General features: G+C 32.4%; 51 protein-coding genes and 1 tRNA gene (1 of these 52 running past the window's edge). 22 read left to right on the top strand and 30 right to left on the bottom strand.

The features are described from left to right. From murD to mraZ, 7 genes are all read right to left on the bottom strand, one after another. On the bottom strand, positions 1–1,146 hold the 5' portion of the coding sequence (gene murD / locus ACGK9U_RS06840) for a UDP-N-acetylmuramoyl-L-alanine--D-glutamate ligase (protein WP_394465623.1). 186 nt of this gene lie to the left of the window's left edge; the window shows 1,146 of its 1,332 coding nt (coding positions 1–1,146); the start codon lies at positions 1,144–1,146; its stop codon lies off the left edge, out of view. A 111-nt stretch (positions 1,147–1,257) separates the two neighbouring features. Continuing rightward, positions 1,258–2,499, bottom strand: coding sequence for a phospho-N-acetylmuramoyl-pentapeptide-transferase (mraY, locus tag ACGK9U_RS06835; RefSeq protein ID WP_394465622.1), 1,242 nt, complete (start codon positions 2,497–2,499; stop codon positions 1,258–1,260). A gap of 82 nt (positions 2,500–2,581) precedes the next feature. Further along, on the bottom strand, positions 2,582–4,045 hold the full coding sequence (locus ACGK9U_RS06830) for a UDP-N-acetylmuramoyl-L-alanyl-D-glutamate--2,6-diaminopimelate ligase (RefSeq protein ID WP_394465621.1): 1,464 nt from the start codon (positions 4,043–4,045) through the stop codon (positions 2,582–2,584). After that, positions 4,042–6,003 carry a penicillin-binding protein gene (locus ACGK9U_RS06825; protein ID WP_394465853.1) on the bottom strand — a complete coding sequence of 654 codons (1,962 nt, stop codon included), beginning with the start codon at positions 6,001–6,003 and terminating at the stop codon, positions 4,042–4,044. Before ACGK9U_RS06825 ends, ACGK9U_RS06830 begins: the two co-directional genes overlap by 4 nt. 63 nt (positions 6,004–6,066) lie before the next feature. Next, positions 6,067–6,384 carry an FtsL-like putative cell division protein gene (locus tag ACGK9U_RS06820; RefSeq protein WP_394465620.1) on the bottom strand — a complete coding sequence of 106 codons (318 nt, stop codon included), beginning with the start codon at positions 6,382–6,384 and terminating at the stop codon, positions 6,067–6,069. Positions 6,385–6,423: 39 nt separating this feature from the next. Then, the gene (gene rsmH / locus ACGK9U_RS06815) at positions 6,424–7,320 is read right to left on the bottom strand and encodes a 16S rRNA (cytosine(1402)-N(4))-methyltransferase RsmH (protein WP_394465619.1); all 897 of its coding nucleotides are present in this window, start codon (positions 7,318–7,320) and stop codon (positions 6,424–6,426) included. Next, positions 7,307–7,777 carry a division/cell wall cluster transcriptional repressor MraZ gene (mraZ, locus tag ACGK9U_RS06810; protein ID WP_394465618.1) on the bottom strand — a complete coding sequence of 157 codons (471 nt, stop codon included), beginning with the start codon at positions 7,775–7,777 and terminating at the stop codon, positions 7,307–7,309. The genes rsmH and mraZ overlap by 14 nt, the downstream gene beginning before the upstream one ends. 292 nt (positions 7,778–8,069) lie before the next feature. Between mraZ and ACGK9U_RS06805 the strand changes: the two genes are divergently transcribed. Continuing rightward, positions 8,070–8,837, top strand: coding sequence for an alpha/beta fold hydrolase (locus tag ACGK9U_RS06805; protein ID WP_394465617.1), 768 nt, complete (start codon positions 8,070–8,072; stop codon positions 8,835–8,837). A 96-nt stretch (positions 8,838–8,933) separates the two neighbouring features. Then, entirely contained in the window at positions 8,934–9,539 is a 606-nt protein-coding gene (gene yihA, locus ACGK9U_RS06800) for a ribosome biogenesis GTP-binding protein YihA/YsxC (RefSeq protein ID WP_394465616.1), read from the top strand. 127 nt (positions 9,540–9,666) lie between these two features. Here yihA and ACGK9U_RS06795 read toward each other — a convergent pair whose 3' ends face one another. After that, positions 9,667–10,761: an ABC transporter permease gene (locus tag ACGK9U_RS06795; RefSeq protein WP_394465615.1), complete on the bottom strand. Its 1,095-nt coding sequence runs from the start codon at positions 10,759–10,761 to the stop codon at positions 9,667–9,669. 8 nt (positions 10,762–10,769) lie between these two features. Beyond that, a complete protein-coding gene (locus ACGK9U_RS06790) occupies positions 10,770–12,911 on the bottom strand; it encodes a carboxy terminal-processing peptidase (protein WP_394465852.1) in 2,142 nt (713 codons plus the stop codon). A 174-nt stretch (positions 12,912–13,085) separates the two neighbouring features. On the opposite strand from ACGK9U_RS06790, the gene surE reads away from it, so the two are divergent. The 5 genes from surE to ACGK9U_RS06765 are packed head-to-tail and all read left to right on the top strand — an operon-like array spanning position 13,086 to position 17,940. Next, the gene (surE, locus tag ACGK9U_RS06785; protein WP_394465614.1) at positions 13,086–13,859 is read left to right on the top strand and encodes a 5'/3'-nucleotidase SurE; all 774 of its coding nucleotides are present in this window, start codon (positions 13,086–13,088) and stop codon (positions 13,857–13,859) included. 43 nt (positions 13,860–13,902) lie between these two features. After that, the gene (locus ACGK9U_RS06780; RefSeq protein ID WP_394465613.1) at positions 13,903–14,184 is read left to right on the top strand and encodes a hypothetical protein; all 282 of its coding nucleotides are present in this window, start codon (positions 13,903–13,905) and stop codon (positions 14,182–14,184) included. Then, on the top strand, positions 14,185–15,300 hold the full coding sequence (lpxB, locus tag ACGK9U_RS06775) for a lipid-A-disaccharide synthase (protein WP_394465612.1): 1,116 nt from the start codon (positions 14,185–14,187) through the stop codon (positions 15,298–15,300). After that, the gene (locus ACGK9U_RS06770; RefSeq protein WP_394465611.1) at positions 15,300–15,875 is read left to right on the top strand and encodes a C40 family peptidase; all 576 of its coding nucleotides are present in this window, start codon (positions 15,300–15,302) and stop codon (positions 15,873–15,875) included. The genes lpxB and ACGK9U_RS06770 overlap by 1 nt, the downstream gene beginning before the upstream one ends. Positions 15,876–15,900: 25 nt before the next feature. Then, positions 15,901–17,940: a ComEC/Rec2 family competence protein gene (locus ACGK9U_RS06765; RefSeq protein WP_394465610.1), complete on the top strand. Its 2,040-nt coding sequence runs from the start codon at positions 15,901–15,903 to the stop codon at positions 17,938–17,940. 5 nt (positions 17,941–17,945) lie between these two features. On the opposite strand, the gene ACGK9U_RS06760 is transcribed toward ACGK9U_RS06765, so the two are convergent. The 3 genes from ACGK9U_RS06760 to ACGK9U_RS06750 form a co-directional block, all read right to left on the bottom strand. After that, positions 17,946–18,494: a thioredoxin family protein gene (locus ACGK9U_RS06760; protein ID WP_394465609.1), complete on the bottom strand. Its 549-nt coding sequence runs from the start codon at positions 18,492–18,494 to the stop codon at positions 17,946–17,948. 88 nt (positions 18,495–18,582) lie between these two features. Then, the gene (locus tag ACGK9U_RS06755; protein ID WP_394465608.1) at positions 18,583–20,349 is read right to left on the bottom strand and encodes a peptide MFS transporter; all 1,767 of its coding nucleotides are present in this window, start codon (positions 20,347–20,349) and stop codon (positions 18,583–18,585) included. Positions 20,350–20,359: 10 nt separating this feature from the next. Beyond that, positions 20,360–21,766, bottom strand: coding sequence for a peptide MFS transporter (locus ACGK9U_RS06750; RefSeq protein WP_394465607.1), 1,407 nt, complete (start codon positions 21,764–21,766; stop codon positions 20,360–20,362). A gap of 216 nt (positions 21,767–21,982) precedes the next feature. On the opposite strand from ACGK9U_RS06750, the gene ACGK9U_RS06745 reads away from it, so the two are divergent. Continuing rightward, on the top strand, positions 21,983–23,311 hold the full coding sequence (locus ACGK9U_RS06745) for a hydroxymethylglutaryl-CoA reductase, degradative (protein ID WP_394465606.1): 1,329 nt from the start codon (positions 21,983–21,985) through the stop codon (positions 23,309–23,311). A gap of 3 nt (positions 23,312–23,314) precedes the next feature. Continuing rightward, positions 23,315–24,250: a GYDIA family GHMP kinase gene (locus ACGK9U_RS06740; RefSeq protein WP_394465605.1), complete on the top strand. Its 936-nt coding sequence runs from the start codon at positions 23,315–23,317 to the stop codon at positions 24,248–24,250. Positions 24,251–24,381: 131 nt separating this feature from the next. Here ACGK9U_RS06740 and ACGK9U_RS06735 read toward each other — a convergent pair whose 3' ends face one another. The 10 genes from ACGK9U_RS06735 to ACGK9U_RS06690 all read right to left on the bottom strand — a co-directional run bounded on the left by ACGK9U_RS06735 (position 24,382) and on the right by ACGK9U_RS06690 (position 36,816). Continuing rightward, positions 24,382–26,163, bottom strand: coding sequence for an L-fucose isomerase (locus ACGK9U_RS06735; protein ID WP_394465604.1), 1,782 nt, complete (start codon positions 26,161–26,163; stop codon positions 24,382–24,384). A 28-nt stretch (positions 26,164–26,191) separates the two neighbouring features. Next, positions 26,192–27,670 (bottom strand): sodium:solute symporter, encoded by a 1,479-nt coding sequence (locus ACGK9U_RS06730; protein WP_394465603.1) that lies wholly within the window; start codon positions 27,668–27,670, stop codon positions 26,192–26,194. Positions 27,671–27,764: 94 nt separating this feature from the next. Continuing rightward, positions 27,765–28,703 carry a dihydrodipicolinate synthase family protein gene (locus ACGK9U_RS06725; protein ID WP_394465602.1) on the bottom strand — a complete coding sequence of 313 codons (939 nt, stop codon included), beginning with the start codon at positions 28,701–28,703 and terminating at the stop codon, positions 27,765–27,767. Between the two features lie 193 nt (positions 28,704–28,896). Continuing rightward, positions 28,897–31,026, bottom strand: a complete 2,130-nt coding sequence (locus tag ACGK9U_RS06720; RefSeq protein ID WP_394465601.1) for a SurA N-terminal domain-containing protein — start codon at positions 31,024–31,026, stop codon at positions 28,897–28,899. A gap of 240 nt (positions 31,027–31,266) precedes the next feature. Next, the gene (locus ACGK9U_RS06715; RefSeq protein WP_394465600.1) at positions 31,267–32,556 is read right to left on the bottom strand and encodes a hemolysin family protein; all 1,290 of its coding nucleotides are present in this window, start codon (positions 32,554–32,556) and stop codon (positions 31,267–31,269) included. Next, positions 32,557–32,751, bottom strand: coding sequence for a hypothetical protein (locus tag ACGK9U_RS06710; RefSeq protein ID WP_394465599.1), 195 nt, complete (start codon positions 32,749–32,751; stop codon positions 32,557–32,559). It lies immediately after the preceding gene. A gap of 74 nt (positions 32,752–32,825) precedes the next feature. After that, positions 32,826–33,377 (bottom strand): LPS export ABC transporter periplasmic protein LptC, encoded by a 552-nt coding sequence (gene lptC, locus ACGK9U_RS06705; protein WP_394465598.1) that lies wholly within the window; start codon positions 33,375–33,377, stop codon positions 32,826–32,828. Beyond that, positions 33,377–34,756: a tetratricopeptide repeat protein gene (locus ACGK9U_RS06700; protein ID WP_394465597.1), complete on the bottom strand. Its 1,380-nt coding sequence runs from the start codon at positions 34,754–34,756 to the stop codon at positions 33,377–33,379. The genes lptC and ACGK9U_RS06700 overlap by 1 nt, the downstream gene beginning before the upstream one ends. An 18-nt stretch (positions 34,757–34,774) precedes the next feature. Further along, positions 34,775–36,088 (bottom strand): hypothetical protein, encoded by a 1,314-nt coding sequence (locus tag ACGK9U_RS06695; RefSeq protein WP_394465596.1) that lies wholly within the window; start codon positions 36,086–36,088, stop codon positions 34,775–34,777. Further along, positions 36,085–36,816, bottom strand: a complete 732-nt coding sequence (locus ACGK9U_RS06690; protein ID WP_394465595.1) for a type III pantothenate kinase — start codon at positions 36,814–36,816, stop codon at positions 36,085–36,087. The genes ACGK9U_RS06695 and ACGK9U_RS06690 overlap by 4 nt, the downstream gene beginning before the upstream one ends. A 181-nt stretch (positions 36,817–36,997) precedes the next feature. On the opposite strand from ACGK9U_RS06690, the gene ACGK9U_RS06685 reads away from it, so the two are divergent. From ACGK9U_RS06685 to ACGK9U_RS06655, 7 genes are all read left to right on the top strand, one after another. Then, positions 36,998–37,070: transfer RNA gene (locus ACGK9U_RS06685), tRNA-Phe, on the top strand. A gap of 908 nt (positions 37,071–37,978) precedes the next feature. Further along, entirely contained in the window at positions 37,979–38,278 is a 300-nt protein-coding gene (locus ACGK9U_RS06680) for a helix-turn-helix domain-containing protein (RefSeq protein ID WP_394465594.1), read from the top strand. Positions 38,279–38,428: 150 nt separating this feature from the next. After that, positions 38,429–39,883, top strand: coding sequence for a hypothetical protein (locus ACGK9U_RS06675; protein ID WP_394465593.1), 1,455 nt, complete (start codon positions 38,429–38,431; stop codon positions 39,881–39,883). A gap of 419 nt (positions 39,884–40,302) precedes the next feature. Then, a complete protein-coding gene (locus ACGK9U_RS06670; RefSeq protein ID WP_394465592.1) occupies positions 40,303–40,674 on the top strand; it encodes a hypothetical protein in 372 nt (123 codons plus the stop codon). A 10-nt stretch (positions 40,675–40,684) separates the two neighbouring features. After that, positions 40,685–41,146 (top strand): TerB family tellurite resistance protein, encoded by a 462-nt coding sequence (locus tag ACGK9U_RS06665; protein WP_394465591.1) that lies wholly within the window; start codon positions 40,685–40,687, stop codon positions 41,144–41,146. A gap of 147 nt (positions 41,147–41,293) precedes the next feature. Further along, on the top strand, positions 41,294–42,148 hold the full coding sequence (locus ACGK9U_RS06660; protein ID WP_394465590.1) for a hypothetical protein: 855 nt from the start codon (positions 41,294–41,296) through the stop codon (positions 42,146–42,148). Between the two features lie 239 nt (positions 42,149–42,387). Continuing rightward, the gene (locus tag ACGK9U_RS06655) at positions 42,388–42,690 is read left to right on the top strand and encodes a hypothetical protein (protein WP_394465589.1); all 303 of its coding nucleotides are present in this window, start codon (positions 42,388–42,390) and stop codon (positions 42,688–42,690) included. A 448-nt stretch (positions 42,691–43,138) separates the two neighbouring features. On the opposite strand, the gene ACGK9U_RS06650 is transcribed toward ACGK9U_RS06655, so the two are convergent. Genes ACGK9U_RS06650 through ACGK9U_RS06640 form a run of 3 tightly spaced genes read right to left on the bottom strand, consistent with a single transcriptional unit; the run spans position 43,139 to position 45,104 of the window. After that, the gene (locus ACGK9U_RS06650; RefSeq protein ID WP_394465588.1) at positions 43,139–43,735 is read right to left on the bottom strand and encodes a CFI-box-CTERM domain-containing protein; all 597 of its coding nucleotides are present in this window, start codon (positions 43,733–43,735) and stop codon (positions 43,139–43,141) included. A 5-nt stretch (positions 43,736–43,740) separates the two neighbouring features. Next, positions 43,741–44,310, bottom strand: a complete 570-nt coding sequence (locus ACGK9U_RS06645) for a hypothetical protein (RefSeq protein WP_394465587.1) — start codon at positions 44,308–44,310, stop codon at positions 43,741–43,743. A gap of 17 nt (positions 44,311–44,327) precedes the next feature. Continuing rightward, positions 44,328–45,104, bottom strand: coding sequence for a hypothetical protein (locus ACGK9U_RS06640; protein ID WP_394465586.1), 777 nt, complete (start codon positions 45,102–45,104; stop codon positions 44,328–44,330). A gap of 160 nt (positions 45,105–45,264) precedes the next feature. On the opposite strand from ACGK9U_RS06640, the gene ACGK9U_RS06635 reads away from it, so the two are divergent. Continuing rightward, positions 45,265–45,492 (top strand): helix-turn-helix domain-containing protein, encoded by a 228-nt coding sequence (locus tag ACGK9U_RS06635; protein ID WP_394465585.1) that lies wholly within the window; start codon positions 45,265–45,267, stop codon positions 45,490–45,492. 36 nt (positions 45,493–45,528) lie between these two features. Here the strand turns inward: ACGK9U_RS06635 and ACGK9U_RS06630 are convergent, their stop codons facing one another. From ACGK9U_RS06630 to ACGK9U_RS06620, 3 genes are all read right to left on the bottom strand, one after another. After that, positions 45,529–46,038, bottom strand: a complete 510-nt coding sequence (locus tag ACGK9U_RS06630) for a hypothetical protein (protein WP_394465584.1) — start codon at positions 46,036–46,038, stop codon at positions 45,529–45,531. A 198-nt stretch (positions 46,039–46,236) separates the two neighbouring features. Then, entirely contained in the window at positions 46,237–46,830 is a 594-nt protein-coding gene (locus tag ACGK9U_RS06625; protein ID WP_394465583.1) for a hypothetical protein, read from the bottom strand. Positions 46,831–46,832: 2 nt separating this feature from the next. Continuing rightward, complete coding sequence (locus ACGK9U_RS06620; protein ID WP_394465582.1) at positions 46,833–49,991, bottom strand: Eco57I restriction-modification methylase domain-containing protein; 3,159 nt, start codon at positions 49,989–49,991, stop codon at positions 46,833–46,835. A 238-nt stretch (positions 49,992–50,229) separates the two neighbouring features. On the opposite strand from ACGK9U_RS06620, the gene ACGK9U_RS06615 reads away from it, so the two are divergent. From ACGK9U_RS06615 to ACGK9U_RS06595, 5 genes are all read left to right on the top strand, one after another. After that, entirely contained in the window at positions 50,230–51,171 is a 942-nt protein-coding gene (locus ACGK9U_RS06615) for a hypothetical protein (RefSeq protein ID WP_394465581.1), read from the top strand. 86 nt (positions 51,172–51,257) lie between these two features. After that, positions 51,258–52,253 carry an exodeoxyribonuclease VII large subunit gene (locus ACGK9U_RS06610; RefSeq protein WP_394465580.1) on the top strand — a complete coding sequence of 332 codons (996 nt, stop codon included), beginning with the start codon at positions 51,258–51,260 and terminating at the stop codon, positions 52,251–52,253. A gap of 71 nt (positions 52,254–52,324) precedes the next feature. Continuing rightward, on the top strand, positions 52,325–53,818 hold the full coding sequence (locus ACGK9U_RS06605; RefSeq protein ID WP_394465579.1) for an ATP-binding protein: 1,494 nt from the start codon (positions 52,325–52,327) through the stop codon (positions 53,816–53,818). A gap of 24 nt (positions 53,819–53,842) precedes the next feature. Further along, positions 53,843–54,076 (top strand): hypothetical protein, encoded by a 234-nt coding sequence (locus tag ACGK9U_RS06600; protein WP_394465578.1) that lies wholly within the window; start codon positions 53,843–53,845, stop codon positions 54,074–54,076. Positions 54,077–54,336: 260 nt separating this feature from the next. Next, on the top strand, positions 54,337–55,737 hold the full coding sequence (locus ACGK9U_RS06595; protein ID WP_394465577.1) for a hypothetical protein: 1,401 nt from the start codon (positions 54,337–54,339) through the stop codon (positions 55,735–55,737). 5 nt (positions 55,738–55,742) lie between these two features. On the opposite strand, the gene ACGK9U_RS06590 is transcribed toward ACGK9U_RS06595, so the two are convergent. Then, positions 55,743–57,077, bottom strand: coding sequence for a phage integrase SAM-like domain-containing protein (locus ACGK9U_RS06590; protein WP_394465576.1), 1,335 nt, complete (start codon positions 57,075–57,077; stop codon positions 55,743–55,745). A 370-nt stretch (positions 57,078–57,447) separates the two neighbouring features. Beyond that, a partial coding sequence (locus tag ACGK9U_RS06585; RefSeq protein ID WP_394465575.1) for a hypothetical protein occupies positions 57,448–57,671 on the bottom strand: 224 nt, incomplete at its 5' end.

Here is a 57,671-nt window from a genome sequence, read left to right as displayed (position 1 = left end):
CTTTAATAATTTTTCATTATCAACACCCAAACAAATAATGGCTTTTACTTTCTCGTTCACAAAAGAATAAAGCTCTTCATAGTTATTGCCCTTATCAACGCCTCCAACAATCCAAACTGTTGGTGCGTCCATACTTTCTAAAGCATAATACGTTGCATTTACATTGGTTGCTTTTGAATCGTTTATGTATTGCACTTTATTGATTTTCAAAACCTGTTCCAAACGATGCTCTACACCTTGAAAATTCTCTAAACTTTCGCGTATGGTTTGCTTTCTGATTTTCAGTAAATGAGCCACAGTAGAAGCAGCCATCGCATTTTTAACATTGTGATTTCCTTCTAACTTTAGACTTGTTGTTGGCATAATTATTTTATTGTTATTTATTGTTATTATTATATTTTGTTTATCTAAATACGCTCCGTTTTCAATAGTTTTTGTTAATGAAAATGGCAATAATGTGGACTGAACTGGGTATTTTTTTAACCAATTTGTTAGAATGTCATCATCGGCATCATAAATCAAATAATCTTCTTTTGTTTGATTTTCTGCAATTCTGAATTTTGAAGCGATATAATTTTCCAATTTGTAATCATATCTATCTAAATGATCGGGTGTAATGTTTGTTATTACTGCTATATGTGGTTTGAAATCGACAATGTCATCTAACTGAAAACTACTGATTTCCAACACATAATTCGGGTAATCTTTTTCCAAAATTTGTTTTGCAAAACTGTCTCCAATATTACCTGCCAATCCAACCGGCAATTCACTCTTTAAAAGATGATGCGTTAAAGTTGCCGTAGTTGTTTTACCATTACTCCCTGTAATGCCTACGATGGTTGCGTTTGTATATTTGGCTGCAAACTCAATTTCTGAAACCACCAAAATACCTTGTTCGCGAATTTGCTTTACCAAAGGCGCTTTATCAGGAATTCCAGGGCTTTTCATTACGATGTCGGCATTCAGAATTTTAGCTTCTGTATGCTTTTCATCTTCCCATTCAATCTCATTATGTATAAGAACTTGTTTATACTTCTCTTTTATTTTCCCTTTATCGGAAACAAAAACATCGTAACCTTTTCCTTTTCCTAAAAGCGCTGTCCCTACACCGCTTTCACCTCCACCTAATATCACTAATCTTTTCATATACGATTTCAGAATTACGATTTATGATTCACTTCAATGAAAATTCCAATTTTAAAATTTTTATTCATCCTTATTCGTGATTCTAAATTCGTAATTCGTAATTTTTTTATTTTATCTAATTTTCAATGTTACTATTGAAAGTATTGCCAGCAGAATGCCAATAATCCAAAAACGGGTTACAATTTTACTTTCGTGATATCCCGATTTCTGATAGTGGTGATGCAATGGCGACATTTTGAAAATGCGACGTCCTTCTCCATATTTTTTCTTGGTATATTTAAACCAACTTACTTGCATGACTACCGATAAATTTTCAGCTAAAAAGATGCCACACAACACCGGAATCAACCACTCTTTACGAACCGCAATGGCTATAACCGCTATAATACCACCTATGGTTAAACTTCCCGTATCACCCATAAACACTTGTGCTGGATAGGTATTGTACCATAAAAACCCAATAAGCGCACCCACAAAGGCTGTGATGTAAATAGTGATTTCTTCCACCCGTGGTATATACATGATATTGAGGTAATCGGAGAAAATAATATTACCCGACACCCAAGCAAAAATCCCTAAGGTTAGCACGATAATAGCGGAGGTTCCTGCCGCTAAACCATCGATACCATCGGTAAGATTAGCCCCATTTGAAACTGCCGTAATGATAAAAATTGAGATTATTATAAAAACAACCCAGCCATAATCTTTTAAACTTGGACTTATCCATGTGATAACATCGGCGTAATCAAATTCATTTCCTTTTACAAATGGAATGGTTGTTTTAGTTGATTTTGCTTCTTCTTTAAAAAATTTAGTAGGTGAAATATTTGGGTTTTCTGCAACCATTTGCTGGCGCACTTCCAAAGGCAACTTCTCTTTGATAGTTGCATACGGACTGAAATACAAAGTTGTGCCCACAATGACCCCCAAACCTACTTGACCAAGTACTTTAAAGCGTCCTTTTAATCCTTCTTTATCCTTTTTGAATTTTTTAATATAATCATCAATAAACCCGATGGTTCCCATCCAAAGTGTGGTGATAATCAATAAAACAATGTATACATTTGTTAATTTCGCCAACAACAATACAGGAATTAAAGTGGCCAGAATAATGATTATTCCACCCATAGTTGGTGTTCCTGCTTTTTCACTTTGTCCTTCTAAACCTAAATCCCTAATAGTTTCACCTACTTGCTGTTTTTGTAAAAAACGAATAATACGCTTTCCGTAAATAGTAGAAATTAACAACGACAAAATCATAGCCGATGCCGCCCTAAAGGTTATAAATCCAAATAGAGATGCTCCAGGAATTTGGAATTGTTTTTCTAAATAATCAAATAGGTAGTATAACATTTTTTGTTTGTTGTTTAGCTGTTTGTTGTTTAGTTGTGAAATCGACTTTACAACTCCACGATAACCGACTTAACTTCTTTAATTATTTATTCAGTTGTTTTAAACATTCTTTCACTATTTTAAAATCATCAAAATCAAAGCGTTCTCCTTTTATTTCTTGATAGGTTTCATGCCCTTTACCCGCAATCAAAATGATATCGTTTGGTTGTGCTAATTGGCAAGCTGCTTTTATAGCCTGAAGTCTATCAGTAATCGTTAGTGCTTTTTTATAATTTTGAGGCTCCACGCCTTTTTCAATATCTTTTAAAATGGCTTCTGGCTCTTCACTTCGTGGGTTGTCACTCGTAAAAATCACTTTGGTGCTTAAAGCAGTTGCGATATGTCCCATTTTAGGGCGTTTGGTTTTGTCTCTATCCCCACCACAACCTACAACGGTAATCAATTCTTCATTTTTAGTACGGATACTGTTGATGGTTTCCAATACATTTTTAAGTGCATCGGGCGTGTGTGCATAATCAACAATAGCAGTAATTTTATTAGTAGAAATCACATATTGAAAACGGCCGCTTACACTTTCCAACTCGCTTATTAAACGTAGAATTTCTACTTTTTCAAGTCCTAACAATTCCGCCGTAGCGTAAATTGCCAAAATATTGTAGGCATTAAAATTCCCGATGAGGCGTGTCCAAACTTCAGCATCATTAATTTTCAACAACAAACCTCCAAATTGGTTTTCTAATATTTGGGATTTATAATCGGCATAGCCTTTTAACGCATAGGTATATTTTCTAGCTTTGGTATTTTGCAACATCACCAATCCGTTTTTATCATCCACGTTAACCAATGCAAACGCTTTTTCTGGAAGCGCATCAAAAAACGATTTTTTCACATCACGATACTCCGCAAATGTGCTGTGATAATCTAAATGGTCGTGCGTAAGGTTGGTGAAAATACCCCCTTCAAAACGCAAACCTTCGGTTCTATATTGATGAATACCATGCGAGCTTACTTCCATAAAACAAAACTCAATACCTTCAGTATTCATATAATCCAAATACTTATTAATAGTTAAAGAATCGGGCGTGGTATGGGTTGCTTTATATTCCGTATTATCTACCATAATTTTCACGGTGGATAACAACCCAACTTTATACCCTGCTTTTTTAAATAGCTGATACAACAAACTGGCAACTGTGGTTTTTCCGTTAGTACCGGTTACCCCTACCAATTTTAAATTTTCAGAAGGATTTTCGTAGAAATTAGCAGCCATAAAAGCCAAGGCCTTACTGGAATTATCTACTTCTATATAAGTAACACCTTCGCTTAACTTTTCGGGCATTTCTTCACAAATAACCGCAACTGCACCTTGTTTTATAGCAACATCTATAAATTTATGTCCGTCGGAAACCGTTCCTTTAATAGCCACAAACGCACAACCACTCTTGATGTTTCTAGAGTCGAAATCTATAGCAGTAACACCTACGCTGGTAGAACCTGCTACCGCATTAATTGTTACTTTGTATAATATGTCTTTTAATGCTATCATGAAGCGGATAAAACGACTACTTGGTTATTTTTTAATTTTATATTTTGATCGATGGATTGCTTTTTAACAACACCATTACCTTCTAATTTTACTTTTACTTTTACTTGCATGTTTTCCAACAACGCCAACGCATCCATGGCTGGCAACCCTACCACGTTTGGCATCACGGTTTTGTAGGCTTGAGCTGTTTTATAAAAATTCTCGTATTCATTTTCAACCGAAGCAACCCTAACTTGTAATGATTTCACCTCATCTGTAATGGGCGTATCGGTAAATATTTTTTGAGCTATTTTTTTGAAAACGGGCCCCGACACATCGGCTCCATAATACCCAACACTTTTATCGGGCTCATGAACAACCACAATGCATGAATATTTTGGGTTTTCAGCAGGGAAATAACCGGCAAATGATGATATATAACTCAACTTATCTTTATTGGCATAATCTTTTTGACAAGTACCTGTTTTTCCTGCCATTGAGAAATTTTCAGAATACAACCTATGCCCTGTTCCATGTTTTTTCTCAACCACATTTTTAAGCAGTTGTTGAACTTTTAAAACCGTTTCTTTAGAACAAATTTGTTTATTTATCACTTCCTTTTTAAAAGGCACTACCACATGATCAAATTCTTTTACTTCACGTAAAAATTGGGGTTTTACCATTTCACCATCATTGGCAATAGCATTATAAAAAGTTAATGTTTGAAGTGGTGTAAAAGACACGCCGTAACCATACGCCATCCATTGCAACGCAATACCACTCCAACGCCCATTTTTAATTCGAGGATCTGGAATTACTGGTTTTGGCTCTCCAATTATAGGAAGATCCAAATGGTTGTTAAGATTCATGGCGTACAACCTATCTACAAATTTACTAGGTGTTTTTCCGTAAGCTTTATCAACTGCTCTTACAATACCCGTATTTGACGAAACTTCAAATGCTTTTGAAACAGTTATTTTACCGTAACCACCATGATGCGAATCTCTAACAGATTTACCATAAAACCAGATAATACCTTTCTCGGTATCAACCACATCGCTCGTATCAATCACTTTATCTTCAATACCAGCTGTTAAAGCCATTAACTTAAAAGTTGAACCAGACTCGTGCGATTCACCAACTGCGTAATTCAAACGCTCGTAATAATATCCATCGCTATTTCTTCCTAAGTTTGAAATGGCACGTATTTCACCTGTTTTGGTTTCCATCACCACCACACAACCGTGGTCTGCTTTATATTTTTCCAATTGTTCCAAAAGTGCATGGTGCGCAATGTCCTGAATATTTACATCGATAGTTGTATAAACATCATAGCCGTTTTTAGGGTCGATTTCATTGGCATCATTCAACGGTTTCCATTGGCCTTTTCCAATTTGCTGTTTTTTTCGTTGACCATCGGTTCCACGTAAATACTTCACCCCAAAAGCACCATCAATACCCGCTCTAGTAACATTGCCTTTTTCATCAAAGCGTTCGTAACCAATAGAACGCTGCGCAATACCTCCCATAGGATGCTCTCGCTTCGTGGTTTGCTCTACAATCAATCCTCCTTTAAATGCTCCTAATTTTAGCAATGGAAAATTACGCAAACGTATATAGTCTGAATACCCAACGTTTCTAGCAATTAAGTAATACCTGTTTTTATTGGCACGCGCTTTTCTAATCTCGTTTTGATAGTAGCTAGACGGTTTTCCTGCATATTCTGAAAGCGAATCGCTTAAAGGTTTTACATACTTTTCGAAAGTTTTAGCACTAGGCGTTATCGCATCAAACCTAATATCGTATTTAGGAATGGATGTTGCCAACAAATTTCCTTTCACAGAATACACATTCCCTCTGTTAGCAGGAATCACCACATTTTTCACAACGCGTTCACTTGCCATGGCTTTGTACTTTTCGCCTTGAAAGAATTGTATACTAACCAACTTGAATACTACAGCAAGCCCGAAGACGAACATACATCCTGCCACAAAATACAATCGGTTTAATATGTTTTTCTCGTTTATCACTAAGTTTACACGTTAATTTTGAGATTTTACTTTAATTTTTTTTGGAGGAATTACCGATGGTGCTATGTCTTTTTCCTTCATAACTTCTACGACTTTCGATTCCATTTTTAGCTTCATCAATCGGGAGCGACCATCAATAAACGCCGAACGCATTTCGCTTACTTCATTTTTCAATCGCGCTATTTCATATACTTTTCTGTCAGCACTGTGTGAACTCGCAATCATTACTATAGCTAAAGCCGAAATAAATATGATAAACCTCCAATTCTTAAAAGCGTCGTCACTTACCAAAAAAGTGCCTTTTAATATTTTATAGATATTTGTTTTCATAGTTAAATTTCGGCTTCAACCTCGATTAGTCACTTCCAATTATATTTTTTCAGCTATTCGAAGCTTCGCACTTCTAGCCCTACTATTTATCTTTATTTCATCTTTTGAAGGCACTATCAACCCATTTACTTTTTTAAGAGGCACTTCAAAATTTCCATACATGTCGCGCTCTGGCTCTCCTTCAAACATGCCGTTTCTTATAAAACGTTTCACCAATCGATCCTCTAAAGAGTGATAGGATATCAAACTCAAGCGCCCACCTTCATTTAAAATCTCAGGTGTTTGCTCTAAAAATTCTTTTAAAGCTTCAATTTCCTGATTCACTTCAATACGTATGGCTTGATAAATTTGAGCTAACACTTTATTTTCATGTCGTGGCGGCAAAAACTTTTTCAACACTGCTTTTAGCTCTTCACTAGTAACGATGGGCTGCACTTCACGCTGCTCTACAATCAATCTTGCCATAGCTGGAGCCGCTCTCAATTCACCATATTGCAAAAACACCTGTTTTAACTGCTCTTCATCGTATTTGTTCACAACTTGAAAAGCCGATAGTGTATTTTGCTGGTTCATACGCATATCCAAATCCGCTTCAAAACGTATTGAAAAACCACGTTCAGCAACATCAAATTGATGCGACGACACACCAAAATCTGCCAAAATCCCATCTACTTTTTTCGCACCATAAAACCTTAAAAAGCGCTTTATATAGCGAAAGTTTTCATTTATCAATGTAAACCTTGAATCGTCAATCGTATTTCTAAGAGCGTCTTGATCTTGATCAAAAGCAAACAGTTTTCCTTTATCACCAAGTCGTTTCAATATTTCTTTACTATGCCCGCCGCCGCCAAAAGTAACATCGACATACACCCCATCCGGTTTTACATTCAACCCATCAACGGTTTCTTTCAGCAATACGGGATTATGATATTCCATGGCCATCATCATCTTGCCCCATGACTTCTTCAGCTAAATCTGCAAAATCTATAGCTGCATCATCAATGGCTTGTTCGTATAAATCTTTATCCCAAATCTCAATGATATTGATAGCAGAAGCCACCACGATATCTTTTGAAATATTTGCAAAAACCGTTAAATCTTTAGGAATTAATAAGCGTCCATTCACATCCACCTCAACCATTTTTACACCTGCGGTAAAACGACGAATGAAATCGTTGTTCTTTTTATTAAACCTGTTCAGCTTATTCATTTTCTGCATAAGCACCTGCCACTCGCTCATTGGGTAGAGTTCTAAACACTTTTGAAACACCGAACGACGCAACACAAAACCACCATCCAAAACTGAAGACAGTTGCTTTTTAAGCGGTGCAGGCATCATTAATCTGCCTTTAGCATCCACTTTGCAATCGTATGTTCCTGTTAATAAGTCCAATGTGGTTTGTGAGCTTTTTTGGGTTTAAGTTTCAAATATATTGAAAATTTTACCACTTTTTACCACTTCCTACCACTTTGTTAATAATTTTTCGATCAAACGCCCTTTATAGCTGTTTTTAAAACCTCTTAACACCCACTACCACTTAGTACCAACCAATTAAACGCGACCATTTCATATCTGAACAATTGTTAACATCTCTATTTTGAAATATTATTTTTGAAAACCAATAAAATGATTGAAATATGAATGAAATAACTATATTTGTTTTTAAAGCAATGACAACCGATTAATGACGCACTGTTTAAAAAAAGAGAAAAACTACAGCTACATAGAAGCTGGCGAAGGAACGCCAATTATAGTATTACACGGACTAATGGGCGGTTTAAGCAATTTTGATTCGGTAATTAAAAACTTTAGCCAAAAAGGGTTTAAAGTTATCATTCCTGAGTTGCCGATTTACACCATGTCTTTACTAAAAACCAACGTAAAAAGTTTTGCCAAATACTTACACGACTTTATAGTATTTAAAGGTTATGACGAAGTTATATTACTTGGAAATTCCTTAGGCGGACATATTGGACTTTACCACACAAAATTATACCCCGAAAAAGTAAAAGCACTTATAATAACTGGTAGTTCTGGACTTTATGAAAGCGCCATGGGAGGCGGCTACACCAAACGCAGCGATTACGAGGTAATTAAAAAGAAAGCACAAGATGTTTTTTACGACCCAGCCGTAGCCACCAAGGAAATTGTAGATGAAGTTTACGAAACCGTAAACGACCGCAACAAACTTATAAAAACACTGGCTATTGCCAAAAGTGCCATTCGCCATAACATGGCTAAAGATTTACCAAAAATGAACATACCAACTTGTATCATATGGGGTAAAAATGATTATGTAACACCTCCAGAAGTTGCTCTAGAATTTGATAGTCTTTTACCAGACTCTGAACTGTTTTGGATTGATAAATGTGGACACGCCGCTATGATGGAACACCCCGACGAGTTTAACGAAATTCTTGATGCTTGGTTACAGAAACGTGGTATAAAATAAAATTTCTGAAATTTTAAAAGCCTAATTTCCTATACAGAAAATTTAAAGTTCAATAAATAAGATTCCCGTTTTCACGGGAATGAAAAAAAACTAATAATGCATATAAAATCGGCCGAATTTGTAATGAGTAATTCTGATGTGGCAAAATGTCCAAAAGGATTGCTACCCGAATATGCATTTATTGGCAGAAGTAATGTGGGCAAATCGTCCCTCATAAACATGCTTACCAGCCGCAAAAGTTTAGCAAAAACATCGGGCAGACCTGGAAAAACGCAACTTATAAATCATTTTTTGATTAATAAAAATTGGCATTTGGTAGATTTACCGGGTTATGGTTATGCACGTGTTTCTAAAAATGCTAAAAAGACATTCCAAAAATTCATTACCCAATATTTTGGTTTGCGCGAGCAACTGGTAACCGCTTTTGTTTTGGTTGATATCAGGCATGACCCTCAACCCATCGATTTGGAATTTATGCAATGGCTGGGCGAACATGGCATACCATTTTCCATTATTTTTACTAAAGCCGACAAACTAAAACCCAATGCTATTTTAAGACATGTTGAAGACTACAAAAACGTGCTTTTAGAAACTTGGGAAGACATGCCAAATTATTTTATTACCTCATCTAGCAATGAAGCAGGAAAAGACGAGGTTTTAAATTATATTGATGAGTTGAATGAGAATATGAAGACTGATTAAATAATTAATTGTTTTTCATTTTTTTCAACTAGACTTTATAAAAAATTCCAACTACCTTCGTTTAACGTCTGATTTAAAACATTAAAACAATTTCATATTATTAAAGTTAAACAAAAACTCCCAAAAATCACCCCTTCACATCCAAAGCATCACGCAACGCATTACCAATAAGCATAAACGCCATGACCAAACTCATAATACAAAGCCCGGGGATAATGGCTAGGTAAGGTTTCCCAAGAATGATATAATTGTAGTGGTCTTTTATCATAGCACCCCAACTTGCCATAGGTGGTTGTGCACCGATACCCAAGAAACTAAGTCCGCTTTCAATTAAAATAGCGGCGGCAAAATTGGCTGCCGAAATTACAATAACAGGTGCCATAATATTGGGCAAAATATGTTTGGTAATAATTCTATAATCATTAAAACCCAAAGCTCTGGCTGCTGTAACGTATTGCATTTCTTTGGCACTGATTATTTGACCACGCACCACTCTAGCCACTTCAACCCACATGGTTAAACCTACCGCAATAAATACTTGCAAAAAACCTTTTCCTAATGCTAAAGTAATAGCTATAACTAATAATAATGTTGGTATAGACCAGGTTACGTTAATTACCCACATAATAAGAGCATCTACTTTACCCCCAAAATAGCCGGCGATACTTCCCATAAAAATGCCAACTACCAACGATATAAATACCGCCACAAAACCTATAAAAAATGAGATTCTTGCACCTACCAAAACTCGGCTTAACAAATCGCGCCCATATTTATCGGTACCAAAAAGAAAGGTTTTCTCCTTAATATAAGGATCTACCGAATTGTTTGGAAACTCACTTACATTCATGGTCTTTTCAACACCTTCCAACCCATCCGATGCGTATTCTTTATAAGTTAACACCCCGTTCTCAGCTTTATACTCCGAAATAGGGATTTCGTTATCGGCATTTTTATCACCAAAAAACAATTTATCAAAACCACTTTGATTGGTTTTTAGTTGTGAAGGAATGGTAAGCATGGTAACTTTAAACCCTGGCTTTTTTGAGTGAATCGCCAAATGCATTTGGTTGGCATATTGTGAACTATCGGGTGCAAATGCGTACGCAAAAACCGAAACCAAGCCTATAAATATGATAAAATAAAAACTAAAAACGCCCCAAAAATTCTTTCTAAATTTTTGGAGCGCTAACTGTTTTAATGAGTTTGATTTATGCCTCATGTACAAACCTATTTTTTAACCGATGTAGCAGCAACTTTTTTAACGGGATACGACATTTTCAAGTCTTCTAATACATTTATTGCTTCTTCAACATATATATCATGACTTAAAGTTTCGTGCCATCTTTGACGCTTTTCTTTTAAATCGGTGGTATCTTTTTCAAAAAGAGCTTTTTCGTATTTTGTAGAATCGAACGTTAAATTGGTTTTGTAATCTGTAAGTGCATCAAATCGTTTTGCTTCTTCTTCATTCAATTTCAACCCAGCTTTATATTTGTCATAATTTAAAGATACAACGGTTTCATCTATTTTACTTTTTACCCATTTTGCATTTTCCTCAATAAGCTTTAATTGATTATTATTGCTCATGCGTTCTTTACTTTTCTTAATGGTGGTGTCATAATCAAAATAGCTTTCCCATGGGGTATAATCGGCAGCATCAATTTCATCCCAAGGTAATGGGTTTTCTTTGTCTTTTTCGCCAACTTCAATAAAACTGAAACGACCTGGCACATTTACATCACTTTTTACACCTTCTAATTGTACCGACCCTCCATTAATTCTATAATACTTTTGGGTTGTTAGTGCCAACGCACCTAAATCGCCACTGGTATTATTTCTAAGCATATTATTAAGGTTGATAACGTTTTGAACCGTACCTTTTCCGTAGGTTTGTTTCCCTCCAATAATAATGGCTCGTTTGTAATCTTGCATAGCAGCAGCCATGATTTCTGATGCCGATGCCGATATTTCATTTACCAAAATAACCAACGGTCCATCCCATGAAATTGACTTATCTCTATCTCTTAACACTTCTTTAGCTTCTCCTGTAGAACGCACTTGCACAATAGGTCCTTCTTTAATAAACAATCCTGCCATATCTACTACAGTCGGCAAAGAACCACCGCCGTTATTACGCAAATCCAACACCAAACCTTGAATACCTTCTTCTTTTAAACGCTCAATTTCTGCTTTTACATCTTTCGCTGCGTTTACGTTTTTGTAATCTTTAAAATCGACATAAAAAGAGGGTAAATCAATCACACCAAAAGTCATATTATCTTTTTTAACCACTAATGATTTGGCATAGGTTTCTTCCAACTCAACCACATCTCTTGTAATGGTTACATCTCTAATCGTACCATCAACTTTTTTTATCGTTAAGATAACTTTAGTGCCTTTTGGCCCTTTTATATATTTAATGGCATCGTTAATACGCATTCCAACAATATTCACCGGAAATGCTTCGTCTTCTTGTTTAACTTTCAAAATAATATCTTCTACCTCAAGCTCTCTACTTCTCCAAGCAGGCCCACCTGAAATAAGCTCTACAATTTTAATATGGTCCATTCTTTTTTGCAAACGAGCTCCAATACCTTCTAATTTACCCGACATACGCTGGTCAAAATCTTCTTTGTTTTTAGGTGCCAAATAGTAAGTGTGTGGATCGAACTCTTCAACAATCGTGTTCACGTAAATTGAAAACCAATCTTCGCGTTCTAAATCATCAATATTATCATTAAAATAAACATCTATAGATTTCAGTGTTGATTGACGCGCTTCTTTTTCAATCTCTTGTTCTGTTTTCATTACATAAGACGGATCGTTCTTTTTAGCTAACTCCTCTTGTGCCTTTAAGTCATCATAGTTAGAAAGGGTTGAAAACTTAAGTTGTTGTCTCCAACGTTCTTTTAACTCTTTTCTGTTTTTCACAAAACCTGTGTTTTCGTAATCAGTATTGAAACTTTCATCTGTAGAATAATCAAAAGGTGTTGATAAAACTTCTCTATAAATTTCTTTAGCTTCTTCGATACGTTTTAACATGCGTTCGTGTACTACATTAAAAAATGTAATATCGGTAGCTTTTAACTGGTCATCTATTGTTAATTTGTATTTTTCAAAATCTTTATAATCAGACTCATAGAAATAACGTTTTACAGGATCAATGATTTCTAAATAATCTTCAAATAATTCTGCAGAAAACGTATCATCTAAAACAAGTGGATCAAAATGTCCTTGCTCTAATACAAACGTAATTACTTGAATGAGTAATTTGTCTTTATCTGGATTATCAAATTTTTTGGTTGTAAAACTACACGATGCGAAAGCTAGCAATAACGATAATAATAGAACCTTATAATTCCTTCTCATAATTTTTTTCATTCGGTTAATATTCTATGACTCTTGAAGTCCAACATTTTTTTACTAAAATAAAGAAAAAACCATGCCAATACGGGCAATCGCTACTAATTTTTTGTTAAACTAAAGAAATAATCCATTTCCTAAGGAATTTATGTATTTTAGCGATACATTTTTAAGTAAGAAATGACAAAAAAACCACTTATATTAGTTACCAACGACGATGGCATTAACGCACCGGGAATCAGAACCTTAATTTCCATAATGAATACTATAGGCGAAGTGGTGGTGATGGCACCCGATAGCCCGCAAAGTGGTATGGGACATGCCATAACCATAGATTCCACTTTGTATGTTGAGCAAGTTTCTATAGATGGAGGCCCACAAACCGAATACAGTTGCTCTGGCACACCTGCCGATTGTGTAAAATTAGCCATTAGAGAAAAACTTACCCGAAAACCGGATATTTGTGTATCTGGGATTAACCATGGCTCCAATTCGTCTATAAACGTGATATATTCCGGTACCATGAGTGCTGCTATTGAAGCGGGTATTGAAGGCATTCCTGCCATTGGTTTTTCGTTATTGGATTATGCGTGGAGTGCTAATTTTGAAGACACAAAAAGCTTTGTAAAAACCATTGTTGAAAATGTTTTAAAACAGGGTTTACCAAATGGCATTGTGTTAAATGTGAACATTCCTAATATTTCAAAGAAAGACATAAAAGGGATTAAAGTTTGCAGGCAAGCCAAAGCGAATTGGGTAGAAGAATTTGACAAACGTAAAACCCCACAAGGTCGCGATTACTATTGGCTTACTGGGAAATTTGTAAATTTAGATGGTGGTGAAGACACCGATGAATGGGCTTTGGAAAACGGCTATATTTCGGTAGTACCAATTCAGTTCGATTTAACGGCGCATCATTTTATTCAGAATTTAAACACTTGGGATTTAAAATAATTAAAGTACTTAGATAGGTTTAGTACAAGTTAATTCAGCTTACATGAAAAAAGATATTTTTATAGGTATACTTGTTGGTTTAATTGCAAATGGCATAGGTCTAATTTTAACCGCACTACTCTTAGGGCAAGGTGAAGATTTCACAACGGTAATAAAGGCCGCAGCCAATGAAGGTTTTTTAGGAAAACTCATCAGTTTGGGTGCCATTCTAAATTTAGTTGCCTTTTTTGTTTTTATAAGGAAACGACAAGATTACCGCGCTAGGGGTGTTTTATTAATAACTATTTTTATTGCGGTTTTTACATTTGTATTTAAACTCTTCTAAATGAAATACTACATTATAGCGGGAGAAGCATCGGGCGATTTACATGGTTCGAACCTAATGAAAGCATTACAAAATGAAGATGTATATGCTGATTTTAGGTTTTGGGGTGGCGACCTCATGCAAGCGGTTGGCGGCACTCTAGTAAAGCACTATAAGGAACGTGCGTTTATGGGGTTTATTGAAGTCATCATGAACCTATCTGCTATTCTTAAAGATATTTCCTTTTGCAAAAGTGACATTCAAGCATTTAAACCCGATGTTATTATTTTTATTGACAACTCCGGTTTTAATTTACGCATAGCGAAATGGGCAAAACAAGAAGGTTTTAAAACCAATTATTATATTTCTCCACAAGTGTGGGCATCCAGGGCCGGCAGGGTAAAAGACATAAAGCGAGATATTGATGCGATGTTCGTGATATTGCCTTTTGTGGAAGCCTTTTACAAAAAACACGATTACAAGGTTACCTTTGTTGGGCATCCTCTAATTGATGCTATTGCTAACAGAAACCAAGTTGATGTTTATAAATTTAGAGCGGAAAACGAACTAACCGACAAACCCATTATTGCCTTATTGCCCGGTAGCCGGAAACAAGAAATTAAAAACATGCTTTCTGTAATGCTTAGTTTAGTGAATGATTTTCCCGATTACCAATTTGTAATTGCAGGTGCTCCCAGTCATAATTATAGTTTTTACGAGACTTTTATAAAATCGAGCAATGTCAAATTCATATCCAATCAAACGTACGATTTATTGAGTGTTTCCTACGCTGCTTTAGTAACATCAGGCACTGCAACTTTAGAAACCGCTTTATTCAAAGTACCGCAAGTGGTTTGCTATAAGGGAAGCTCCATTTCATACCAAATTGCAAAACGTATTGTAACCTTAAAATTTATTTCGTTGGTAAATTTAATTATGGACAAAGAAGTTGTTACCGAACTTATCCAGAACGATTTCAACAAAAAACGATTAAAAAAAGAGCTTGAAATAATTTTAGATGAAAAAGAGCGTTCTAAAATCTTCCTAAATTATTACGAATTAGAAAAAGCCTTAGGCGGCAGAGGTGCAAGCGAAAAAACAGCCAAATTAATTTATAAATCTATAAAAGCGAATTGATGTTGTTGAAGAAAATTAGTGTTTTATTATTAGTTGGTTTCTGTTTAGGCAACTGCAAATCTTCAAAAGGAATTGTAGTTAAAAAACAGAATGCTACCAAACAACCTCAAGTGGTTATTAGCTCTAATGAAACCATTAAATCCAACGATTTCGATATTACTCCTGAAAAAGAAAATGCTTTTAACAGCAGCAACAAAGCCTATAATATAGTAGATTACGCAAAACAGTTTAAAGGTGTGAAATATAAATTTGGCGGAGCTACAAGAGATGGAATGGATTGTTCCGGTTTGGTATTTGAATCGTTTAGAGCTTTTGGAGTCATTCTCCCAAGAATCTCCAGAGACATGGCTAAACAAGGTGATAAAATTTCTTTGAAAAATATCCAAGAAGGCGATTTACTTTTTTTTAAAACCATGAACAGAAGAAACGATATTAGCCACGTTGGACTTGTAGTAACTAGCGAAAATGGCGATATTGAATTTATTCATTCTACCACGAGTTTGGGTGTTATTACCTCTAGACTATCGGAAAAATACTGGGATTCAGCTTTTGTAGAAGCTCGTAGAATATTATAAGATATTTCGTATATTACGAGTAGTTATGAAGCTACTCAATTTTTCCATAATAAAACTAACGGTTTGCCTTATTACAGGTATTGCAACTGGTTATTTATTAGATATTTCCTTAGCATTAAGTTTACAACTTACAGGTATAAGTTTAGTGATGCTTTCTATTTTTTATATAGTTGCAAGAAAGCAATTTCTTAAAACCATTTGGTTTGGAACTTTCAGTTTTACAGCCATGACTTTAATAGGAATTCTTATAACGAATCTTCACAATGAAAAAAATTACTCCAATCATTACACGCATCAAATTTCAAAAGAAAAAGATTCTTTAAAAACCATCACTTTTAGAATACGGGAAGTTTTGAAACCCGGTAATTATTATGACAAGTATATTATCGATTTATTGGACGTTGACAATAATAAGATAAGTGGAAAATCATTATTAAATATTGAAAAAGACGATGCAACCAAACCGTTAAAAGTGGATGCTATTTACATCACCAAAACTGAATTTAAAGATTTGACCAACCCTTTAAACCCACATCAATTCAATTATAAATCCTATTTAGAGAAGAAATATATTTACCACCAAATATTTACATCTGAAGCATCACTTTTCAAAGCAAACACTAGAAATTCCACCCTTTTTGGAATTGCCAATAGTATTCGAAACCACATTAACGAAAAACTAAAACACTATAACTTCAAACCTGATGAATTGGCTATTATTAATGCCCTTTTATTGGGACAACGCCAAGACATTAGCGAAGAAGTCTACACCAGTTACACCAACGCAGGTGCGATACACATTTTAGCCATTTCGGGATTGCATATTGGACTTATTTTACTGATTTTAGAATTTATTTTCAAACCAGTTACCCACGTTAAACACGGAAAATTATTTAATGCTATTATACTAGTAAGCATCTTATGGTGTTTTGCCATTATTGCTGGACTTTCTGCTTCAGTAACAAGAGCTGTAACCATGTTCAGTATAGTGGCTATTGCTAAAAATTTAAACCGCCCAACAAATATTTATAACACGCTAGCTATCTCTGCATTCATTATTCTTTTATTTAAACCCATGTTTTTGTTCGATGTAGGGTTTCAATTAAGCTATTTAGCTGTATTTGCAATTGTAGCCATTGACCCTCTATTATATAAGCTATGGAAAACTAAATATTGGCTTACAGATAAACTTTGGCACACATTTACTGTTACTGTTTCGGCTCAATTTGGCATTATACCCCTAAGCTTATATTATTTTCATCAATTTCCCAGTTTATTCTTCCTTTCAAATTTGGTTATCATACCACTTCTAGGATACATTTTAGGTGCAGGCATCTGCATTATACTTCTAGCTGTTTTAAATTCATTGCCTCAATTTTTAGCAACTAGCTACGGACATGTTATTGGCTTAATGAATGGATTTGTAAGCTGGATTTCAAAACAAGAATCATTTCTATTTAAAGACATTCCTTTTAATATTTTATATGTTTTGGTTTCATACATAGTCGTTTTTGCTTTAGTTCAATTTTATATAAAACGAACCTTTATGGCTTTAAGATTTTTATTGATTGCTATTATAATTGGACAATGTGCACTTATTTTCACCACATATGAAAGACCCAAAAATGAGTTTATTGTGTTTCATAAAAGCAGATATTCCCTTTTAGGAAATTCAACCAATAATAAAATTACCATAATTTCAGATTTGGATAGTGTTACAAAATCTAAAAACAACATTATTAAAGATTATATCGTTGGAAATCATATAAAAACCGTTGAACAAGATACGTTTGAATCGGTTTATTTTTTCAATAAAAAAAAGTTATTGGTAATTGACAGTTTGGGAATCTACAATATAAAATCGTTTCAACCTGATTATATTTTATTAAGACAATCGCCTAAAATTAATTTGAACCGACTTATAGATTCCATAAACCCAATGTACATTATTGCCGATGGAAGTAATTACAAATCATATATAGCACATTGGGAAAGCATCTGTAAAAAAAGAAAGCTCCCTTTTCACCAAACCAGTAAAAAAGGAGCTTTTATTATTGAATATTGATTTTATCAACCTTTAAATTCAGGTTTAAAAGCGGAATAATAGGTGTTAAATTTTTCTTGGGTATCTAAGTTTTTATGCTCGTCTGCTTTAAACATTTTTAAATAAAGCTCTAATTGTGGTGGCGCTTGGTAACCTCTTATAGGCGCAATAACGTCCCCTTTTTCATCCATAAAAACGATGGTTGGAAATGCTTGAATTTGTAAATAACGAGACAACTCGTGCGAAGAATTACGTCTGTTAGACAATTCAGGTTTATAATCTGGGTTTGAAAACGTTTTTCCTTTATAGCTAATATTATCGTTTCCTTCTGCATTAAACTTAACCGCGTAATAATTAGCATTTACATATTTTACAACATCGGCATTTTGAAACGTGTTTTTGTCTAACATTTTACAAGGCCCACACCAGCTGGTGTAAACATCCATCATTATTTTTTTAGGCGTTTTCTTTTGAAGTTCTAAAGCTTTTTCAAGACTTACCCAATTTATTTCCTGTGCTACACTGCTTATCGAGGTTAAAACAGCAAAAACCAATACGTATAAAATTCTCTTCATAATTCACTTTGTTGTAAAACTAATATCTAACTTACAAAAAATGCGCCAAAAACGGCGCACTTTGAATATTTTTTAACTATTTTTTCGATTAACGAACCCCGTGCATGAGTTTTTTAAGTAAAGGATGTAATATTAACGATATAAGCCCTAACCCTATTGGTATTAGTGTAAAAATCAAAAAGAAAAAAGAAAGACCATACTCATCAGTAATCTTTTCAATATCGCCACCCACATAATGAGCAAGCTTATTACCTATAGCTATTGCCAAATAATAAACCCCAAACATAAAAGCAATCATACGTGCAGGGATTAATTTGCTTAAATAAGACAATCCCATGGGAGATAAGCACATTTCGCCTAGTGTATGAAATAAATATGCAAACACTAACCACGCCATACTTAAACTTGCTGTTTGGGCACCTGCAGCTACATCTTTTGCCCCAAAAGCTAAAAACCCAAAACCAAGTCCTAAAAGCAACAGTCCCAGAAAATATTTCACAGACGCAGGTGGATTGTACTTACTATCCCACCACTTTGTAAATAACGGAGCAAATATGATAATAAACAATGAATTTAAAATAGCAAACCATGTAATTGGAACCTCTGTTTCTGTGGATTGAAATTCAATATACACCTTGTATAAAACAATTACCCAAACAATAATAAAACTGAAGCCCAAAATAATATTGGACAATCCAATTCTATTAAAAGTCTTTCTGAATAAACTCCACAAAACATAAGTAATTACACCAAGAGGCACTACTGTTACAATCAAATCAACTATTTTAAACGTGGTTGCTGCATGCCCCTCTAAAATTCTATTAGTAAAATCTCTAGTGTAAATTGGTAGAGAACCCGCTGCCTGTTCAAAAGCTGCCCAGAAAAAGATTGTGAAAATTGAAAAAATTGAAAAAGCAATCATTCTATCTCGCTCAATGGCTACATATCTTGGAATCCTTATTATTAAAAGCAAAACAAACGAAATAGCTGCCAAAAGTGCAAAAAACAAAGAATCACTTAATCCGGCAACTGTAAAATTAAATGTTTGAATATTCCCAATTTTACTAAGCGGATCATTAATTATAAAAACTATGGCTGATGTTGTAAATACACCAATTAACAAATAATCCAATAAGGAAAAATGATTTAGCTTAACAGTTTTAATGTCAACGTTTAAATTATCATTATCTTCTAATTCTTTTTTAATTTTTACTGGTTTATTACCCAGATTACCAAACAATGGCTGAGCAAAATAAAATTGAAGCATTCCTAAAAGCATGAAAATACCAGCTAAACCAAAACCGAAACTCCAACCTATTTTCTCACCAACCCATCCACAAAGCATGATACCTATAAATGCCCCAGCATTCACGCCCATATAAAAAATATTGTATGCGCCATCTTTTTTTTCATCATGCCCTTCATACATTTTAGAAATAATGGAAGTCATATTTGGCTTAAAAAAACCGTTGCCAATAATTAAGAATGCAATACCAATGTATAAAAAAGTAGGTGTTTCAACAGCCATAGAGGCATGCCCTATAGTCATAAGCAAAGCACCAATAACCACCGCCATTCTGTAACCAATTTTATTATCAGCTAACCATCCACCCAATAAAGGCGTTAGATAGACCAACATAGCATAAGTACCTAAAAGAGATAATGCCGCTGATGAACTCCATTCCCATCCAGGATTATCCCCTAAAAGTGAACCTGTTAAAAATATCACCAATATGGCACGCATACCGTAGTATGAAAAACGCTCCCACATTTCGGTAAAAAACAATACAAATAATCCCGCTGGGTGACCTAAAACTTTGTCTTTAAAAAACTGGTCGGTTGAATTTTCACTCATATTTTATAATTTAATTTTTGGTTAATTCAAAACCTTCGATCTCTTCATCAATAACATGCTCGTCATCTTCTGCCCCATGAGTTAGTTTTTCTAGTTTTCTACGAAACAACATAACAAGTAGTCCAAAAGCTACGCAAAAAATAGCAATTCCGGTGAACACAGTATATTCACCTAACCCTTCAGCAGATTCACCTAATAATCCAGCTAATTTATTACCAAATCCAGTCATGGCAAAATATACACCCATCATAAGGGAAGCATATTTAACTGGTGCTAGCTTTGTTATATATGATAAAGCCACTGGTGAAATGCATAATTCACCAACAGTATGAAACAAATATGCTAAAACTAGCCAATACATTGCTGAAGATCCATTAGTTTCATACTGTCCTGCTGCTGCAGTCATGAAGAAAAAACCTGTACCCATAATTATCAATCCGATGATCATTTTAAATAAAGACGTAGAAACTTTTCCATTTAACTTTCTTCTAGCCCAAAACAACGCTACAGACGTTCCAAGGAAAATAATAAACATGGCGTTTAACGATTGAAACCATGAAGCTGGAATTTCATTTCCAATAAAAGGTAAAGAGAAAGATAGCATTCTATTGGTTTTTTCAGATGCATAAATATTCATTAATCCTCCTGCTTGCTCAAAGGCTCCCCAAAATACAATCACCAATAAAAATGATATGAACAAAACAACTACTCGGTCTATTTCAATCTTGGTTAGAGGCTTTTTCATAGCTTCTTTTTCGTTTTCATTTGTAGAAGCACCTAAAAAGTTTCCAACATTACTTAAATATTTCTGACCTGCCATATACTGAATTAGCCCCAAAGCCATACCAATACCAGCTAAACCAAAGCCATAATGCCACCCATAAACTTCTCCAACCGTTCCAACAATTAAACTTGATAAAAAAGCACCAATATTAATTCCTATATAAAAAATAGTAAACCCTTTGTCTCTTCTAATATCACCTTGTTTGTACAATCCTCCAACCATAGTAGAAATATTAGGTTTCAGCATACCAACTCCTGCTATTATTAAACCCAAACCAGTATAAAATGCCCACATTTGCTCTACTGCCAGAATACTATGCCCTGCTACCAAAAGCAAACCTCCATAGAGTACTGATTTTTTTTGACCTAAAAATTTATCGGCTATCCAACCTCCAGGAATGGACATTACGTATACCAACATGGTATAAGTTCCATAAAGTGACAAAGCCTCTCCATTAGTCCATCCTAATCCGGCATTTTCTGCTTTAGTTTGAGCGACTAAATACAATACTAAAATTGCCCGCATTCCATAATATGAAAAACGTTCCCACATTTCTGTAAAAAACAAAACGTATAGTCCTACTGGATGTCCAAATAATTCTTTTTGATGAGGTTTTAAGGTATTAACTGCCATAAATTTATTTTAAACTAGAATTAATAAAACAGACTGATTAAAATTTTAAAACATTAAAATAATCTTGCTTATTCCAATCAATCGTTGCGGTTTTGTTAAAAGTTTTCAAGTTTACTAAAAATTCTTTAAAAAACCCCAAATATTAACAATTAAATATCTCTTCATTCGAATAAAAAAAGGATGTAGTATCTTTGCATCATATTTAAACTTCAATTAATGTGCGCATCTATTTCTGGCTTTTCTAAACTATCAAAATCTAAAAAAATCGATTGGATGGTGGAAACCTATTTTTCTAATGCCGAAGAAACCAAAAGTATTTTAAAACAATACTGGAACTCCAACGAAAAACTTCAACAATTACATGACGAGTTTATTGAAAATACCATTACCAACTACTATTTACCGTTGGGTGTGGCTCCTAATTTTTTAATAAATGAAAAATTGTACACCATACCAATGGCTATTGAAGAAAGCTCCGTAGTTGCTGCAGCCAGTAAAGCAGCCAAGTTTTGGATGGATAGAGGCGGATTCAAAACCCAGGTAATTTCTACCAATAAAATAGGGCAAGTACACTTTATGTACTACGGGAATCCTGAAACACTCAAAAATTATTTCAATTACATCAAATCCCAACTTATTGAAGAAGCGAAACCCATTACAAAAAACATGGAAAAACGTGGTGGCGGCATCTTAGACATTGAACTACGTGATAAAACACAAGATATAAAAGGTTACTACCAATTACATGCATCGTTTGAAACTCTCGATGCTATGGGCGCAAATTTTATAAACTCCTGTTTAGAACAATTTGCTAAAACGTTTAAAACTGAAGCGTTAAATTTTGATGGGTTTTCTGAAGAAGAAAAAAACATTCAAATTGTTATGAGCATACTCTCTAACTATGTTCCCAACTGTTTGGTGCGAGCCGAAGTAAGCTGCAAGGTTGAAGATTTGAATGAAGACAAAAACATTTCAGCTGAAGAATTTGCTACTAAATTTGTACAGGCTGTAAATATTGCTGAAGTAGAACCATACCGTGCTGTAACACACAATAAAGGTATTATGAACGGTATTGATGCTGTTGTTTTAGCCACCGGCAACGACTTTAGAGCGGTTGAAGCCGGCGTACATGCCTATGCTTCTAGAAATGGTAAATACAGTAGTTTATCGCATGCCAAAATTGAAGATGGCATTTTTACTTTTTGGATGGAAATACCATTGGCGCTTGGAACCATTGGAGGTTTAACAGGCCTGCATCCATTGGTAAAATTATCATTGGAGTTATTACACCACCCAACCGCTAAAGAATTGATGCAAATTGTTGCCGTTGCTGGTTTAGCACAAAACTTTGCAGCATTACGTTCGTTAACTACAACAGGAATTCAACAAGGACATATGAAAATGCACTTGATGAATATTTTAAACCAATTTGAAGCTACCGATGCTGAAAAGCAAACCTTAACTGAGTATTTTAAAACGAATGTGGTAACCCATAGTGCGGTGGTTGAGGCTATTAAAGATTTACGATTTAAGAAGAACGATTGACGAATGCAGAATTTTTACAGTAACGGAAAACTTTTAATTACAGGCGAATATGTAGTGCTTGATGGCGCGTTATCACTTGCGTTACCGACAAAATTTGGACAATCATTAGATATTGAAGCCATAAACGAATCTAAAATTATTTGGAAGAGTTTTGATGAAAATGGTAACATTTGGTTTGAAGATAGTTTTGAATTAGATACTAATATGATGTTGAAACAAGTTCAGCATGACGAAGAGATTTCAAAAAGGATCATACAAATATTAAATGCAACCAAAACACTAAATCCTGATTTTTTAAACACAACAAATGGTTTTAAAATTTCAACAAAACTAACCTTTCCAAAAAATTGGGGCTTGGGAACTTCTTCTACCTTAATAAACAACGTAGCAAATTGGGCACATGTTGATGCTTATAAATTATTAGATAAAACGTTTGGCGGTAGTGGTTATGATATTGCTTGTGCGCAAAACAATTTACCAATAACATATCAATTACAACCTTTCGACTGCGCTCAAGGTGACAAAAGGAAAATAAATTCAGTTAATTTTAAACCAAAGTTTAAGGATTGTTTATACTTTGTGTATTTAAACCAAAAGCAAAACAGTCGTGATGGTATTGCCAATTACAAATCAAATAAAGGTAACATTACTTCTGCTGTTTCCGAAATTAACGACATAACCAATAAAATGATTGAATGTACTAATTTAATGGATTTTGACTCTTTAATAATCCATCATGAAACTATTATTTCAAAAATCATCAAACAACAAACCGTTAAATCACTTTTATTTAATGATTATAACGGAAGTGTAAAAAGTTTAGGTGCCTGGGGAGGCGATTTTGCTTTGGCAACTTCGGAAGAAAACCCAACTGCTTATTTTAAAGATAAAGGGTTTGACGTTGTGATTCCTTATGATAATATGATTTTATCAAACTAAAAAAGCGGCTTCAAAAAATTGAAGCCGCTTTTTTTTAGTTGCGTTAGGGATTGAAACGGCATCCTTTTTTGAGGCACGAAAAAAAGACACAGTGTAAAGCCCGACCCTTGTGGTAACGCCCCAAAAACTATTTATCCATAAAGTGCTTTATATGTAGCACATGCCCTATAATCGGATGATTCTTTGTCCATACCAAACGATGCCCACGCACTTGGACGGAAAATTTTATCTTCATTAACATTGTGCATATTTACAGGAATACGCAACATAGATGCTAGGGTTATTAAATCGGCTCCAATGTGTCCATACGTAAACGCACCGTGGTTGGCGCCCCAATTTGCCATAACACTATACACATCTTTAAACGCACCTTTACCCGTTAAGTTAGGCACAAACCAAGTGGTTGGCCATGTAGGATTGGTACGCTCATTAATAGTATTATGCACATCTTCTGGAAGTTCGATGGTTTTGCCTTCTGCTATTTGCAACACCGGACCAATGCCTTTTACAATATTAATTCGACACATGGTAACTGGCATGCCCCCTTTGGTTTTAAAGGTTGATGAATAACCGCCACCTCTAAAATATTCTAGCATGCCTGGGCCCCAAGTGGTGTTTTCTAAACATTTTTCAACTTCATTTTCGGTGATATCCCACCAGGGTTTCATGGCCGGTTTGCCATTTATGGTTTGTTGCCCTGTGCCGTCTAAAGCAGAAGCCCCTGAATTTATAAGATGAATAAACCCGTTTGCAGCATCTCCTGTAAGGATATGACCTGTAACGCGTTTTACAGCTTCGGGACTCCAGTAGGTACGTACATCACTAAAAATTTGTGCTGCACCCGTTAATAAATGTCCGAACAACATGGAAATACCGTTTAAACTATCGTTTTCGGTAGCGAACATAAAGGGTTGACGGATGCCATTCCAATCGAAAGACGAGGTTAAAATAGCTTCCATAAAATCACCATTTGGGAAATGGTCTGTCCATTGACGTTGCCCTTGGAAACCGCCAGAAATAGCATTTCTACCTAGAGCTTCTTCGGCATAACCTATTTCTTTTAGTTTTGGATTCCCAATCATTAAATCGCGACCAATTAATGCCATTTTTACCACAAATTCCCAGTCTTTATCTAGAGCTTCACGTGATTTTACTTTTTCAGTTGGATTGTAATTTTTACCTTCTTTACATTTTGATTTTGTCCATGCTAAAGCTTTTTCATATTCATCTTTATCGTAAATTTCTTGTTCAATTCTACGGATGAATTCAGACATATCGATATTTTCACAACGCATTCCTAAGTAACTTTCGAAAAAATTAGGATCTAGTATAGAACCCGCAATTCCCATAGACACCGAACCCATTGATAAATATGATTTACCTTTCATGGTAGCTACCGCTAATCCTGCTTTTCCAAAAAGCAATAACTTTTCTTGAACATCTTCAGGAATACTGGTGTCGTTACTATCTTGTACATCGCGACCGTAAATACCAAAAGCAGGAATACCTTTTTGGTTATGTCCCGCCAAAGCCGCAGCTAAATACACAGCTCCAGGACGCTCGGTACCGTTAAAACCCCAGATGGCTTTTGGAATTAATGGATCCATATCAATAGTTTCACTACCATAACACCAACATGGAGTTACCGTTAAACTTACGCCAACACCTTCTTTTGAAAATTTATCGGCAGACGCTGCTGCTTCGGCAACACCTCCAATACAAGTATCTGAAATAACACATTCCACTGGACTGCCATCGGCGTGTCTTAAGTTTTTAGATAAGAAATCAGCAGCTATTTTTGCCATATTCATAGTAGAAACTTCAAGCGATTCTCTAACGCCATCCAATCTGCCGTCAATTACAGGACGTATTCCTATTTTAGGCAATTGCCCTATTAAGTTTTTAAAATTCATTTTTATTTAGTTTATTCAATATTAAAATTTAAGATGATTGTTTTTTAGGTTGCATCAGCATCGATACTAAAAAACCTACCAGAAAAATGGCAATTGTACCAAACACAATAGTTAAGTAAGTGTGAAATGATGCTCCTAAAGAGTCTTTTCCGAAAATGGTTTCGGAAAAAGTCAACCATAAAATAACCAATATCCCTGTAATCATTCCTATAATAGCGCCTTTCACATACCTGGTTTTTGAAAAAGCTCCTAAAAGAAATAACCCTAACATACCACCACTAAAAATAGACGACAATTTCCACCAAGCATCCAATGCGCTTTTTACGTTTATCATAGCAATTCCAATACCAATTCCTATGATACTTATTATTAATGAAGATGTATAAAGCACTTTCATACGTTGTTTGTCGCTCGCATCTTGTTTGAAATATTTGTTATAATAATCGGTTAGAAATACCGTAGCAGAACTATTGAAACTGGTAGAAATGGTACTCATACCTGCTGCGAAAATGGACGCAATCATTAAACCTGTTATTCCAGCAGGCAGTGCATTCACAATAAAATACGGAAACACACGGTCTCCTTTTGCTAAATCTTGCAGTTCTACAGGTAGTGTTGCTGCAGAATGGTAATAACCATAAAGCGCCGTTCCTATAAAAAGAAACAATGCCGATATTGGCAAATATATCAACCCTCCAATTAATGCCGAACGTTGGGCTTCTTTATCCGACTTTAAAATCATATAACGCTGTACATAATTTTGATCAATTCCGAAGTTTTGTAAATTGATAAAAACGCCATAAACTAAAACCACCCAAAAAGTTGGCTTCGACAAGTCTAAATCGAAACTTCCTAAACTAAATTTATTGTTTTCTGAGGCTATCGCAAATATTTGGGAAGGACCTTCGGGCATACTATAAAGCATATAGGCTATACAAACCAACGCGCCTACTATTAAAATTATACCTTGAATGGCATCGGTCCAAAGTACCGCAGTGATACCTCCTAACATGGAATAAACCGCTACAATTAATCCCGTAAACACAATTATAGTAGCAATATCCCAACCTGTTATGGCATTTAAGGTTAATGCAAGCAAATACAAAATAGTACCAATACGCATCAATTGGGTTAATAAATAACAAATAGAGACATAAATCCGTGCCCAAGGCCCAAAACGCTGCTCCATAAAAGTATAAGCAGATGGACTATTAATTTTTCGATATAATGGTACAAAATATTTAACCGCAATAAGAGTGGCTATAGGAAGTGACAAACTAAATACTAGGGCATTCCAGTTAGACTGAAACGCATTTCCTGGTAACGCTAGATAACTGATACTACTTACAAAAGTTGCAAAAATAGACATAGTTACTACCCAACTTGGTATATCGTTATTACCTATGGTATACGATGAAGATGTTCTGTTTTTTTTAAAGAAAGAGCCTCCAAAAAGTGCAATACCACCTATGTAAAGAAAAAAAACGATGAGATCAATAGTATTCATTAACTTAGTTTTACTTAGTTACGCAGGCTCGAATTATACAAAATTTGGGCAATTAAAAATAGTTTAAAGTGGTTAGTTTTAAACTGTAATAGTATTACAATACTTTATCCAGTTTAATTTCAATTCTTTTAATATTTTTAACAACTTCATTCATTTCCTTTTCATCAAAACAACTGAATGGTGGTGCAATATAAGGCTGAATAATCCCTAAAGTAGCTAAAGCACCTTTAACACCTTTAAGATAACTAGACCCATAAGAACCCAATGTATAAATACTTGTTGTGACATCCATAACCAAACTTTGCAAAACTTCAATTCTTGCTAAATCTTTAGCGATGGCTGCATTGTATAAAGCTACATAAAGTTTGGGAAACATATTAGCACCTCCGTTAACGCCCCCTTTTCCTCCCATTAAAATGGTTTCGGCAGTAATTTCTTCTGGACCAACAATTAGTAAAAAACTTGGTTTTGATTTGAGTAAAAAACATAAATTTTGAAAATATACGGTATTTGCTGAACTATCCTTTAAACCTACAATATTGGGATGCTCAGACAAACGAACAACTGTTTTTACATCAATATTTATTTTGGTATGCGAAGGCATATTGTAAAGAAAAAGCGGCAAAGGAAGTAAATCTGCAAGTTTCCAATAATATTTATATAATTCTTCCTGACCCAACCCATAATAATAAGGAGGTGTAGCCACTACATAGGAAGCTCCTGCCTTTTTTGCAACAGATGCTAATTGCAAACTTTCCTCAATAGATGTATCGGTAATTCCAACAAAAACAGGAATTCTACCATTTACAATCTTACAGCTTTCATTAATAAGCTGCTCTCTGGTTTTATAACTCAAACTTGTTGACTCTCCAGTTGTTCCTAAAACGAACACACCATGAACACCGCCAGCAATTATATGTTCTAATAGGGTTTTTACGCCTTTTACATCTAATGAAAGATTATCAGATAACAATGGTGTTACCATGGGCGGAATAATACCTCCTACTGCTATATTGTTTGTTTTTGATGACATGCTGATTATTATTTTTAAAAATCTAAATTAAAAGCTAAGATTTATAATTTAATAATAAAACAGTGGTATTTTTAATCGATGGTCAATTTTATAAGCGCGTCATTTTTGTGAAACAAGACTTTTCTAAAACAAAAAAGGAACAAATTAAATTTGTTCCTTTTTTTATATTGAAAAATTTCTTCTTGAAATTATATTATTGTATTTGATTTTTAGCTCTATTATCTTCAATATCCGAAGCTTCTTTTAAAGCATTATAAAGCCTTGACGATACAACGTTTACTTTCTGTTGCGCTACTCGGTTAGCCACCGCTTGATAGTTATCTAATTTAGCAGCTGGCTTAACTTTAGTTACTTTAATCATATAAACACCGTTAGCACCTTCTATTAACTTAGATGTTTGCCCTTCTTTCAATCCAAAAGCAGCACCAACTACTAACGGCTCTCTACCAGCTCCGGTTATCGTTGGGTTTTTCATATTAATATCGGTAGCCGTTCTTACAGTTGTGTTTTCAGCTTTAGCCAAAGCATCTAAACCGGTTGCTTTTGCTCTACTTTTAATAAGTTCTGCTTTCTTTTGATTGCGAACTATAGGCATAACAGTTGCTTTCGCATCTTCAACCGACATTAATCCTTCTTCGTGCTTTGCTACCAACTGCGCTATAACATAACCATTTGGCACGTTAAAACGTTTGATGTCACCTTCTTCAGTGTCGTCTTCAAATGCCCAACGAACAATTGGTCTTTGGCTTCCAACACCTGGTATATTTTCGTCTAATTCTTTTAAACTATTTACAGGAAGTACTTTGAAATTTTTCTCTTTAGCCGCTGCTTCAAAATCTTTTTTCTCAACAGCAAGTTCAAAATTAGAGGCGTCTCTGAAAATTTTATCCACAGTAGCTTCAGATGGTTCTATTCTTCTAGCTAAAGTGGCAACTTTTAAAGCTCTTTTCTTATCTTTTTGACCTTCAATTTCTATAATATGAAAACCAAAAACTGTTTTTACTACTCCTAAATCCCCTACATTACCTTCAAATTCAAAATCATTAAATTCTGGCACCATAGAATTATAAGGATGCCAATCGTAACGCCCTTCATTGTTTACACTACCTTGGTCTGAAGAATATTCAGTTACAAATTCAGAGAATTTACTTTTATCTCCTTTTAGAACTGTTAATAAACTATCGGCAGTTGATTTAGCTTGTGCTTCAGATTGTACAACTTCTGGTCCTGCACTTTGAGATCCAATAAATGGAATTAAAATGTGTCTTACTTTTGCCGAATCTGGTATTTGTTTAACAGCAACTATTTTAGATATTTTAAAATACCCGTTATCTTTATAAGGTCCGTAAGTTTGACCTTCACTTAATTTATAAATACTATCGGCAGCCACTGCTGGTAAACCTGATTTGAAAACAAAACGATTATCAAATTTTATATCTGAATTTCCATTTACAAAGCTTTCGTTATTCGTTGTATTTAAAAAACCAATAATTGTTTCATCAGCTTTAGACACATCATTATACTCTACTTTGTCTTTTAAAAGCCCCTGTAAATTTGCTTTAATGGCGTTTTCATCTTCTGTAGAAGCCATTTCATTAAATTGAACAAACTTAATATCTCTAGATTCTTTTACTTCAAATTGTTTTTTGTGCTTGTTTATGTAATCTGAAATATCAGAACTTGAAACCTTAATTTTATCATCTTCAATGGAAGAATAAGGAATTTGAACAAATTGAATATCAACTTTATTTCCTTCTAATTTATGCTCCAACTCACCTTCTTTAAGTGTTGCTGTTAAACCAGCTCTAACCATGTTAAAGTAGTTTTGTTGCAAAGCATTTGAAGCAATAGATTTTTCGTAGTTAATCCAACCTTGATAACCTTCTGCAGATGTTTCTTTTAAATTAGCAATGTATTCGTTTAGCTTATTTTCGTCAAACATACCTGCTTCGTTTAAAAACTCTGGACTTGTAGCCAAAGTAGTTTTCAACAAATCTCTCATTTGGTCTTTTTCAATAGAAATACCTAGTTTTTCAAACTGGTTTTCCATAATGGCTAGTCTTACTTCTTGCTCAAAAACTTGATTAATAACTTGTGAACCCGTAGCATTTGGTCCTGCTTGACGTTGTGCTGCTTCCACTTTTTGCATAAAGTCTTCACGGGTAATGTCTTTCCCGTTTATGGTTGCAACAATATTTTGAGAACTTGATGAAAACGAGCTACCGCTTTTAAACAAATCTGCTAATACAAAAGAAAATAACGCTAACGCTATTACAATGATTAAAAATAGTGAACGTTGTCTTATCTTATTTAAAACTGCCATTTGAAATTATTTTTTTTAAAAAAACCTGTTGTTAAGTTGGTTGCCAATGGTTAGTTGACAAAATATTGTGCGCGAAAATACTATTTTCTGTTTAATAATAAAAGCGTTATTCTTTTATTTATGAATTACGTTTTTTGAATTACGTTTTTTAAATTATCATACATGATTTTTACCTTATGATTTTCGGCATAAATACCTTTTGAAATTATTTTGAATTCGTAAATCATAAATTAAAGAAAACTAATCTTCGTCTAAAATTTTTAGTTCTACAAGGTCTATTTTGGTGTTTGAAACTTCTAAAATAGTAAAGCCGAAATTATCTATTTTAACTACTTCATTTTGTAAAGGAATCTCTTCGGTATGATTTACAATCAATCCTCCTAAGGTTTCATAATTTTCACTTTCCGGAAGGTTCAATTTGTAGGTTTCATTAAGATAATCAACTTCCAATCGTGCTGAAAATGTAAAAGTGTTTTCGTTAATTTTATCTTCAATTAAATCTACCGTATCGTGTTCATCTTCAATTTCACCAAAAAGTTCTTCAACAATATCCTCCACCGTCATAATACCCGAAGTACCTCCATATTCATCTAAAACCACCGCAATACTTTTCCTTTTCTTAATAAGCACATTAAGTACGTCTTTTATAAGTACGGTTTCTGGAACAAATTCCACAGGAAGCAAGATTGCTTTAATATTTTTAGGCTTTTTAAACAGTTCAAAAGAATGAACGTAACCTAAAATATCGTCTATGGTATCTTTGTAAACCAAAATTTTTGTAAAACCCGTTTCTGTAAAAATAGCATTTAATGATTTAATGGAATCGTTAATTTCAACAGCTGTTATTTCTGTACGTGGCACCATAACTTCGCGAGCTTTAAGCTCAGAAAATTCTAAAGCATTTTGAAAAATTTGTATTTCAGAATCTACATCTTCATGCGCTTCAACCGACTCCATTTGTTCGCTAATATAATTGCCCAATTCTACCTTTGTAAAGGCCAATTGTATTTGGTCGCCTTCAGTTTTAAAGATGTGTTTCAGTACAAAGTCCGAAATCCAAATTACAAAATCTGAAATAAACGTAAACAGCATATAAAAACCGTACGCAGGAATTGCCAATGCTTTGATTAGCAAGTTTGCGTATATTTGAAAAAATACTTTTGGGAAAAATTCGGCAGTTATTAAAATAACAAGTGTAGAAATTATGGTTTGGGTTAATAGGCTAAAATCGATTAGCATTAAATCTAAAAAACCATACGAGGTTGGAACCAAGGTTTTAAACCAATCTACCAACAGATCGCCCATAAAAAATCCATAAATTACGAGAGCTATATTGTTGCCAATAAGCATGGTGGCAATAAACTTTGAAGGTTTTGCCGTAAGTTTTGTTAAAACCTTTGACAGAACACCATCTTGTTTTTTTTCAATTTCTATATGGATTTTATTTGAAGATATGTAAGCTATCTCCATACCCGAAAAGAAGGCAGAAAGTATTAATGATACAATAATGATAACAACATCAACACTCATTTAGTTTGAATTGTTTTTATTATCGTATTTTTTAGCAAATTTTCTTCTAAAGAAATACATAAAAACAGCCAAAGCCGCTAAACCAAATGAAACGTAAGCACTATTTGTACCGTCATTTAATTTTGCAATACCATCATAAATAAATAGTACAGCGAAAACCAAATAGGCGTATTGAAAAATTTTAGAATATTTCATGTCTTTTTATATAATAATTGTAAAGATAAATAAAATTGAAGAAGCTACCGTTTTAAATCAATTTTTGGAAAAAATTAATCTTCAACAGTAATAATACCGGTTACTTCCAGTACCTCGGCATTGGTGAATTTTGAATTGGAATCGAAACCATTGCCATTTATAATATCGGTTTCTGTTTTAAATGTTACGGGTTTATTGGTAAAAAGCCATTCCTTTTTCTGGTCGTAAAACAATTGATCGGTTTTTAAAACTCTATTATCGGCAGTTGTAATTACTACATTTCCTTGTAAATCCAGCAGGTCGGTTTTATCATAAACAATGGCGTAATCGGAAACTACAGTGCTTTTTTTGTTTTCATCATATAGATTCAAAACAATACCATCCGGAAACTCGTTATATGGAAAATCTCGGTTAGTAAAATCCAACATCTTCGGACTTAACAAATTAGCCGTTACCTTTCCTGAATCGGTATGCTTTAAATTGATGTTTTCCGCAATTCCAATGGGTTCATTTTCTGAAATCCCTATTTTTTGAACTTGGTTGAAACTATCATTACATGAAAAAAACATAGTCACCAAAAAAATGGTGACTATGTTTAGTATTCTATGTAAATTTATTTTTCTCATTACATTTTTGGCACTGTAACCGAAGCTCCAATCCAACAACCAATAGTAATTGTTTGTCCGGAATTACCAGCGCTAAAAATCTCAGATTTTGATGGTGCTTTAGCTTGATAACTAGCGGCAGATTGTGCTGCTGCTCCCGATAATTTAGGATCTACACGTCCTGCTTTAAGTGCTTCATCTGCAGCTAACCAGTAAACTGCTCTTTTATTAAAGTTAGTATCGCCACAATTGTTAGCACTTGCTGCGTACATAGCAGCTATAGATAAATAAGGACGACCATTTGACGGGTTCAATCTTAAAGCTTCTCTAAAGAAGGTTCTTGCTTGTCCATAGTTTCCTTTAGCTTTTAGTTTTAATGCAATCTTATTGTTAAGATTTGATTTCTTGAAACTATCTGTTTCTAAATCAATAGCTTGTTTATAGAAAGCAATAGCTTCGTTTGATTTCCCTTCTTTATCTTTTAAGATACCTAAATAGTAAGCTGAATTAGCTGACGGGCTTAAATCATGATAAGCATTTACTAACTTAAAGAACAAAGGATCTTCAGTGCAATCTTTTTCAGACATTTTACCTGCTGCTCTTTGTAACCAAACAGCATTTCCTTTGTTTTCCTCAAAATTCTTTTGGTATAAAGGAATTAAAATTTCACAATTCGCTCTTGTACCCATTTTCTCATCAATACCAGCAGCAATTTGATCGTAGGCTGCTAAATAACTTTCATAATAAGCTTTGTATTGCCCTTCTTTACTTGTTAACGCAGTTCCAGCTTCTTCTTTCTCAATAAGTACATTTAAGCTTTCAGAGTAGTTTTTTACTTCATCTTCAACTTTCTCTACGATATCATCATATTTATTAAATAAATCCTCTGCTGGTTTTTTACCTGCATCAAATAAATCTACCATTAAAGAAAAGTAAGTATATAAACTCTGTGGGTTTGTAAATGTTGCTTTATCTTCTTGATATACAGCATCAAAACAAGCGTATAATTCTTCGTTTGTTTTATTTAATAATGCTCTATTATCATATAGTAATTGACAAGATTGCGCACCATATTCACCTTTAGGTGTTTTTTCTGGAAAATGCTCGCCTCTTTCTTCCCAAAGTTTTACTAAATCATTTAAAAACGGTACCTTATCTGCTCCGGTAGCTTTTTCAATTTTATGGGTTAAAATTTTCTCACCATCTACATATATCGCATTGTTGAATTTAGGAAATTTTGTTCTTACATCCATCCAAGGTTGGTAAGCTGCATCATAATTTTTAGCTTTAACATATTCATGGAATATAGACAGTTTTGTCATTGCTTCTTCGTCTTGAGCAAAGCCTATATTTAAACCTATAAATAAAAATGCTAGTAAAAATGTAAATTTTGTTTTCATGATAATAATGTTACGCTGTTAGTCATATTTTCTTTTCTGAAACCATCTATCGTTCAAAGATAAACTTATTTGAAAATTAATAAAATTCTCTTGTATTAAATTACTGTTGGTTGTTCCTCTTTTTCCAAGCTCTAAACCTAAGTTAGCATTTGAGAAAAAACTTCCAACCGGTAATCCTACTCCAAAAGATATGCCAAACTCGTTTATTGACTCGTTTTCTATATTTAAACCTGTATTTTCAAAATGTATACCTGCTCTATAAACAGCACGTTTAAAGTAACTTGTAAAGGAATTGTATTGCGGAATATAAAACCCTCCAATAGATACAGAAGAAGCATTTTCATATTTCACAGCTGTACTTGTGTATAAATCGTTTGAAAAATTACTTGTTTGTTGATATTCCGATTCTATTCCTATAAACCATTTTCTTGGCTTACCTATCCCTGCTCCTACCGAAAACTTGGAAGGCAACACCAAGTCTGTCTCTAATAATCCTAACGATTCTAAATCGGTTTCTATTGTATTGAAAACGGTTTCGTTTCCAGTAGATGAAATTATAATGGTTGAAATAGATCGTTCGTTTTTTGAAGCAAGGTTGCTTTGCGGCGTATATGTTAAACCTGAAACTAATTCTAAGTTTTCACTTAGCATGGTTTTATATGACAATCCTAAATTTATATTCAAGCCGCTTAAATCGGATCTGTTACTTTCTCTAGTTTGATATTGCGTCGCATTACCATCATCATCATATATAAATGCGATATTACTGTTTTGAATATTTCCAAAGTTATAATGAGCATCAATACCAACACTTAATTCATCTGTAATTTGATATCCTAAGCCTAAAAACGCTTTATTAAGACCTCCCTCTCCTCTAAATCTGCTTGATTTTCTGCCATCATCAAAATTATCATCAACAGATTCTAATTTATAACCAACAGATGTATATGGCATTAACCCAAAGCCAAAGCCAAATTTCCCCATAGGTATAGACATGGCTAAATAATCGAATGTTGTTGCGCTTGCTTTTGCACTCCCTGAATCACTTTTTAATTTCACGTCTGAATAAGTGCCTCCAACCGCAAATTTTACGGGTCTGCTTTCTCCATTTAGCATCTCTAGGTTTTTCCCAGCATATGCAGCAGGATTTCGTAAATTAACATGGATACTATCGGTATAAATACTTAAACCTCCCATGCTTCTGTTTTCAACTGTTCCTTTAAATTTCAAGCTACCAATTCCGTAAAAAGAATATGGTGAAGCCGTTCCTTCTTGCCCGTAACTATTAATTGCAAAAACTGCAATAAAAACCAATACAAGTTTTTTAATCATTCGTTTGAATTAAATTGTAAAATAAAGTTCAGTCCTTCTAACAGAAAATTAGAAGTCGCAAATATGCTACTTTTTAATTGTTTAGACAAGAAATTACTATCACCTCCTGTTAAAATAACTGTTAAATCTGTATATTTTAATTTATAATCTTCTATAATCCCATCAATTTCCTTTAAAACGCCATATACCACACCCGAGTGAATGGACGCTTCTGTTGAATTACCAACAATACTATTTGGCAAAGCCGTATCTAATAACGGTAAATTCGCGGTTAAATTATTCAACGATTTATACCGCATGCGCAAACCCGGAGAAATAGCGCCACCTAGGTAATGGTTGTCTTCAGTTATAAAATCATATGTAATGCACGTTCCGGCATCAATAATAAGTACATTATTGTTTGGGAATTGATTAACTGATGCACTTACAAGCGCTATTCTATCAACTCCTAAAGTTTTAGGCGTTTTGTACAAGCTTTTATAAGGCAGTTTTAAGTTTGCGCTTAAAATCAATAGATCGAAATAAGCACCAATAATTTCAACATCCGTTTCTTTTAATCTGCCTACCGAAGATATAATAGCCCTTTTTATAGCATTAAACTCATGCTTAACTGCTTTAATACGCTCTAAAATGAAATCCAGTTCAACAACTTCTTTATGCACAATTCTATTCCCGTTAAAAACAGCCAATTTCACAAAAGAATTACCTACATCAATTATTAAATTCATAGAAATTATAAAAATTCAAATTTACAAAACGAAACATAATAACAATTCTATTTAACTTATTATATTGATTATAAAACACATGCGTTTTTAGAAATAAAAAAACACAAAACAAGATGCATTTTTCACAAATTTATCTTGCGGAATAACAAAAATCAACATATATTTGCAACCGCTTTGGCGAGGTACCTTAGCTCAGTTGGTAGAGCAAAGGACTGAAAATCCTTGTGTCCCTGGTTCGATTCCTGGAGGTACCACTTTAAAAACTCATAACAATCTATTAATTAGAAAGTTGTGAGTTTTTTGTTTTTAACAGGGACAACATTAGGGGCAACAATCACTTATTTGACCTAACTTAACCCAATTAAATTAACTTTTTAAAACCACTTTTTTATTTCAGTTCTGAATCTAATACCGAATAACACATTTAAAAGTTGGCGGGATACCTAAAAAAAATGAATCTCGATATTAACCACAGGGGGTAGTCCTTAGACATACGGGGACTTTTTTAATTTTCATAACTAACTTTACTCCTATAAAAAACACATACGCACATATATCACATAGAGCAAACCTATAAAATAGACCTATTATAATGATAGTAACTGATTTTGGGCATATCGCCCCATAGACTATGTTTTTAGACTCAAATTGAATACTTCATCATAATGTTGATGCCCTATAAAAAACATATACGTACAATGAACTTCTTTTAAACCTGTTTTTAATACAATATTGACACCTTAAAAAGTTTGTTTTTGAGGGTTTAGAGGAGGGTAACCTTAATATCCCATAAAGTATTTTAGAAAATAGATAAAAACATTACCTCTATTCTTATTAATCAGAACATTTTAATCCATCTCTTCATAAATTCAAACTTAAAACAAGTTTTTTTGTGTTTTCATATTAAATTTAGAGCTTGTTTGTTAAAGTTTTATTAAAGTTTAAAACTCATTTTTTGTAAGACCTTTCTCTGTTATTTTTAAACAAATTTATATTAATTTTAATCAACTTATTTTCAAACATTTAACATTCGAAAAAAACTTAAACAAATTTATTTAAAATATTGACTATCAGTTCGTTATAAAAATTATTTGTATTTTTGCCATGTAAATCATTGTACAATTTTACATCAAATTATTATTAATATTTAAAACTTAATAAAATGGAAAACAATATTCAATTTTTTCAGATGTCAATGGATGACTTAAAGGCACTTATTAAAGAAGCCGTTAAATCAGGAACGACACCACCAATTAACAACACGAATGGAGTTAATACTACTAGTTCTTCTGATGATGGTAAAGAATGGTACACAAGAGAAGAGGTTAAAGACCTATTAAAGGTTTCATTTACAACTTTATGGAAGTACAACAAAGAGGGGGTTTTAAAAGCAAAAAAAATCGGTAGTCGTGTTTACTATTTAAAAACTGATTTATTTAACCTTTTAAATAACGCTGCATAATGATTGGTAATATAGCCCCGAAAGCAGCTCAAATATAATCAACTTCACTAAGGCTCTTTAGCCACAAATTTCAACATTAATAACAACAAGGCATAAGCAGTGTTTACTCATTGCCTAGCATCGCTTATGTCTTTTTTTAATGCAACAACCATGAAAGAAAAAATAGTATTAATACAGGAAAAACTTTTAAAAGATTTAAAAGTAAGAGCTATAACTCACAATAAGGAATTAACAAATTCTAACTTAGGGAAAGAGAAAAAAGATAAGCAAATTAAACTAAAACTTGACGTACTAGCCCTATTTGTTAGTCTTGTAAACAGTATTCAGTGTTATTATAGAGATGATAGCGTTGAAAATGAAGGTGTGGTAGCCATGAATGCAACTAGAATGAAAAAAGCATATCATGATAGATATAATGACTACATAACATTTTTATTAGAGCACAAATTTCTAGAAAAAGTTTCAGGAGGTTCAGCAAAAGCTCATAAAAGTTCAAAGTACCGAATTAGTGACAATTATTATATAGACAGGGTTGTTGGATATAAGATATTAGACAAAAAATTATTAAAGAAATTGTCTGACAATATTTATTTGGATGAAATAAAAGAAAAAAAAGAGTTTTGTGAACATAAAAGACCCCACCTAGTAAAGTGTTTCAATGAGTCCTTTACAATTAATAAGGGTGCTGCATTCAAAGAAATAGCTCTGCTAAACAATAAGGACACATACAGCGCATATTTGAAGGGACTGCATTCTACACTTGATGTTAACTTGAATAGCCATATCTATTCTATTGACCCACAAACAGATAATAGGTTGCATACCACACTTACCAGAACACCTAAATTTTTAAGAAAGTATATATATTATGATCTAGAAAACATTGTTGGACTTGATGTTAAAACCTCCCAAGTTTACTTCTTTTGCGCTATTTTTAAAGCTATTTTAATTAATGACGTATCCCTGTTAGATAGAATTAATGCAACTAAAGTTCTTGATGAAAAATTGGTGTTTAATTTGTTGAACCTAGTAATAAACAATGATGAAGTTAAAGGTTTTGTGTCGGGGGTTTTAGACCAAAAAGAGGACTTTTACGAAGCGTTTTCTAAGAAAATAGAGATTAAATATAATAAGGAGGGGCTTCCAACTCGACGGGAGTCAAATTATAAATCTAACCATAATAGAAAGAAAACTATAACGGAAGCATATAGCATTGTACCTTATAAAAGCGCAAGAGCATTAGCTAAAGGGGCTATTATGGAAATATTCTACAGCTCCCCCGAAACAACGATTTCAGAAGCTGTTGTTTTTAGGAAGGAGTATCCAAGTATCACTAAAATAATGAAGTGTATAAAGGATTATGGTGTTCCATTATGGAGGTTATTGGACTATGTGGAAGCTTATTGCCTTTTGGACTATGCGGCATTAAAATTTGCAGAAAAGCACCCTGACATCTTTATAACTAGCATACATGATTGTCTAGTAACAACTAAATCTAATATAGAGCTACTAAGAGAGGAGATTGAGCAATATCTTATGGAAGTTACAACAATTACAGTTCCGCCAAAATTTGAAGTAGAAACGTGGGAGGAAGATATACCTTAAAACATGATGTGGGCGCAACAGCCAAATAGTCACTAATATCCATGTCCTTAACTAGAAAATCAAAAAGACAAAATTGACAAAACTTATACTTCCTTTCTTTTTTTCTTTCTTCTCCCCTTTTCTTCTTCTCTTCTTTAAAACCTAAAATCTTCTCCCTTATGTTGCGTGCTTTTTAAAACCCAGTGTTTATAAGGGCTAACAAGGTTATCGTATTTTACTATATATGTTGCGTGCTTTTTTCGACAGTGTTCAATGATTTTACTCTACAAAGAGAGACATTGATTGCGTGCTTTTGAGAGAAATCATAAAAGTAATATTTTAATTTGTAAGTAAAATTTTATTATATTTGATTGTACATATAATATGGATATAGACAATTGATCATATCCAATTGATTGCCATCCATTTAAACGAAGCTTATGAGATTCGACCATTTAGATTATTATGAATTAGTTTCTGACTATTGTCAAGAATATCAAACTGAATTTGGTAAAAGGAAATTTGAAAAAATTTATCAGAAAATTCAAACTTCGAATAAAGTAAGTAAATTACTTTTTAATGCTCGTCAAAAAAGAGCAATACCAAATAAAAATGACTACTTATATAGTTTAAATGAAATTCCCTATTTTATATTCTCTAAAGCCGATACTTTAGCTCTTGGAGCATTATTAGCTCTTGAACGATGGAATAAGGAATGCAATAAAGATATTGTTTTTGCAAACGAATCTGTGTTAAAAGATATTGCTTGTAAAATTCTTGAAGACTGTAGTAAAATTAAGATAAACCTTTAAAACAAATTTTATGTTATTTAATTTTTTCAAAAAACACGAACAACAAAGTGCTGTCAATGAACATTTAGGCGGATTTCAAGATGATTTCAATGAGCATCAGAAAAAAGCTATTATGATAAGTCTATTTCTAATAGCCAATTCTGATGGTGAATATCATAATAAAGAAAATCAATTTTTCGAACAGACTGCTACTCTATTAGGTTACAGATTGAATCCTGATTTTGACAAAACTGTTGATGATTTTATGACTATGGACAAACCATCACTATTTAGACATTTAAATAGTTTAGGCTCATCACAAAAGGATTGGTATATAGTAACTGCATTCGGAATGGTTCACGCTGATGGACAAGCTCTTGAAGAAGAATTTCAATATATGCTAGTGTTTTTTGATGAAATGGGAATTACAGAAGAGAGATTCGAAAATGTTTTAAAGAAAACTGAACTTATGATGAAAATGTTCAATGGATAAAAAACGTATGGCAACTCCGAGTATAATTCATTGCTAGTTCTAGCCTACTTGGAAATTCATTTGGAATTTCCTCTGGTTCGTTTTTGTTTGCTAATTTAGTTGCTCAAACACGCAATGAAATCATACACAAACACGTTAGCATAAATTATGAAAGAAATTAGTTCTATAAAATTTAATACAGTTTATGTAATTGAATCTCTTGATTTATCTATAGAAAAAGAAACAGGAAAAGAATTATACGATGACCTTCTTAGATGGAAACAATTACAATTAGGAAATCCATTTACTGCGAAATTAGAACAGGTTAAAAATAGAACTGAATTTTTTGATACGTTAAATACTATCAAAAAGGATTGTGAAAATAGAAATGTATTTCCGATGATTCATTTTGAAATTCACGGAAATAAAGAAGGACTTGGCTTAGTATCGGGAGAATTTATAAAATGGATTGAATTATACGAAGTTCTAATTGGAATAAATGCCACGATCGGCAACCATTTATTTATAACATTGGCTGTATGCCAAGGAGCATACTTGATGGAACTCATTAAGTTAGCTAATCCAGCACCTTTTTGGGGGTTTATTGGTTCTTTTGATAAAATAGATGCTGAGGATATTTTAATTCGATACAATGAATTCTACGTCGAACTTTTAGATTCTTTTAATATTAATAAGGCCTTTATAAGATTACAGAACGCAAACAGTCGTTTTCCTTCAACTTACAGATTCATAAATTCTGAATTGACTTTTAAGAATGTTTATGCTAAATATCTTAAAGAAGAAACATCCGAAAAAGGCTTGAATAAAAGAGCTAAAAACGTACAAGTTGATGAGGATTTAAAGTTTACTAATAGAGCTGAAAGAAGAAGTTTTGAAAAGACATTTAAAAAAAGTGTAAAGTTGACAAAAAACCAATTTTATAAAAAACATAGTACACAGTTTTTTATGATTGACAAGTTCCCAGAAAATCGGAAAAGATTTAGCGTAAAATCAAGTTTATGAGGAATAACTTATGCTAACAACGCATATAAAAAATAGCACAGGTCGTTGCTAACACTAAGGCTTGGGTACTTTTTCGAGGTCGCCAAATTTTTAAATTTGGCTTATTGAGAAAATAAAAGTAATAAGTAAAATTTAAAAATTCGGATTTTGCTCAACCGAATTGTAACTGCGTATTTTCCGCACTACTTTTCATATGCAAGACCGTCAGACTGTCGTTAGCAAATATTAAATCAAACCTTATGGAAAAACTACAATCAAGAATTTTGATACAGCACGAAAAAGGTGCTACAATTGCATATTTATATAATAGAGAATCATTTGACCTCTTAAAAATTGATAAAGACTCATATGACGATTCTCAATTTCTTGAAATCGGACAAATAATTGAATATGATGGACGCAAATTAAAAATTGTAAATATAAATTTCAAAATGGAAAAGGACTTTTACGATGCCAACCCCAATATGGGAATTAATCTATATTCTCCAACAGATCCTTCTGGCTATAATTGCCAAATCGGAATATTTGTCAAAGATATTTAGGGGTTTATTAATTTCATGAATAACTTAAAATTCAAAAAACTGAATTACATAATTATTTTCTAACGGATTTTTATATTGGAATAAATTAAAAAACATTTGCTAACAAAGAACTGAGCTAAAAAACAAATGTTTTTAGGCCATTTTTGAGATAAAATTCTCATTGTATGGTATTCCTGATTTAGCGATTGCAAAAGATTGTTTCAATAGCTTATTACATACCTCTATTAATGTGTAAAAATTATGCTTAGGTTAATCCTTAACATATAGCTTTTTATATTTTCTATATAGATAAAAAAGATAAAGTGTGATAATGGGATGTATTATAACAAATAACCAAATGTTAATTGCTTCATACGATATTCCAATAGAGTCAGCCAACATTCTTAATATATCTACACAGAATTGAAAGATTGCTTGCATTTTTAACTTCTTTTATTTTTAACTTCTTTTATTTTTTTAATAAACATATTCTAATAAAACTGTCCAATACTTTTCGTATAATTGAATTAACATTTTGTTTGTTTTTTAGCCTTTCGACAAGGTAGGGAGAGTGCTTATAGTAAAACTTAATGAAAATTCTGCCAAAAACAGTTTTACTCAAAATATTGTCTCTAAAATTTCTTAGCTCTACAACTTGTGGATGGTTGTAATTGCCATAAGCCATTGTAGCTATGTAACATCCTTTTTTAGGTTTTAAACTATTTTTAAAATCATCGATTTTTTTATTTGTCTCATCAAAAATTATTAGAGTAGAAGCTTTAAGATGTTTTTTCATGGATTCACCTTGATCAACCATTACCAGAAACTCTGCTAAATCAGATGAATTTCCTTTAGAGCGAAAATTTGTAAAATCTCCTTTAAATTTAAAAAAGAACTCCTCAGTAATTTCTTTTTTAATTGAGTTAAAATTTTGAATATCATTTTCATACAGATTGTCTAAAGTTTCTTGATTGTTCATTAATAGCTGAACTAATTGAAAGTTTAATTCATCTGGTTCTAATTCAATAATTGATTTCTTGATTGGCTTTAAATCACTTAAATTCATAATTATCAATATTTATTATTACTAAAATTTGCGATACTATTTATTTCATCAAGTAAAGAGTTAAATTCAGTATGTGAAATCCCTGAAAATTTAACAAACCTATCCTGAGAAATCTCAACTTGTTTGTTTGTTGGATTACCACCTAATTTCATTAAATCAGTTAAGAATGTTACTAAATATAACATTTGAGGTTTTTCAAATGTTTTTAAATCATTCATGTGAATTTTCAGATTTGCACCAATAAGACTTGTATAGTCAATGATTCTATTATCAGCTAGGTTAAAAGATTTGGTTAGATTATCTATATAATCTTTTTGAAGATTCAACTTATACTCATTATTAGAAAAGCCTATAGAAATTACATCAAGCATCATTATTGTTGCTAGTTTTTGTCTTTCTGTAAAAAGGTCATTTATTACTCTTGATACGTATTCATTTGTCAGATTTTGTTTTTGTTTTTGCTCCTTTTTAAAACGCATCATTATTTGCTCCCCTTCTGAATATTTTAAATTGAAATATATATTATATACAATGATTCCAATTACTACTAATATTATTATTCCTATGAATCCCATTTTATTATAAAATGATATTATTTAAATAGAATGGTTTTGCTTAACCCCCTTTTATCCTCTTCGTATAATACAAAGTATTGTTTGCTATAATCTGAATTGTAGAGCTTAGATGATACTGAAAATTTTACTCCACTTAAATTATCTCTGTCCCTTACAGTTAATTTAGCTTTTGTAGCATCCTTATTAATCCTAATAGCTTTTGAAAGGTAAGAGTTAGGATCAGACACATTCTTTTCAATAGATCCATCTTCACGATATATTTCTAAAGTTACTTCGGCTAGAGTTGGAGCATTTCCAACACTAATAACTAACCAAGCATCATCATTATTTAAAGGGTAAATGCTGTTCTCTTCAAATAATGCACAAATTTCCCAATCATTATCCTGTTTATTATAGATAGTACTGCGACCTGATATTTTAATTTCACTATCTGAAACTTTTTCAAACACATAAGTATTTCTAGTACCTGACATTTTAGTTTCATTTGAATAAAATATCGTTACAGAATAAGATGAATCGGTAATTTCTTCTTCTACCGTATTAGTCTGTCCTTCTATACCACTAAAGCTTTCCATTTCTTCATTTTTACAGGATTTAGTGCATAATGAAATAATACAAAAATCATCAGAAGTAAATTGATAGCCTGAGTCTATTGAAGAATCAAATAACCAAGTCCCCTGTATCCAATCAGGTGGGTTTATAGAAGATGAATTGTTTTTTGAAGAACTAGAATCGTCAGATGATGAACAGCCCAAAAACAAGGTTAAGCAGAGTAATAGAATTATTTTTTTCATGTGTTTATTTTGGGGTTAAACTTATATCTCAAATTAGTAGCAATCTTACGGAATACCACAAAACCAAATCAAATATATAAATAAAATATTACACAGGGCATTTGCGCCCTCTTTTTAATGATGTCAAAAATATACTTTGTCCATTCATTAATATGTAGAAATGCCTTTAACCCCAGAAGAAAAAAAATATTTAAAAAAACTTGGTAATCGCATTGTTGAGATTAGGGAAGGGAAAGGAATTAAACAAAAAGAACTTTCAGACTTACTCGATATGGACGACGGTTCATTACGCAGAATAGAATCTGGTCGAACAAATCCAACTACAACCACACTTTTAAGTGTTTCTAAAGCCCTGAATATTGATATGTCAGAATTGCTCAACTTTTAAAACAATCCATTAAAGGGTCAATATTTTAATTTTATACTATTGTTTAAATAAGTCTTCCTTAGAACTCATGTAGTAACTTTTTTTTGAGCCACTTTCTAATTCCTGTTTCCACATTGCTTTTATTACATTTTTTCTATACCAAAAATCCATTCCATTTTTCCAACTATTCCAAACATCTTTATCAATTCTATTTTTCTTAAACCAAAAATATTCTTCTGCACAGAGGTTGAAGTAATCATATATTATGTTTTTTTCCTTAAAGCTTAATTCGTCTATTTCTTTCTTCTTTTTGGTGATTTCATAAAGTTTAGCATTTAGTTTATCATACCGTAAATTAAAATCTAAATACAACTCCTTAAAAAACTTGTCGTCTTCCAAAAATATTTTAGTTAAACCTAGAAAAAATGTTATAATACCCCCTAAAAGACCAATTAGCAATGGTGTTTCAATATCAAGGAAAAAATGGTAAATTAAAACACCAATAAATAAAAATATTGATAAAACCGATACTATCTGTGTTCGATTGTTTCTAATATGCCTTTTCATGTTCTTTAAAGTTTCTCTTTGATTGTAATTTTATCCTTTGCTAAACTATAAGAATTATGAACTAATTAGTCTAACTATCCTTTTGTTTATCATCTTTTGGTTTAAGATTATTGCTGGGTTTTTTAATAGTGTTCCCTAAATCTATTTTGACTTTTTTAGCTTTGGCGTTTTTATTTTCTTCTGCCATATTATTACTTTTTAGGCTTTGGGGTTAATTGTGAAGTTGGTCGTGGAATCGACTGCCCTTTGAAATTTTCCGAAAGTGGCTTCGGGTTCTGTCTGTTTTGTGGTTTGGACTGTGGTGTCTGGTTTTGTTTCTTTGCCATGATAAATATTTATTGATACATATATAATTATTAAAAGTAATCCTATCCCCAATAAAAATATTGAAGCTTTGTTTAGTTTGTCAATAAGAGTGTTTCGATTATCCAAATTATTCTTAAACCCTTCATAAGTAATACTGTAATTAAGTACACCATCTATTTCATCAATGGACTTATCTGTTGACTTACTAGATTTATAATGACTTATCAAATTAATAAAAAGAGTAGCTACTAAAAGAAACCATCCAATAGAAATTAGATAAACAACTTTTGCACTTCCAACTGGTACAATTTTATCGTGAAATGTAAGTGTTAGACCTAATGCTCCTGATGTTATAAAGGTTATTGCCTTTTCAAACATATCATCGCTTTTGGTTTTCTGTACGTACAACGAGTTTCTGTACTCTTCCCACATTTCTAGCTGTTCGTTAGTGAATTTTGCGTCTATTTGGTTATTATTTTGTTCCATAACTAACTATTTTCAACCATGTCAATCTCCTGTTGAGTTAAACCGTACAGCTCATATACCATTGCATCAATTTCTTTATCTGTTTGGTTTATTTGGGCTTGTAATTCTTGGGCTTTTTGTTTATTATCTTCAAAAAGATCTAACCAATCAAACTCGTCTTTTTTTGTTAGGGCTGATACTTCTTCTAAACCCTCTTTAACTCTTGCCTTATTGTTTGCTTTTATGGATTTATTCAACTCTTTTATAAAATCTCCAAATTCTAAGTCGAAATAGTTTTGGAGTTTTTTTGAAAGCGTTTCTAGTTTAAATTTTTGTTGGAGATACCTTTGGAATTTAGATTTTTGTGAATCTAAATGGGAGTAAGTAGAAATAATATTTGAAACTTTAGAAGACATTTTATCTTGTTCTAAAATTGGAATTAACATAACAGGTAAATCTCTAAACTCTCCAATTTTGATTTTAGGAAAAAGTGCATCAAATTCGTTTGCTTTGAATTTGAAATAATAAGCAACTAATTTTGAACAAAGTTGACCTAGTAAAAAATGAGGTTGAATATATTCTAAATGCTCACTTTCTAACTTTGCAATAAAAACACTTTGATCTATTATAAATTTTTCACTGAGGTAGGTACAATTCAAGTAATTACTTAAAACTTGTCGACAGATAATTCTATCTCCATTAAAATATTTTGGTTCACGAGGAGCTGCTAACCAATCGCCATAACTTATATATGAAGTATTATCCCATTTTAAACAGTATCTATCCACATGTTTTCCTCTAATTTCAGGGACAAAAGTTTCATCTTTTTTGTATTCTGCATGATAAATTTTATTTTTTATAACCTCCTCACTTTGACCTCTATATTTGTCGTATGGATTTACCCCTCTAGTAATATCAGAAACTTCAGTTAATTTTTTCGAAAATAAATTTACTTTTTCAAAGATTGATTCAGCTTCTTCAGATATTTCAACATCGAAAATAAATTTAGGATTATTAAGAAACCTTGTTTGTTTAGTATCGTGCTTTTTAAAATAAGATCGTTCAATAAAATGTCCGATTTCTAATTTAGTATTAAGAGATTTTGTCTTATAAGCGATAAATATTAATGTATCTACAGAAGCATCTATAAATATATTCTCTAGATTAGGTATGATTAGCTTAAAGTTTAAGTTATCTAAAAAGTAAGCACGAGACTTATCAAACATAAGATTCTTTAGCCAAGAGTTTGGTACAATGTAACTGAGCAATCCATTGTTTTTTAAAATTTCTGTTCCCTTTTCCATAAATGAGATATACAAATCAAGTTGATATTGAGCTGTTTTATAATGGTCATTTATGTAAGCCTTTATACTATCAGGGAAAGACTTTGTAACATAAGGCGGATTTCCTATAATTACATCAAAACCTCCTTTTTGAAATACTTTAGGAAATTGTTCTTGCCAACTAAAAGCTTTATCTCCTGCTACGGCTTTACTATCTATTAAAGAGTTACCACACTTAATATTAGAACTTAAATCATTTAACTTACGTCTTGGTTGTGCTGTACGTAACCACAATGAAAGTTTTGCAATTTCTACAGATTCTTCATTAAGGTCTACCCCAAAGATGTTATTCTCTAAAATCGTGTTTTCTATATCTGGAAACTGTAAACCGCCACCCAATACTTTAGTTTTCAGTTCGTCTATATATGAATGTTCTTTAATTAAAAAGTCTAATGCTTGATTCAAAAACGCACCTGAACCACAAGCAGGGTCGCAAATAGTGAGTTTTAAGAGCCAATCTCTATAAGTATCGAGTATTGAGACTAATTTTGTAATGGTGCTCTTATTTCTATTCTTGCGCCCTTTAAAATATTCTTCTTCTTTAAACCCTAGTTCAACCTTCTTTTCATCACATAATTTACCAATAGTATTTTCTACTATATATTTAGTAATATATTTAGGCGTGTAGAATACACCATCCTTTTTTCGTTTGCTTTTTTGCTTATCAAAATCCCCTCCTTCAATCTCTGCATTAACACTTTCTATTTCATTTAAAGAGTTTTCAAAAATATGCCCCAATATGTTTACATCAACCTGACTTTCAAAATCGTAACCTGCTAATTGCTTTGCATATTTATGAAGTAACTCATTATCTATTTCTAAGTCATCTAATAATGTGTCTTCTTTAAATAAACCACCGTTATAAGCGTATATTTCAGCTCTGTTACTTGTGCCTTGCCTTCCTAAATCTAAAAACTTAAAATACTGCTTAAACAAGTCGTAAAGAGGTCTTTCATCTCCAAATTCTTCATCAGCTTTCCACTTATCTAATATTTGCTGTGTACTGTTTGGAGGTAATAAACCTCTATCTTCTGCAAAGAATATAAAAAGGAATCTGTCTATTAATTTTTGAGATTTTTTAAAGAGAGTAAGCTTAACATTTTTTTCTAAACTTAGTAATTCTGTCTTCTGCTCTTCATCTAAGTTTTCGGATAATTCTGTGCTATTTTTTTTGTTTTTAAGTCGCTTAGCATTACGCTTTACTAAGTCTCTATATAGCTCACGTTTAAATAGCGAATAGTCTTTGTAAAACTGTTTTGTTATTTGTTCTTCTACTACAATAGACGCTTCCTTAATTTGTAAAGGAATATTATTTAATACATTTTCTTTTTGAAGACATAAATACAATAGTTCAAAACGTTCTAGTGTTAACTCAAACAGATTAAACTCTTCGAACTCGGTAGCATCATTTATATAGAATCGAAGCTTTTCAAAGTTTGATGTTATTACATATACACAGCCTTTTTGATTTGCCTTATAATCAAATGCTTGTTTACGGATACTTTCTAAATCTTTAGTATTTGTACCTTTTAACTCTATCACACCTACTGCAGCATCATTCAATAATATCGCTCCGTCTGCTTTACGTGAGTTAGTTTCGTTTTTATACTCGGCGACGAGATTAAAATCTGCTTTAGGCTTTAATGTATAATCTAAAACATTAGCAAATAACTCTGTTAGAAATATACCTTGATATTCTTCTTCTTTTGAACTGCGTATATTATCTTGTATGGTAGGATTTAAGAAGTATTTTGAATACTTTTTATAGGCTTTATTTAGTTTGTCCTGATCTTGTAATTTAAGATGTTTTTTTAGTACCGAATTTTGATATAGAGCCATTAATAATATTGGTTGCTAGATTGGACCTTAAAAATAGTAATATATATGCTTAACTAGACATTTTAAAGTGTGTTTTTTCTTATAATTAAATAGTCTTCAAAAAAATATTTATAAATTTTAAATACTTTCTAACAAGGTTTATTTATGTTTGAATATAAATACTTACATAATTTTTATATATTAGACATCTCTCCTAAGATAATAGCAATTTTAGTTTTCAACCATTAAACAATTTATTATGAAAAATTCAATTCTATTAACCCTTGCATTATTAATATTTGTTAATGTAAATTCACAAGAAACTTATTTCACTCAGTTCTGTGTTAAAGAATCACTTAAAACTAAATTAGGAAACACAATTTCTCTTTCTAAAGATGTAGAGGTTGATTTTACTGAACTACCAGACGACAAGAAAAACGAATATATTGCATTAATTGAAAAAAACAGAGGAGGAGAACTTACAGTTGATAAAAAAATTGGCACTTTAACAATTAAGGACATAATTAAAATCCCTTCTACTGGAGTTATTGACTATAATGAACTTTTGAAAGGGATAAAATTTACAGTAACTAAAAACGTCTCTCTTAATAATACTAAAAGAAAGTCATTTGTGAAATTCGACAAAGATAAAGTTATTGTAAATCCTTGGTTAACAAATGATAAAGATGGAAAAGTTGAGCGAGATATTTATTATTATAAATTGGAAAACAGACAAGTTATCTATCTTAATTTTCAAGAGGTTTCTTTATCAGGAATTACAATACCTATAAAATATAGATTTAAAGAAGGAGACGATTTAAAAGAACAATTTAGCACTTCTTTTAATGCAAATTTATTTTTAGGTTGGACTTTTTATGGGAAAAGAAGTTTTTTTTACAGAGACGGTGTAGATAATAAAAGTAACATTTTCAAAGCTACTCTTGGGGGATTCTTAGGAGCTGCGACAGTTAAATTAAACAACAGTAATACAAGCCTTGCTGATGAACCTATTGCTGAAGGAACAGAAATAACTGAAGGATTAGCTTCTTTAGGAATTGGCATAAATTTATCGTTTAATAAATTCAATTTTGGTGTCTTTACTGGTTGGGATTATAGTGTAGGGGAAAATTCGGATAAATGGAATTATAATAAAAAAACATGGCTTGGATTATCTTTAGGCTACACATTACTAAAAATTTGAAATTATTAAGACTGTTTTAATAAATTTTACCTCACTTGATAATATTATTTTTGTTAGTATTTTAAGATATACCTGATATTATTTCAATGCAAGAAAAAACAAACTCCATTTTAGTATCCACACTATTAACTTTATATGCAAACAGCTTATCTTCTACTTTAGATGGTCAAATGATTGTTTTAGAAGGCTTCTATTCTGACAATAATGGAAGATTATATGGCAGGTATTTTTACGATGAGATTTTAGATAAGGATAAGAGCCACAAAATTACGGCTCAGTTTACAGAAAGTTTAAAAACAAAGCTTAATTCAGGTAGCTATTACCAATTTCAAGGTTTTATCCAAAAAGGACAATCTATTGACAACGATTCTCGCCTAAAAGTGTTCTTTAGAGTTACTAAAATTCTAAAACACGAAGAAAAGGTACAAATTGTTTCTAAGGTTGAATATGACATTTTAAGAGCAAGGTTTGACCGAGACTTCCCAATCATTCAGGACATTCTATTAAGCAAGATAGAAAGAGAACAAAAACCGATTATAGATATTATAACAGGAGTACAATCAACGTCACAAGAAGATTATTCAAACCAATTACATGACAAAGACTATTATAACATTCGCCATCATAAATGTAACTTATCTTCAAAAGATGCTATCCTTGAATTTTTAAACAGTTATAATTTTGCCAATTCTGATTTACTAGTAATTATTCGTGGTGGTGGAAGTGGATTAGAAGTTTTTAACGAAATAGAACTGTGTAAGAGAGCCATAGAGCTACCAATTCCTTTTATTACTGGAATTGGACATGAAGAGGATAAAACGCTCTTACAACGTGTTTCTGACAAGGCATTTTCTACACCTACTGCAGTTGGTGTATTCTTGCAAAAAGTTGTTAGTTCTCATAAGGAACGTTTGAGGTTAGTAAGTAATAAAGATTTGGAGATGCAGAGATTCAAAAAACAAGTTGAAAGTGAGAAATTGCTATTGACAAATCAAATTGCTTTACAAAAGAAAACTTTGATAATTATTTCGTTTACTGTGTTTCTTGCAGTTCTAATAATTACCTTTTTATTATTAAAATAATGTACTTACGTAAATCTATAAATATTAATCAACTAAAATAATTATCTGAAATTAGAAAACAACATCCCATAATGAGAGAAGCTAATATCATTTCAATATTAAGTGCATATAAAAACCTATCAGAAGAAATTTTTCAATCTTATCTAGATTATTTTTCAATTAATATAAAAAAAGATGAATTAGATGATTTAATAGTTTTATACACTCATTTAAAATCTCTCACTAAGAATATTGAATTATTTGATAAATACTTCATAGGATATTCCATTCCTCAAATTGGTAAGGAATTTGACTTATTAAGACTTGATGAAGAATCTGTTGTAAATATTGAATTAAAAAGAGAAAGTGATTTAGATACAATTTCTGACCAACTTAAACGCAATAAATACTATCTAAGCTTTTTAAGAAAAGAGACCCATCTATTTTCCTATGAATCTTCCACTAAAAAACTTTATGGACTTGACTCTAGTAACAACTTAGTAGAACTAAATATTAGACAATTAATTGAAAAACTTGCTTCTCAGAATGTAATTAAGTTAGAGAACATTAACATCTTTTTCAACCCTTCCAATTATTTAGTATCTCCATTTAATTCAACACAAGAGTTCATAAAAAGCAAATACTTTCTAACTGTTCAACAAGAAAATATTAAAGAGCAAGTTTTAAAAGAGTTAAGTAAGTCAGGTCACTCAATTATTGCTATTAAAGGTAAAGCTGGAACAGGAAAAACCCTACTTACCTATGATATTGCTAGGGAAATCTATAAGTCAAAAGAAATTATTATTATTCATTGTGGTTTATTAAATAGTGGACACAAAACTTTAAGGGATGATTTTGCTTGGAATATTATCGCAGCTAAAAATCTTGTTTATCAAGATTATTCAAAATACAATCTAGTTATCATTGATGAAGCCCAAAGAATACGCAAAGGTCAATTGAGCCATTTAATTGAACAAATAAAACTCCATTCTCAAAATTGTATTTTTTCTTATGATTCTGTTCAGACTTTAGGAGGTCGAGAAATTAGAGCCGATATTAGTTCAGAAATTGAAAAAAAGACCACACTAAATTGTTTGGAATTGACAACAAAAATAAGAACTAATAAAGAAGTTGCTCGTTTCATAAAATGTCTATTCGATTCAAGCGAAGCAATACATAAAATGGATTACTCTAAAATTGAATTAAAATATTTTGAAGATTATCCAATTGCAAAACAATATTTAACCCAATTAAGGTCTGAAAATTGGAAAATCACTAATTATACACCTTCAACAGTTCATACCTTACCTTATGAACAACATAATATTAAAGATGAGTTAGATAATGCTCATACAGTTATTGGGCAAGAGTTTGATAATGTTGTAGCCGTTATTGACGAATATTTCTGTTATGAAAATGATAAATTAACTACGAAAAACTACAAAGACAAACCTTACTATTATCCCAATAAAATGTTATTCCAAATTGTTTCAAGGACAAGAGTTAAATTGTGTATTGTAATAATAAACAACCCCTTAATTCTGAATAGATGCCTGAAAATTATGAGCAGAAATAGCAGCCCATAAAATGTATAATAAAATGCTTAATTAATGACCCTCTACAACTTCAACATACTATCATTTGAAGAAAAGCAAGCTGTTGTATATGACATTGGTGTCTTCTTAGATAACTATGTAACTAAAGATATTAGAATCAACTGTTATGCTATAGATAAGTTCTTTGTAGAGCTTGTTTATAATGCGGAATTTAATACAATCACAGAAGTTAGGAGCTTTAAATACGGTGCTGAAATGGAGAAGTATTCTAAGGACATAACATTGTGATAAAAATCAAGATGACGACTTAGGTCTTATTTTTTTAACCGATAAACTCTATAAAACCAAATTTAAAAATTAGTGATTGTTAATAAAAACTTATTCCGAATAGAAATATTAAGAAAGTTTTTTTCATTCTTTTGACTTTCATCGTAATATTTGGCAAAACAACTAATAAAAGGTAATTTCCTACTTTCTAATAGGTATCTTATTGTTTTTTTTACTGCTCTTTATCTCTAATTTGTATTTATAATATATATCTAATAGACATGGATTACAAAAAACATTTATCCCTATTATTAGGACTATCATTAATGTTGTTTTTTATTTGGTTGGGAAAGGACAACTATACCACTCACAATAATAAGTATAACACTTATTTAAAATATAAGAAAGATTCCACGGAATACGAACAAGAAATTAGATTAAGAAACAAACATTTACAAGAAATTAATGATGAGGAATTAATTAAATTTAATGACAAAAACACTTTAACTTCTGACTTGAATGAAGGTTACATAAATGCATCACAGGGATTTGAAGTACATTTAGAAGGGATTAGATGGTTCGGACAATGGTTTAATAAAAATCAAGATCATGGAATTTCAAAAATTGGTGGTAGATCCGACATATATCTTAATCAGTTATTTTTTGATCCAGATTTTGAAAAGTCTGGATTTCCAGATTTAAATGTTGAGGTTACACAGCCAAAGTTCTTTGATTCTAAGAATATTTTTAATGAATTAGCCGAAAGGCTAAACTTAGTGAGTATTAAATCTAGGGTTAAAGACCGAAAACCTATTAAAACAATCAGTTTAACAACTACTCCTGACAAGAAAAAGGTTATGAATGTGTTTTTAATGGAGTTTGATACTTTTTTGAGAATTGAACCTAGCCAAGACCATGATAACGAAAATATTGGTAACTTAGAAAGACATCCATTAACAAATGAAAAAACAAACAAAATAAGACGTATTAAAGAATATAAAAGCCCAAGGTATGGTAACGTCTCCATAATGTTGAAGTTTAAGCCTAAAAATAATGTCTGGTATATTGCAGATAAGGATAAAAACGGTGTACTGGTTAAAAACAAAAACCCTGTAATTGGAATTGCTGCAGTAGAATGCATAAATATTTATCAAAAGGAAGAAGAAAAAGAGAACAAGAAAATAGGCGTTTATTTAAGACCAGGAAGCAATTTAGCCCTTTACAATAGTCCTGAGGACTTGGATAAGAAATTTACAATAACAGGTATTAACAAAAAAGATGTTTACTACCCTGTGGAGTCAAGCGATTATAGTAGTTTAATAAATAAGGACTTATTTGGAAAGGAGAAATACTCAATTATTCACATATCTAATTTTGGCTCATGGGACACAGGAGGATGGTTCTCTGGTTCAAAATATTATCAAGACTTATACCATGTCAAGTTTCTTGTCCACGTCTTTGTTATTGGAGAATGGGATGTTCAGCCTCTAAAAATTATTAAACCTGAATCAAGAGAACAGGCAGTCGTTTTTAAACCTGGATTAAAAAACTTTTTACCTAATTTTGGAATAACTTTTTTTGGGGAAATAATTTATATTTTAGGTTTAGTATTAGCTTTTTATTTAATAATTAACTTTGTTATTCCTTTTGTTAAGAGCTTTAAATCTAGCAATAATAATTAGCACCATTACACAGCTAAACATGACTCTTTAAATGCCTCTGATGATGTGATTTGTGAAACACGTTCCTCTTTAGGATTTCTGATGTACTTCATAAACTCTTTAAGCGTTGAATGCCCACTTAATTCCATTATTGAATGCACTGGCATACCTGCTTTGTATTTTAGGGTACAGAACGTTCTACGAGCTGAATGACCCATAATTAAATCGCACTTAGGTACATATTCAATTATTCTTTTTCCGCCTCTTGTTATTTCATTTTTAATTGGAGTATTTATCTTAGCTTCTTTTCCGACTATTTTAATGTAATCATTTAGTTTTTGCTCTGCTATTTTGGGCGGTAATTGCCCTCCATACCTATCATTCATAATCTTTTCGATTACAGGAGTAACTTTACATAAGACTTCCTTTTTAGTCTTTTCTTGTTTTACTCTAATGTACCTTTCATTTTGATGCTCAACGATAGACTGCTCCATTAAATCATGGTAATCACTTATTCTTTGTCCCATTTCACAACCAATTACAAACACATCTCTTGCTAATTGATAATGAGGTTTATCACTTAAATCTAATTCGTATATACTTTTCAATTCTTCTAACTCCAAATAGATCGCTGTAGTTATTTCAACTAAAGGCTTGAACTTTTTATATTTTAAGTTTGTATGCAACTCCTGATCTAGTGACGCTCCCATAAAAACTTTTAAATTTTTAATGTGCTTACCAATAGTATTTAAAGAATAGTGTCTTTGTTTCTTATTATATGTGTAGGTTTTCAAATTCATGTATTCTATAAATTCAGAATAAAACTCACTATCAATAGTCCTAAAATCTACCACAAAACCTACCTCATTTTGAAAGCTTTTTAAATGACTTAAAGTTTGTTCATAAGATTTAACTGTATTGTTCTTGTTGCCATTTTTAGCCTTTGGCAACTCCTTTTTCTTTTGCTCAATGTGTTTTTTAATGAACGATAGTAAATCAACTTTTACTTTCTCTTTTTCAGAATCTATTTTTTCAATCTTATTCAAAAACTCATCCAAATGCTCTTTCATTATTGGATTGGTAATTTCAATTTGTTTGGAATCACAATCAGAAACAAAATCTTCAAGTTTAGTTTCTAAATCCCTAATAAGTTTATTTATATAATCCGAATTTCTAACAGCGTTAACATTTTTTACTTTACCCGTTTCATTCCAATACTCTGGATTAACAGAATAACCTATTGAGTACCTAAACCTTTTTCCTCTGCCATAAGAATAATCTAACCTAATTGGTTTTTCTTCACTTGTTGAGTTTTTAAGTCTAAACGCAATAGTCCCTTTAGCTCTTTTTGAATTTTTCATGTTAAAACAATTTAAACCAAATATAATCAAAGGGGACAACATAAGGGACAACATTTTGTTTATTTATGTTAAATACATTAAATTAAAATGGATTTAATTATATACATTTACAATACAAAAAGGCTATTACAAAGGAGGCGTAAATCAATATAGAGTTTTATAGATTAAATAAAGTGGTACTGGAGGTACCACGAAAAAATCCCGAAACTTTATGTTTACGGGATTTTTGTTTTTAAACAATTTCTATTAAATTCTTCTAACTTTCAAGTTCTAAAATTCAATAATCACTATATCGTAATCCTTCAATATACAAATATAGCTGTATTAGTTTTGCAAGTTTTCGCAAAAAAAGCAAAAACCGCGCTATCCGCTATATCTTTTTATGGGGAGAGGTATATCGGTCATGTCCATGCCCTATCCCAAACTGGCAATCTTGCCTCGGCAACAGGTAATAAGCCCATAAAAAGGATGCCACTGCTATCGCTCTTGCGCACAGCTGCCGGTTCGGTGCCAATTCCCAAAAACCAGGTTTGCCAAAAGGAGCTGCGATTTCGAAAGGTACAAAAACAAAAAACCCTTCATATTTCAATGAAG

The sequence above is a fragment of the Mariniflexile sp. HNIBRBA6329 genome (genome assembly GCF_043558645.1).
GTDB lineage: Bacteria > Bacteroidota > Bacteroidia > Flavobacteriales > Flavobacteriaceae > Mariniflexile.
The sequence above is the reverse complement of the archived record's forward strand: the minus strand, read 5'-3'. Positions and strand labels throughout refer to the sequence as shown.

Bases quoted from the DNA above. Each gene is read 5' to 3' on its own strand.
- mraY (WP_394465622.1), bottom strand. From the start codon at position 2,499: ATGTTATACTACCTATTTGATTATTTAGAAAAACAATTCCAAATTCCT.
- ACGK9U_RS06830 (WP_394465621.1), bottom strand. From the start codon at position 4,045: ATGATAGCATTAAAAGACATATTATACAAAGTAACAATTAATGCGGTA.
- ACGK9U_RS06825 (WP_394465853.1), bottom strand. From the start codon at position 6,003: ATGTTCGTCTTCGGGCTTGCTGTAGTATTCAAGTTGGTTAGTATACAA.
- ACGK9U_RS06820 (WP_394465620.1), bottom strand. From the start codon at position 6,384: ATGAAAACAAATATCTATAAAATATTAAAAGGCACTTTTTTGGTAAGT.
- rsmH (WP_394465619.1), bottom strand. From the start codon at position 7,320: ATGGAATATCATAATCCCGTATTGCTGAAAGAAACCGTTGATGGGTTG.
- ACGK9U_RS06805 (WP_394465617.1), top strand. From the start codon at position 8,070: ATGACGCACTGTTTAAAAAAAGAGAAAAACTACAGCTACATAGAAGCT.
- yihA (WP_394465616.1), top strand. From the start codon at position 8,934: ATGCATATAAAATCGGCCGAATTTGTAATGAGTAATTCTGATGTGGCA.
- ACGK9U_RS06795 (WP_394465615.1), bottom strand. From the start codon at position 10,761: ATGAGGCATAAATCAAACTCATTAAAACAGTTAGCGCTCCAAAAATTT.
- ACGK9U_RS06790 (WP_394465852.1), bottom strand. From the start codon at position 12,911: ATGAGAAGGAATTATAAGGTTCTATTATTATCGTTATTGCTAGCTTTC.
- surE (WP_394465614.1), top strand. From the start codon at position 13,086: ATGACAAAAAAACCACTTATATTAGTTACCAACGACGATGGCATTAAC.
- ACGK9U_RS06780 (WP_394465613.1), top strand. From the start codon at position 13,903: ATGAAAAAAGATATTTTTATAGGTATACTTGTTGGTTTAATTGCAAAT.
- lpxB (WP_394465612.1), top strand. From the start codon at position 14,185: ATGAAATACTACATTATAGCGGGAGAAGCATCGGGCGATTTACATGGT.
- ACGK9U_RS06770 (WP_394465611.1), top strand. From the start codon at position 15,300: ATGTTGTTGAAGAAAATTAGTGTTTTATTATTAGTTGGTTTCTGTTTA.
- ACGK9U_RS06765 (WP_394465610.1), top strand. From the start codon at position 15,901: ATGAAGCTACTCAATTTTTCCATAATAAAACTAACGGTTTGCCTTATT.
- ACGK9U_RS06760 (WP_394465609.1), bottom strand. From the start codon at position 18,494: ATGAAGAGAATTTTATACGTATTGGTTTTTGCTGTTTTAACCTCGATA.
- ACGK9U_RS06755 (WP_394465608.1), bottom strand. From the start codon at position 20,349: ATGAGTGAAAATTCAACCGACCAGTTTTTTAAAGACAAAGTTTTAGGT.
- ACGK9U_RS06750 (WP_394465607.1), bottom strand. From the start codon at position 21,766: ATGGCAGTTAATACCTTAAAACCTCATCAAAAAGAATTATTTGGACAT.
- ACGK9U_RS06745 (WP_394465606.1), top strand. From the start codon at position 21,983: ATGTGCGCATCTATTTCTGGCTTTTCTAAACTATCAAAATCTAAAAAA.
- ACGK9U_RS06740 (WP_394465605.1), top strand. From the start codon at position 23,315: ATGCAGAATTTTTACAGTAACGGAAAACTTTTAATTACAGGCGAATAT.
- ACGK9U_RS06735 (WP_394465604.1), bottom strand. From the start codon at position 26,163: ATGAATTTTAAAAACTTAATAGGGCAATTGCCTAAAATAGGAATACGT.
- ACGK9U_RS06730 (WP_394465603.1), bottom strand. From the start codon at position 27,670: ATGAATACTATTGATCTCATCGTTTTTTTTCTTTACATAGGTGGTATT.
- ACGK9U_RS06725 (WP_394465602.1), bottom strand. From the start codon at position 28,703: ATGTCATCAAAAACAAACAATATAGCAGTAGGAGGTATTATTCCGCCC.
- ACGK9U_RS06720 (WP_394465601.1), bottom strand. From the start codon at position 31,026: ATGGCAGTTTTAAATAAGATAAGACAACGTTCACTATTTTTAATCATT.
- ACGK9U_RS06715 (WP_394465600.1), bottom strand. From the start codon at position 32,556: ATGAGTGTTGATGTTGTTATCATTATTGTATCATTAATACTTTCTGCC.
- ACGK9U_RS06710 (WP_394465599.1), bottom strand. From the start codon at position 32,751: ATGAAATATTCTAAAATTTTTCAATACGCCTATTTGGTTTTCGCTGTA.
- lptC (WP_394465598.1), bottom strand. From the start codon at position 33,377: ATGAGAAAAATAAATTTACATAGAATACTAAACATAGTCACCATTTTT.
- ACGK9U_RS06700 (WP_394465597.1), bottom strand. From the start codon at position 34,756: ATGAAAACAAAATTTACATTTTTACTAGCATTTTTATTTATAGGTTTA.
- ACGK9U_RS06695 (WP_394465596.1), bottom strand. From the start codon at position 36,088: ATGATTAAAAAACTTGTATTGGTTTTTATTGCAGTTTTTGCAATTAAT.
- ACGK9U_RS06690 (WP_394465595.1), bottom strand. From the start codon at position 36,816: ATGAATTTAATAATTGATGTAGGTAATTCTTTTGTGAAATTGGCTGTT.
- ACGK9U_RS06680 (WP_394465594.1), top strand. From the start codon at position 37,979: ATGGAAAACAATATTCAATTTTTTCAGATGTCAATGGATGACTTAAAG.
- ACGK9U_RS06675 (WP_394465593.1), top strand. From the start codon at position 38,429: ATGAAAGAAAAAATAGTATTAATACAGGAAAAACTTTTAAAAGATTTA.
- ACGK9U_RS06670 (WP_394465592.1), top strand. From the start codon at position 40,303: ATGAGATTCGACCATTTAGATTATTATGAATTAGTTTCTGACTATTGT.
- ACGK9U_RS06665 (WP_394465591.1), top strand. From the start codon at position 40,685: ATGTTATTTAATTTTTTCAAAAAACACGAACAACAAAGTGCTGTCAAT.
- ACGK9U_RS06660 (WP_394465590.1), top strand. From the start codon at position 41,294: ATGAAAGAAATTAGTTCTATAAAATTTAATACAGTTTATGTAATTGAA.
- ACGK9U_RS06655 (WP_394465589.1), top strand. From the start codon at position 42,388: ATGGAAAAACTACAATCAAGAATTTTGATACAGCACGAAAAAGGTGCT.
- ACGK9U_RS06650 (WP_394465588.1), bottom strand. From the start codon at position 43,735: ATGAATTTAAGTGATTTAAAGCCAATCAAGAAATCAATTATTGAATTA.
- ACGK9U_RS06645 (WP_394465587.1), bottom strand. From the start codon at position 44,310: ATGGGATTCATAGGAATAATAATATTAGTAGTAATTGGAATCATTGTA.
- ACGK9U_RS06640 (WP_394465586.1), bottom strand. From the start codon at position 45,104: ATGAAAAAAATAATTCTATTACTCTGCTTAACCTTGTTTTTGGGCTGT.
- ACGK9U_RS06635 (WP_394465585.1), top strand. From the start codon at position 45,265: ATGCCTTTAACCCCAGAAGAAAAAAAATATTTAAAAAAACTTGGTAAT.
- ACGK9U_RS06630 (WP_394465584.1), bottom strand. From the start codon at position 46,038: ATGAAAAGGCATATTAGAAACAATCGAACACAGATAGTATCGGTTTTA.
- ACGK9U_RS06625 (WP_394465583.1), bottom strand. From the start codon at position 46,830: ATGGAACAAAATAATAACCAAATAGACGCAAAATTCACTAACGAACAG.
- ACGK9U_RS06620 (WP_394465582.1), bottom strand. From the start codon at position 49,991: ATGGCTCTATATCAAAATTCGGTACTAAAAAAACATCTTAAATTACAA.
- ACGK9U_RS06615 (WP_394465581.1), top strand. From the start codon at position 50,230: ATGAAAAATTCAATTCTATTAACCCTTGCATTATTAATATTTGTTAAT.
- ACGK9U_RS06610 (WP_394465580.1), top strand. From the start codon at position 51,258: ATGCAAGAAAAAACAAACTCCATTTTAGTATCCACACTATTAACTTTA.
- ACGK9U_RS06605 (WP_394465579.1), top strand. From the start codon at position 52,325: ATGAGAGAAGCTAATATCATTTCAATATTAAGTGCATATAAAAACCTA.
- ACGK9U_RS06600 (WP_394465578.1), top strand. From the start codon at position 53,843: ATGACCCTCTACAACTTCAACATACTATCATTTGAAGAAAAGCAAGCT.
- ACGK9U_RS06595 (WP_394465577.1), top strand. From the start codon at position 54,337: ATGGATTACAAAAAACATTTATCCCTATTATTAGGACTATCATTAATG.
- ACGK9U_RS06590 (WP_394465576.1), bottom strand. From the start codon at position 57,077: ATGAAAAATTCAAAAAGAGCTAAAGGGACTATTGCGTTTAGACTTAAA.